The sequence below is a fragment of the uncultured Sphaerotilus sp. genome, from assembly GCF_963924895.1.
In the GTDB taxonomy this organism is placed as follows: Bacteria; Pseudomonadota; Gammaproteobacteria; order Burkholderiales; family Burkholderiaceae_C; genus Sphaerotilus.
On the sequence record NZ_CAWURG010000045.1, the window covers coordinates 53724 to 105220 of the forward strand.

The 51497-nt window shown below is 67.3% G+C and carries 68 protein-coding genes and 2 tRNA genes (2 of these 70 cut by a window edge); 39 read left to right on the forward strand and 31 right to left on the reverse strand.

The window, feature by feature from the left end:
• The 13 genes from rpsE to AABN02_RS16655 form a co-directional block, all read left to right on the forward strand.
• On the forward strand, nt 1-63 hold the 3' end of the coding sequence (gene rpsE / locus AABN02_RS16595) for a 30S ribosomal protein S5 (RefSeq protein WP_179633185.1). Its footprint begins 456 nt before the window's first position; only the last 63 of its 519 coding nucleotides appear in the window; its start codon lies off the left edge, out of view; the stop codon is at nt 61-63.
• Nucleotides 64-80: 17 nt separating this feature from the next.
• Nucleotides 81-272 (forward strand): 50S ribosomal protein L30, encoded by a 192-nt coding sequence (gene rpmD / locus AABN02_RS16600; protein ID WP_338416029.1) that lies wholly within the window; start codon nt 81-83, stop codon nt 270-272.
• A 2-nt stretch (nt 273-274) separates the two neighbouring features.
• A complete protein-coding gene (gene rplO / locus AABN02_RS16605) occupies nt 275-709 on the forward strand; it encodes a 50S ribosomal protein L15 (RefSeq protein WP_338416030.1) in 435 nt (144 codons plus the stop codon).
• A gap of 14 nt (nt 710-723) precedes the next feature.
• Complete coding sequence (secY, locus tag AABN02_RS16610; protein ID WP_338416031.1) at nt 724-2034, forward strand: preprotein translocase subunit SecY; 1311 nt, start codon at nt 724-726, stop codon at nt 2032-2034.
• A 55-nt stretch (nt 2035-2089) separates the two neighbouring features.
• Nucleotides 2090-2308 carry a translation initiation factor IF-1 gene (gene infA, locus AABN02_RS16615; RefSeq protein WP_004521905.1) on the forward strand — a complete coding sequence of 73 codons (219 nt, stop codon included), beginning with the start codon at nt 2090-2092 and terminating at the stop codon, nt 2306-2308.
• Between the two features lie 55 nt (nt 2309-2363).
• Nucleotides 2364-2477, forward strand: a complete 114-nt coding sequence (gene rpmJ, locus AABN02_RS16620; protein ID WP_012348927.1) for a 50S ribosomal protein L36 — start codon at nt 2364-2366, stop codon at nt 2475-2477.
• 34 nt (nt 2478-2511) lie between these two features.
• Entirely contained in the window at nt 2512-2877 is a 366-nt protein-coding gene (gene rpsM, locus AABN02_RS16625) for a 30S ribosomal protein S13 (RefSeq protein ID WP_310460632.1), read from the forward strand.
• A gap of 30 nt (nt 2878-2907) precedes the next feature.
• The gene (gene rpsK / locus AABN02_RS16630) at nt 2908-3312 is read left to right on the forward strand and encodes a 30S ribosomal protein S11 (protein WP_179633180.1); all 405 of its coding nucleotides are present in this window, start codon (nt 2908-2910) and stop codon (nt 3310-3312) included.
• Nucleotides 3313-3541: 229 nt separating this feature from the next.
• On the forward strand, nt 3542-4165 hold the full coding sequence (rpsD, locus tag AABN02_RS16635; protein ID WP_338416032.1) for a 30S ribosomal protein S4: 624 nt from the start codon (nt 3542-3544) through the stop codon (nt 4163-4165).
• Nucleotides 4166-4301: 136 nt separating this feature from the next.
• Nucleotides 4302-5288, forward strand: coding sequence for a DNA-directed RNA polymerase subunit alpha (gene rpoA, locus AABN02_RS16640; protein WP_293999505.1), 987 nt, complete (start codon nt 4302-4304; stop codon nt 5286-5288).
• 102 nt (nt 5289-5390) lie between these two features.
• A complete protein-coding gene (gene rplQ / locus AABN02_RS16645) occupies nt 5391-5789 on the forward strand; it encodes a 50S ribosomal protein L17 (RefSeq protein WP_338416033.1) in 399 nt (132 codons plus the stop codon).
• Nucleotides 5790-5871: 82 nt separating this feature from the next.
• A tRNA-Met gene (locus tag AABN02_RS16650) sits at nt 5872-5948 on the forward strand.
• A gap of 108 nt (nt 5949-6056) precedes the next feature.
• Nucleotides 6057-6133: transfer RNA gene (locus AABN02_RS16655), tRNA-Met, on the forward strand.
• Nucleotides 6134-6196: 63 nt separating this feature from the next.
• Here AABN02_RS16655 and AABN02_RS16660 read toward each other — a convergent pair.
• From AABN02_RS16660 to AABN02_RS16675, 4 genes are all read right to left on the reverse strand, one after another.
• Nucleotides 6197-6580 carry a hypothetical protein gene (locus tag AABN02_RS16660; protein ID WP_338416034.1) on the reverse strand — a complete coding sequence of 128 codons (384 nt, stop codon included), beginning with the start codon at nt 6578-6580 and terminating at the stop codon, nt 6197-6199.
• Entirely contained in the window at nt 6577-7644 is a 1068-nt protein-coding gene (rtcA, locus tag AABN02_RS16665; protein WP_338416035.1) for an RNA 3'-terminal phosphate cyclase, read from the reverse strand. Before rtcA ends, AABN02_RS16660 begins: the two co-directional genes overlap by 4 nt.
• Nucleotides 7645-7657: 13 nt before the next feature.
• Nucleotides 7658-8482, reverse strand: coding sequence for a nucleotidyltransferase domain-containing protein (locus AABN02_RS16670; RefSeq protein WP_338416036.1), 825 nt, complete (start codon nt 8480-8482; stop codon nt 7658-7660).
• Between the two features lie 113 nt (nt 8483-8595).
• Complete coding sequence (locus tag AABN02_RS16675; RefSeq protein WP_338416037.1) at nt 8596-9204, reverse strand: hypothetical protein; 609 nt, start codon at nt 9202-9204, stop codon at nt 8596-8598.
• Nucleotides 9205-9233: 29 nt separating this feature from the next.
• On the opposite strand from AABN02_RS16675, the gene AABN02_RS16680 reads away from it, so the two are divergent.
• The gene (locus tag AABN02_RS16680; RefSeq protein WP_338416038.1) at nt 9234-9479 is read left to right on the forward strand and encodes a type II toxin-antitoxin system prevent-host-death family antitoxin; all 246 of its coding nucleotides are present in this window, start codon (nt 9234-9236) and stop codon (nt 9477-9479) included.
• A gap of 16 nt (nt 9480-9495) precedes the next feature.
• Here AABN02_RS16680 and AABN02_RS16685 read toward each other — a convergent pair whose 3' ends face one another.
• Together AABN02_RS16685 and AABN02_RS16690 are read right to left on the reverse strand one after the other, a co-directional pair.
• Nucleotides 9496-9993, reverse strand: a complete 498-nt coding sequence (locus tag AABN02_RS16685; RefSeq protein ID WP_338416039.1) for a hypothetical protein — start codon at nt 9991-9993, stop codon at nt 9496-9498.
• 44 nt (nt 9994-10037) lie between these two features.
• A complete protein-coding gene (locus AABN02_RS16690) occupies nt 10038-11264 on the reverse strand; it encodes an RtcB family protein (RefSeq protein WP_338416040.1) in 1227 nt (408 codons plus the stop codon).
• A 195-nt stretch (nt 11265-11459) separates the two neighbouring features.
• Here AABN02_RS16690 and rtcR point away from each other — a divergent pair, with 195 nt between their 5' ends.
• The 3 genes from rtcR (at nt 11460) to AABN02_RS16705 (ending at nt 14494) form a co-directional block, all read left to right on the forward strand.
• A complete protein-coding gene (gene rtcR / locus AABN02_RS16695; protein WP_338416041.1) occupies nt 11460-13088 on the forward strand; it encodes an RNA repair transcriptional activator RtcR in 1629 nt (542 codons plus the stop codon).
• Nucleotides 13089-13149: 61 nt separating this feature from the next.
• The gene (locus tag AABN02_RS16700; RefSeq protein ID WP_338416042.1) at nt 13150-13845 is read left to right on the forward strand and encodes a hypothetical protein; all 696 of its coding nucleotides are present in this window, start codon (nt 13150-13152) and stop codon (nt 13843-13845) included.
• On the forward strand, nt 13838-14494 hold the full coding sequence (locus AABN02_RS16705) for an RES family NAD+ phosphorylase (protein WP_338416043.1): 657 nt from the start codon (nt 13838-13840) through the stop codon (nt 14492-14494). Before AABN02_RS16700 ends, AABN02_RS16705 begins: the two co-directional genes overlap by 8 nt.
• On the opposite strand, the gene mmuM is transcribed toward AABN02_RS16705, so the two are convergent.
• The 3 genes from mmuM to AABN02_RS16720 all read right to left on the reverse strand — a co-directional run bounded on the left by mmuM (nt 14491) and on the right by AABN02_RS16720 (nt 17601).
• Nucleotides 14491-15480 carry a homocysteine S-methyltransferase gene (mmuM, locus tag AABN02_RS16710; RefSeq protein WP_338416044.1) on the reverse strand — a complete coding sequence of 330 codons (990 nt, stop codon included), beginning with the start codon at nt 15478-15480 and terminating at the stop codon, nt 14491-14493. The two genes, AABN02_RS16705 and mmuM, sit on opposite strands and share 4 nt — an antisense overlap.
• Nucleotides 15477-16307: a basic amino acid ABC transporter substrate-binding protein gene (locus tag AABN02_RS16715; RefSeq protein ID WP_338416045.1), complete on the reverse strand. Its 831-nt coding sequence runs from the start codon at nt 16305-16307 to the stop codon at nt 15477-15479. Before AABN02_RS16715 ends, mmuM begins: the two co-directional genes overlap by 4 nt.
• A 67-nt stretch (nt 16308-16374) precedes the next feature.
• Nucleotides 16375-17601, reverse strand: coding sequence for an aminotransferase class I/II-fold pyridoxal phosphate-dependent enzyme (locus tag AABN02_RS16720; protein WP_338416046.1), 1227 nt, complete (start codon nt 17599-17601; stop codon nt 16375-16377).
• A gap of 107 nt (nt 17602-17708) precedes the next feature.
• Between AABN02_RS16720 and AABN02_RS16725 the strand changes: the two genes are divergently transcribed.
• From AABN02_RS16725 to AABN02_RS16735, 3 genes are all read left to right on the forward strand, one after another.
• On the forward strand, nt 17709-18215 hold the full coding sequence (locus tag AABN02_RS16725; RefSeq protein ID WP_338416047.1) for an Lrp/AsnC family transcriptional regulator: 507 nt from the start codon (nt 17709-17711) through the stop codon (nt 18213-18215).
• A gap of 65 nt (nt 18216-18280) precedes the next feature.
• Nucleotides 18281-18571, forward strand: coding sequence for a hypothetical protein (locus AABN02_RS16730; protein ID WP_338416048.1), 291 nt, complete (start codon nt 18281-18283; stop codon nt 18569-18571).
• On the forward strand, nt 18571-18972 hold the full coding sequence (locus AABN02_RS16735) for a type II toxin-antitoxin system VapC family toxin (RefSeq protein ID WP_338416049.1): 402 nt from the start codon (nt 18571-18573) through the stop codon (nt 18970-18972). The genes AABN02_RS16730 and AABN02_RS16735 overlap by 1 nt, the downstream gene beginning before the upstream one ends.
• A 10-nt stretch (nt 18973-18982) precedes the next feature.
• On the opposite strand, the gene garD is transcribed toward AABN02_RS16735, so the two are convergent.
• Complete coding sequence (gene garD / locus AABN02_RS16740; protein ID WP_338416115.1) at nt 18983-20530, reverse strand: galactarate dehydratase; 1548 nt, start codon at nt 20528-20530, stop codon at nt 18983-18985.
• Between the two features lie 245 nt (nt 20531-20775).
• Between garD and kdgD the strand changes: the two genes are divergently transcribed.
• The 5 genes from kdgD (at nt 20776) to AABN02_RS16765 (ending at nt 25328) form a co-directional block, all read left to right on the forward strand.
• Nucleotides 20776-21687, forward strand: coding sequence for a 5-dehydro-4-deoxyglucarate dehydratase (gene kdgD, locus AABN02_RS16745; RefSeq protein ID WP_338416050.1), 912 nt, complete (start codon nt 20776-20778; stop codon nt 21685-21687).
• 10 nt (nt 21688-21697) lie between these two features.
• The gene (gene gudD, locus AABN02_RS16750; protein ID WP_338416051.1) at nt 21698-23050 is read left to right on the forward strand and encodes a glucarate dehydratase; all 1353 of its coding nucleotides are present in this window, start codon (nt 21698-21700) and stop codon (nt 23048-23050) included.
• A gap of 51 nt (nt 23051-23101) precedes the next feature.
• On the forward strand, nt 23102-24601 hold the full coding sequence (locus tag AABN02_RS16755; RefSeq protein ID WP_338416052.1) for an aldehyde dehydrogenase family protein: 1500 nt from the start codon (nt 23102-23104) through the stop codon (nt 24599-24601).
• An 89-nt stretch (nt 24602-24690) separates the two neighbouring features.
• Complete coding sequence (locus AABN02_RS16760) at nt 24691-24927, forward strand: AbrB/MazE/SpoVT family DNA-binding domain-containing protein (RefSeq protein WP_338416053.1); 237 nt, start codon at nt 24691-24693, stop codon at nt 24925-24927.
• On the forward strand, nt 24924-25328 hold the full coding sequence (locus AABN02_RS16765; RefSeq protein WP_338416054.1) for a type II toxin-antitoxin system VapC family toxin: 405 nt from the start codon (nt 24924-24926) through the stop codon (nt 25326-25328). The genes AABN02_RS16760 and AABN02_RS16765 overlap by 4 nt, the downstream gene beginning before the upstream one ends.
• Nucleotides 25329-25335: 7 nt before the next feature.
• Here the strand turns inward: AABN02_RS16765 and AABN02_RS16770 are convergent, their stop codons facing one another.
• Complete coding sequence (locus AABN02_RS16770; protein WP_338416055.1) at nt 25336-26295, reverse strand: SMP-30/gluconolactonase/LRE family protein; 960 nt, start codon at nt 26293-26295, stop codon at nt 25336-25338.
• 5 nt (nt 26296-26300) lie between these two features.
• Complete coding sequence (locus tag AABN02_RS16775) at nt 26301-27134, reverse strand: NAD(P)-dependent oxidoreductase (protein WP_338416056.1); 834 nt, start codon at nt 27132-27134, stop codon at nt 26301-26303.
• A gap of 163 nt (nt 27135-27297) precedes the next feature.
• Here AABN02_RS16775 and AABN02_RS16780 point away from each other — a divergent pair, with 163 nt between their 5' ends.
• Nucleotides 27298-28032, forward strand: coding sequence for a FadR/GntR family transcriptional regulator (locus tag AABN02_RS16780; RefSeq protein WP_338416057.1), 735 nt, complete (start codon nt 27298-27300; stop codon nt 28030-28032).
• On the opposite strand, the gene AABN02_RS16785 is transcribed toward AABN02_RS16780, so the two are convergent.
• A complete protein-coding gene (locus AABN02_RS16785) occupies nt 28029-28421 on the reverse strand; it encodes a type II secretion system protein (RefSeq protein ID WP_338416058.1) in 393 nt (130 codons plus the stop codon). The genes AABN02_RS16780 and AABN02_RS16785 overlap by 4 nt on opposite strands.
• Nucleotides 28422-28575: 154 nt before the next feature.
• On the opposite strand from AABN02_RS16785, the gene AABN02_RS16790 reads away from it, so the two are divergent.
• From AABN02_RS16790 to AABN02_RS16850, 13 genes are all read left to right on the forward strand, one after another.
• Nucleotides 28576-28806, forward strand: a complete 231-nt coding sequence (locus AABN02_RS16790; protein ID WP_338416059.1) for an oxidoreductase-like domain-containing protein — start codon at nt 28576-28578, stop codon at nt 28804-28806.
• Between the two features lie 4 nt (nt 28807-28810).
• Entirely contained in the window at nt 28811-29047 is a 237-nt protein-coding gene (locus AABN02_RS16795) for an oxidoreductase-like domain-containing protein (protein WP_338416060.1), read from the forward strand.
• 219 nt (nt 29048-29266) lie between these two features.
• A complete protein-coding gene (gene rplC, locus AABN02_RS16800; protein ID WP_310462877.1) occupies nt 29267-29938 on the forward strand; it encodes a 50S ribosomal protein L3 in 672 nt (223 codons plus the stop codon).
• Nucleotides 29938-30558: a 50S ribosomal protein L4 gene (gene rplD / locus AABN02_RS16805; RefSeq protein ID WP_310462876.1), complete on the forward strand. Its 621-nt coding sequence runs from the start codon at nt 29938-29940 to the stop codon at nt 30556-30558. Before rplC ends, rplD begins: the two co-directional genes overlap by 1 nt.
• Nucleotides 30555-30881 (forward strand): 50S ribosomal protein L23, encoded by a 327-nt coding sequence (rplW, locus tag AABN02_RS16810; protein ID WP_338416061.1) that lies wholly within the window; start codon nt 30555-30557, stop codon nt 30879-30881. The genes rplD and rplW overlap by 4 nt, the downstream gene beginning before the upstream one ends.
• Nucleotides 30881-31705, forward strand: a complete 825-nt coding sequence (rplB, locus tag AABN02_RS16815) for a 50S ribosomal protein L2 (RefSeq protein ID WP_338416062.1) — start codon at nt 30881-30883, stop codon at nt 31703-31705. The genes rplW and rplB overlap by 1 nt, the downstream gene beginning before the upstream one ends.
• Before the next feature lie 13 nt (nt 31706-31718).
• Nucleotides 31719-31994, forward strand: a complete 276-nt coding sequence (gene rpsS, locus AABN02_RS16820; protein WP_179633150.1) for a 30S ribosomal protein S19 — start codon at nt 31719-31721, stop codon at nt 31992-31994.
• A 12-nt stretch (nt 31995-32006) separates the two neighbouring features.
• Nucleotides 32007-32336 (forward strand): 50S ribosomal protein L22, encoded by a 330-nt coding sequence (rplV, locus tag AABN02_RS16825; protein WP_322588956.1) that lies wholly within the window; start codon nt 32007-32009, stop codon nt 32334-32336.
• A gap of 15 nt (nt 32337-32351) precedes the next feature.
• Entirely contained in the window at nt 32352-33194 is an 843-nt protein-coding gene (gene rpsC / locus AABN02_RS16830; RefSeq protein WP_338416063.1) for a 30S ribosomal protein S3, read from the forward strand.
• Nucleotides 33195-33197: 3 nt separating this feature from the next.
• A complete protein-coding gene (rplP, locus tag AABN02_RS16835; protein WP_179633147.1) occupies nt 33198-33614 on the forward strand; it encodes a 50S ribosomal protein L16 in 417 nt (138 codons plus the stop codon).
• A 15-nt stretch (nt 33615-33629) separates the two neighbouring features.
• The gene (gene rpmC, locus AABN02_RS16840; RefSeq protein WP_338416064.1) at nt 33630-33830 is read left to right on the forward strand and encodes a 50S ribosomal protein L29; all 201 of its coding nucleotides are present in this window, start codon (nt 33630-33632) and stop codon (nt 33828-33830) included.
• Nucleotides 33827-34120, forward strand: coding sequence for a 30S ribosomal protein S17 (gene rpsQ / locus AABN02_RS16845; RefSeq protein ID WP_338416065.1), 294 nt, complete (start codon nt 33827-33829; stop codon nt 34118-34120). The genes rpmC and rpsQ overlap by 4 nt, the downstream gene beginning before the upstream one ends.
• Before the next feature lie 137 nt (nt 34121-34257).
• Nucleotides 34258-34764 (forward strand): peroxiredoxin, encoded by a 507-nt coding sequence (locus tag AABN02_RS16850; protein WP_338416066.1) that lies wholly within the window; start codon nt 34258-34260, stop codon nt 34762-34764.
• Here AABN02_RS16850 and AABN02_RS16855 read toward each other — a convergent pair.
• From AABN02_RS16855 to mpl, 18 genes are all read right to left on the reverse strand, one after another.
• On the reverse strand, nt 34755-36392 hold the full coding sequence (locus tag AABN02_RS16855) for a zinc-ribbon and DUF3426 domain-containing protein (protein WP_338416067.1): 1638 nt from the start codon (nt 36390-36392) through the stop codon (nt 34755-34757). The two genes, AABN02_RS16850 and AABN02_RS16855, sit on opposite strands and share 10 nt — an antisense overlap.
• 28 nt (nt 36393-36420) lie before the next feature.
• Nucleotides 36421-37350, reverse strand: a complete 930-nt coding sequence (gene prmA, locus AABN02_RS16860) for a 50S ribosomal protein L11 methyltransferase (protein ID WP_338416068.1) — start codon at nt 37348-37350, stop codon at nt 36421-36423.
• Nucleotides 37347-38702, reverse strand: coding sequence for an acetyl-CoA carboxylase biotin carboxylase subunit (gene accC / locus AABN02_RS16865; RefSeq protein ID WP_338416069.1), 1356 nt, complete (start codon nt 38700-38702; stop codon nt 37347-37349). Before accC ends, prmA begins: the two co-directional genes overlap by 4 nt.
• A gap of 13 nt (nt 38703-38715) precedes the next feature.
• Nucleotides 38716-39174: an acetyl-CoA carboxylase biotin carboxyl carrier protein gene (accB, locus tag AABN02_RS16870; RefSeq protein WP_338416070.1), complete on the reverse strand. Its 459-nt coding sequence runs from the start codon at nt 39172-39174 to the stop codon at nt 38716-38718.
• A gap of 254 nt (nt 39175-39428) precedes the next feature.
• Nucleotides 39429-40010 carry a TlpA disulfide reductase family protein gene (locus AABN02_RS16875; RefSeq protein ID WP_338416071.1) on the reverse strand — a complete coding sequence of 194 codons (582 nt, stop codon included), beginning with the start codon at nt 40008-40010 and terminating at the stop codon, nt 39429-39431.
• Nucleotides 40007-40615 carry a hypothetical protein gene (locus AABN02_RS16880; RefSeq protein ID WP_338416072.1) on the reverse strand — a complete coding sequence of 203 codons (609 nt, stop codon included), beginning with the start codon at nt 40613-40615 and terminating at the stop codon, nt 40007-40009. Before AABN02_RS16880 ends, AABN02_RS16875 begins: the two co-directional genes overlap by 4 nt.
• Complete coding sequence (locus AABN02_RS16885) at nt 40612-41415, reverse strand: transglycosylase domain-containing protein (RefSeq protein ID WP_338416073.1); 804 nt, start codon at nt 41413-41415, stop codon at nt 40612-40614. The genes AABN02_RS16880 and AABN02_RS16885 overlap by 4 nt, the downstream gene beginning before the upstream one ends.
• 7 nt (nt 41416-41422) lie before the next feature.
• Nucleotides 41423-42259 (reverse strand): shikimate dehydrogenase, encoded by an 837-nt coding sequence (gene aroE / locus AABN02_RS16890; RefSeq protein WP_338416074.1) that lies wholly within the window; start codon nt 42257-42259, stop codon nt 41423-41425.
• Nucleotides 42260-42305: 46 nt separating this feature from the next.
• On the reverse strand, nt 42306-43193 hold the full coding sequence (locus AABN02_RS16895; protein WP_338416075.1) for a TonB family protein: 888 nt from the start codon (nt 43191-43193) through the stop codon (nt 42306-42308).
• Between the two features lie 34 nt (nt 43194-43227).
• Nucleotides 43228-45297 carry a ribonuclease catalytic domain-containing protein gene (locus tag AABN02_RS16900; protein ID WP_338416076.1) on the reverse strand — a complete coding sequence of 690 codons (2070 nt, stop codon included), beginning with the start codon at nt 45295-45297 and terminating at the stop codon, nt 43228-43230.
• A gap of 36 nt (nt 45298-45333) precedes the next feature.
• Nucleotides 45334-45750: a type II toxin-antitoxin system VapC family toxin gene (locus AABN02_RS16905; RefSeq protein ID WP_338416116.1), complete on the reverse strand. Its 417-nt coding sequence runs from the start codon at nt 45748-45750 to the stop codon at nt 45334-45336.
• Nucleotides 45747-46034, reverse strand: coding sequence for an AbrB/MazE/SpoVT family DNA-binding domain-containing protein (locus tag AABN02_RS16910; protein WP_338416077.1), 288 nt, complete (start codon nt 46032-46034; stop codon nt 45747-45749). The genes AABN02_RS16905 and AABN02_RS16910 overlap by 4 nt, the downstream gene beginning before the upstream one ends.
• A 71-nt stretch (nt 46035-46105) precedes the next feature.
• Entirely contained in the window at nt 46106-46426 is a 321-nt protein-coding gene (locus AABN02_RS16915; protein ID WP_338416117.1) for a type II toxin-antitoxin system PemK/MazF family toxin, read from the reverse strand.
• Nucleotides 46420-46686 (reverse strand): AbrB/MazE/SpoVT family DNA-binding domain-containing protein, encoded by a 267-nt coding sequence (locus AABN02_RS16920; RefSeq protein ID WP_338416078.1) that lies wholly within the window; start codon nt 46684-46686, stop codon nt 46420-46422. Before AABN02_RS16920 ends, AABN02_RS16915 begins: the two co-directional genes overlap by 7 nt.
• A 200-nt stretch (nt 46687-46886) precedes the next feature.
• Nucleotides 46887-49556, reverse strand: a complete 2670-nt coding sequence (locus tag AABN02_RS16925; RefSeq protein ID WP_338416079.1) for a toll/interleukin-1 receptor domain-containing protein — start codon at nt 49554-49556, stop codon at nt 46887-46889.
• A 135-nt stretch (nt 49557-49691) separates the two neighbouring features.
• The gene (gene fabG / locus AABN02_RS16930; RefSeq protein ID WP_338416080.1) at nt 49692-50432 is read right to left on the reverse strand and encodes a 3-oxoacyl-ACP reductase FabG; all 741 of its coding nucleotides are present in this window, start codon (nt 50430-50432) and stop codon (nt 49692-49694) included.
• Between the two features lie 44 nt (nt 50433-50476).
• The gene (locus AABN02_RS16935; protein WP_338416081.1) at nt 50477-51076 is read right to left on the reverse strand and encodes a YqiA/YcfP family alpha/beta fold hydrolase; all 600 of its coding nucleotides are present in this window, start codon (nt 51074-51076) and stop codon (nt 50477-50479) included.
• A 4-nt stretch (nt 51077-51080) separates the two neighbouring features.
• Nucleotides 51081-51497, reverse strand: partial view of a UDP-N-acetylmuramate:L-alanyl-gamma-D-glutamyl-meso-diaminopimelate ligase gene (mpl, locus tag AABN02_RS16940; RefSeq protein WP_338416082.1) — the final stretch only. It continues 954 nt past the right edge of the window; only the last 417 of its 1371 coding nucleotides appear in the window; the start codon falls outside the window, past its right edge — the gene reads right to left on this strand; the stop codon is at nt 51081-51083.

The following is a 51497-nucleotide window of genomic DNA, read 5'->3' on the forward strand; positions in this document are numbered from 1 at the left end:
ATGACGACCCCGTCCGCGGTGGCCGCCAAGCGTGGCAAGACGCTTGAAGAAATCTTCAACTGAGCGGGCTGGAGGACAACATGTCTGATAACACCGACAAGAAGACCGTCAAGGTCAAGCTGGTCAAGAGCCCGATCGGCACCCGCGAATCGCACCGTGCCACGGTGCGTGGTCTGGGCCTGCGTGGCATGAACACCGAATCCGTGCTGGAAGACACCCCTGCGGTGCGCGGCATGATCAACAAGGTCTCGTACCTGGTGAAGGTGCTGTAATCATGGAACTCAATTCGATCAAACCGGCATCGGGTGCGAAGCACTCCAAGCGCCGCGTGGGTCGCGGCATCGGTTCCGGCCTGGGCAAGACCGCTGGTCGCGGTCACAAGGGTCAGAAATCGCGTGCTGGTGGCTACCACAAGGTCGGCTTCGAAGGCGGTCAGATGCCGCTGCAGCGTCGCCTGCCCAAGCGCGGCTTCAAGTCGCAGCTGCTGAAGTACAACGCTGAAGTCACCCTGTCGCAACTGCAGAACCTGGCTGTCGATGAAGTCGACGTCCTGGTGCTGAAGCAGGCAGGTCTGGTGGCTGACATGGTGAAGAACGTCAAGGTCATCAAGTCCGGCGAGCTGACCAAGAAGGTCGTGCTGAAGGGCGTGGCGGCAACCGCTGGTGCGCTGGTGGTCATCGAAGCCGCTGGCGGCTCGATCGCTGCCTGAGTCACAGGTTTTCCGTGGCAACGAACCCGACACAACTGGCGAAGAACGGCAAGTTCGGCGATCTGCGTCGCCGGCTGGTGTTCTTGCTGCTGGCCTTGGTGGTTTACCGCATCGGCGCGCACATCCCTGTTCCCGGCATCAACCCTGAGCAGCTGGCGCAGTTGTTCAAGGGCCAGCAGGGCGGCATCCTGAACCTGTTCAACATGTTCTCGGGTGGTGCGCTGTCCCGGTTCACCGTCTTCGCGCTGGGAATCATGCCGTACATCTCGGCATCGATCATCGTGCAGCTCATGGGCTACGTGATCCCGACGCTGGAGTCGCTGAAGAAGGAAGGCGAAGCCGGTCGTCGCAAGATCACGCAGTACACCCGCTACGGTGCGCTGGGTCTGGCGCTGTTCCAGTCGATGGGCATTGCGCTCGCGCTGGAAGGGTCGCCTGGTCTGGTGATCGATCCGGGTCCGATGTTCCGCATCACGGCCATCGTCAGCCTCACGGCTGGCACGATGTTCCTGATGTGGCTGGGTGAGCAGATCACCGAACGTGGTCTGGGCAACGGCATCTCGATCCTGATTTTCTCGGGGATCGCGGCTGGTTTGCCTGGTGCGATCGGCGGGCTGGTCAACCTGATCAACACCGGGGCGATGAGCGTGATCGTGGCGCTGCTGATCGTGCTGATCGTGATTGCGGTGACGTTTGTGGTCGTGTTCGTCGAACGGGCTCAACGCAAGATCCTGGTCAACTATGCCAAGCGGCAGGTTGGCAACAAGGTCTACGGTGGTCAATCGTCGCATCTGCCGCTGAAGGTCAACATGGCGGGTGTGATTCCGCCGATCTTCGCGTCGTCCATCATTCTGCTGCCGGCAACGGTGGTGGGCTGGTTCGCGACCGGTGAAAAGCTGCGCTGGTTGAAGGACATCTCGTCGGCGCTGTCGCCGGGGCAGCCGATCTATGTGCTGCTCTACGCGGCGATGATCGTGTTCTTCTGCTTCTTCTACACGGCCCTGGTGTTCAACAGCCGTGAGACCGCAGACAACCTGAAGAAGAGTGGTGCGTTCATTCCCGGGATTCGTCCTGGCGAGCAGACCGCGAAGTACATCGACAAGATCCTCGGGCGGTTGACGCTGGGTGGCGCGGTGTACATCACGCTGGTCTGTCTGCTGCCCGAGTTCCTGGTGCTGAAGTACAACGTGCCGTTCTACTTCGGTGGAACGTCGCTGCTGATCATTGTGGTCGTGACGATGGACTTCTGGGCGCAGGTCCAGTCGTACGTGATGTCGCAGCAGTACGAAACGCTGTTGAAGAAGTCCAGTTTCAAGGCGAACTGAACTTCCAGGCACGCTGAACAAGAAAGACCGAGTAAGCGTATCGAGCCGATTTCGTATGGCGAAAGACGACGTTATTCAGATGCAAGGGGAGGTCATCGAAAACCTCCCCAATGCCACCTTCCGGGTCAAACTGGAAAACGGCCATGTAGTGCTCGGGCATATTTCCGGCAAGATGAGGATGCACTACATCCGCATCCTGCCGGGAGACAAAGTGACCGTTGAATTGACCCCCTACGACCTGAGTCGTGCTCGCATCGTGTTCCGGGCGAAGTGAGCGAACCTCCCAACATTGTCCGGAAGAGAAGCGCAAGCCGATCAAGGAGAAGACCATGAAAGTCTCGGCATCCGTCAAGAAGATCTGCCGCAATTGCAAGATCATCCGTCGCAAGGGTGTGGTCCGTGTGATCTGCACCGATCCGCGCCACAAGCAGCGCCAGGGTTGATCGACCCGTCGCTGAAACCCTTTAGAGAGTCACCATGGCACGTATTGCTGGTATCAACATTCCGCCGCACAAGCACGCCGAAATCGGCCTGACCGCGATCTTTGGTGTCGGTCGTACGACCGCCCAGAAGATCTGCGACAGCTGCGGCATTCCGTTCAACAAGAAGGTCAAGGACCTGACTGACGGCGATCTGGAAAAGATCCGTGAGGCCGTGGGCACGATCACCATCGAAGGTGACCTGCGTCGCGAAATCTCGATCAACATCAAGCGCTTGATGGATCTGGGCTGCTACCGTGGCTTCCGCCATCGCCGCGGCCTGCCCATGCGTGGTCAGCGTACCCGCACCAATGCCCGTACCCGCAAGGGTCCGAAGAAGGGCGCTGCTGCGCTGAAGAAGTAAGCGCATCGTCGCCCAGGAAAGATTCGAGTCATGGCAAAAGCACCTGTCAACAACGCCGCGCGCCGCGTGAGCAAGAAGGTCCGCAAGAATGTTGCGGACGGTATCGCTCACGTGCACGCTTCGTTCAACAACACGATCATCACGATCACCGACCGTCAGGGCAACTCGTTGTCCTGGGCCTCGAGCGGTGGCCAGGGTTTCAAGGGTTCGCGCAAGTCGACGCCCTTCGCAGCCCAGGTGGCGGCGGAAGTCGCAGGTCGTGCCGCTCAGGAACAAGGCATCAAGAACCTGGACGTTCGCATCAAGGGCCCCGGCCCGGGTCGCGAGTCGTCGGTTCGTGCGCTGGCTTCCCTGGGCATCCGCATCGCGTCGATCTCCGACGTGACGCCGGTCCCGCACAACGGCTGCCGTCCGCAAAAGCGCCGTCGCATCTGATGCCGGATTCCTGTCTGCACGCGCAGACAGGATGAACGCGTCAAATTGCGCTACAATCGCAGGTTTTCCGGCGAAAGCTTCACGCGTTCGCCGGAAAAGTCGTCGTTGCGACTGTCAAGGTGAAGTGGCTCCAGGGCCGCCGAACTACTTTAAGACCACCGTTTCGCGGATTCCCGCGAGACTCGCGTACGAATTGCGTACGTCAGATTGAAACACAAGGACAACGTCCGTGGCACGTTACCTCGGCCCCAAGGCCAAACTTTCCCGCCGTGAAGGCACCGACCTGTTCCTGAAGAGCGCCCGCCGTTCGATCAGCGACAAGTCGAAATTCGAAACCAAGCCGGGCCAGCATGGCCGCACTTCGGGCTCGCGCACTTCGGACTACGGTCTGCAGCTGCGTGAAAAGCAGAAGGTCAAGCGCATGTACGGCGTGCTGGAAAAGCAGTTCCGCCGCTACTTCGCCGAAGCCGAGCGCCGCAAGGGCAACACCGGTGCCACGCTGCTGCAGCTGCTGGAATCGCGCCTGGACAACGTTGTCTACCGCATGGGCTTCGGCTCGACCCGTGCTGAAGCGCGTCAGATGGTTTCGCACAAGTCCATCACGGTTAATGGCCAAGTGGTCAACATCCCGTCGTTCTCGGTCAAGGCCGGCGACGTGGTGGCCGTGCGCGAAAAGGCCAAGAAGCAACTGCGCATCGTCGATGCGCTGAAGCTGGCCGATTCGATCGGTCTGCCGGCCTGGGTGGCGGTCGACCTGACCAAGATGGAAGGTACCTTCAAGAAGGCGCCTGACCGCGACGAACACGGTGCCGAGATCAACGAATCGCTGATCGTCGAACTGTACTCGCGCTGATTCGTGAGATGGCACGCACCGGAGCGTGTGTGCCTCAGACCCCATCGCATCCCGGGTGCGCTGGGGTCTTGCATCGCCCGGTGGGTCCATCAGCCTTATCGGTGTAACGAGCCGAGGGTATTGACAGGAACTTTGAATGCAAACCAATCTGCTGAAGCCCAAAGCCATCAACGTCGAACCGCTGGGCGGACACCGCGCCAAGGTGACGCTGGAACCGTTCGAGCGTGGCTATGGTCACACGCTGGGCAATGCACTGCGCCGCGTCCTGCTGTCGTCGATGGTGGGCTACGCGCCGACCGAAGTGACGATCGCCGGCGTGCTGCACGAATACTCGACGGTGGATGGCGTGCAGGAAGACGTCGTTCACATCATGCTGAACCTCAAGGGCGTGGTGTTCCGTCTGCACAACCGCGACGAAGTCACGCTGGTTCTGCGCAAGGAAGGCGAAGGCCCGGTCACCGCGCGTGACATCCAGACGCCGCACGATGTCGAGATCATCAACCCGGACCTGGTCATTGCGCACCTGGCCCAGGGTGGAAAGCTCGACATGCAGATCAAGGTCGAGAAGGGCCGTGGCTATGTGCCGGGCACGATGCGCCGCTACGCCGACGAGCCGACCAAGAGCATTGGCCGCATCGTGCTGGACGCGTCGTTCTCGCCGGTTCGCCGTGTGAGCTACACCGTCGAGAGCGCCCGCGTCGAGCAGCGCACCGATCTGGACAAGCTGGTCATGGAAATCGAGACCAACGGCGCGATTTCGCCGGAGGAAGCGATCCGTGCCTCGGCCAAGATCCTGGTCGAGCAGCTCGCTGTGTTCGCGCAGCTCGAAGGCAACGACCTGGCCGGCATCGTCGAACCTGCACCGCGTGCGCAGCACTTCGATCCGATCCTGCTGCGTCCGGTGGACGAGCTGGAGCTGACCGTGCGTTCGGCGAACTGCCTGAAGGCCGAGAACATCTACTACATCGGCGACCTGATCCAGCGTACCGAGACCGAGCTGCTGAAGACCCCGAATCTGGGTCGCAAGTCGCTCAACGAAATCAAGGAAGTCCTCGCTTCGCGTGGTCTGACCCTGGGTGCGCGTCTCGAGAACTGGCCGCCGCAAGGTCTCGACAAGCGTTGATCGCTGGTCGAGCGCTGACTGATTGAAACACCCAGCACGCTTTGAACGTGCACCCGGCGGTACCTGATCCGGCCGCCGGCATTTGAACCAGAAAGAAGCATCATGCGCCACCGTAACGGCCTCCGTAAACTGAACCGCACCTCGTCGCACCGTCTGGCGATGCTGCGCAACATGGCCAACTCGCTGATCCAGCACGAAGCCATCAAGACCACGGTCCCGAAGGCCAAGGAACTGCGCCGCGTCGTCGAGCCCCTGATCACGCTGGGCAAGACCCCGACGCTGGCCAACAAGCGCCTGGCATTCGACCGCCTGCGCGACCGCGACAACGTGGTCAAGCTGTTCGCCGTGCTCGGCCCGCGTTACGCCGCACGTCCGGGTGGCTACAGCCGCATCCTGAAGATGGGTTACCGCGTTGGCGACAATGCGCCGATGGCCTTCGTCGAACTGGTGGACCGTCCTGACGCGGACACCGCTGCCGCGCCGGTCGAAGCCGCCGAGTGATCGGTCTGCGGTTTCGGTTGAAAATATCCACCGAAACCGCTTGCTGACAACCCAGGTTTCAGCATAGAATATAAGTCTCAGTCGCGGGGTGGAGCAGTCTGGTAGCTCGTTGGGCTCATAACCCAAAGGTCGTAGGTTCAAATCCTGCCCCCGCAACCACAGATTTCGCAGGCAGCTTCGGCTGTGTGCACCGACAGCCGGCAATTCGCTGGCTGTTTTGTTTCAGGGTCGTGCTGCTTACCAGAGCAGTTCAGCCAAGGTTTCAGTCGCGGGGTGGAGCAGTCTGGTAGCTCGTTGGGCTCATAACCCAAAGGTCGTAGGTTCAAATCCTGCCCCCGCAACCAGACACTCAAAAGCCAGCTCATCGAGCTGGCTTTTTTGTTGTCTCTGCGCGTTGCCTGATCCGCTCAGCCGCGAATGAACACCGTGACCAGCGGGTCCGGGCCCACCTGCCGGCTCCAGTGGCCGTGCACTGTAGCGTCGAATACCGCACCCGAGGGCAGCACGTCGGCAGAGTAGAAGTGCTCCCCAGGCGAGAACACGCGCGACGAGCCGTCCTGCAGGCCGATCTCCATCTGTCCGCCAAGGATGAACACCCACTGCGGATTTTCCGTGCAATGGAATTCGCTGCGGAATCCCACCGGGCTGTGCCGCAGTTGATAACCACCGCTGGGCATCAGCGGCGACAGGCGCGCGGTGGGCTTGCCTTCGGTCAGCGCGATCGATTCCTCGCGGAAACGGGCCCGACCGTCGGTGTCGGTGAACAGGATGATTTGGGTGAAGGTGCTCATGCGGCATTGTCGTCCTTCGGACGCACCTCAATCTCCACCGCCATGGCCTGTCCCTCGGGAAGGGCTCGTACGTCGAACTGCACCGGCAGAAAGCGCCCGATGGTCTGGAAGTTGGTCGCCGCGTGCAGGCTCACCTCAGTGCAGGTATAGCGCGCGGCCCGACCACTGCGCCACACCGCCAGCGCCAGTGGCAAGGCCCACTGGTCTGCCAGATGCGGGCCGAGCGCGGCGGTGCTGCCGAGGTAGTGCTGCACTTGGCGCACAACGTCCTCCCCGACGGTTTCGGCACTGCGCGCTTTCTCGCCGATGCTGCAGAACACCTCGGTGACGTGCGCGTGGCGCAGCGTGGCCAGCAACGCATTGCCCGGCCCTTCGTTCTGGCGCGTGACCGGGATCGCGCTGTGGTCGTACGTCCAGCCGAGCTGGTCACGCAGCACGCCCAGCTCGCGCTCGGCGACGCTGCGCCGCACGCCGGGCACCAGGCACTCGGCGTGCCGGCCGATCAGCGGGCCGCGCTCGGTCAGGTCGAAGGGTTGCAGCCCCTCGGCGCCGGCCGGGTGCAACTCCGCGTGGACCTCGCCGCCTCCACCCGGGTAGAAGCCGCAGCGGCGCAGTTGCAGCGTCGCCGCCGCGCCGAGCCGCCGCACCAGTGGTGCGTAGGCCTGGTCGACAAAGTGGAAGCTCGGGGCCATCGGGTTGTGCGTCCCGCCTTGCAGCGTGAGCCGGGTGGGGGCATCGGCCAGCAGCAACGCGGGCCAGACCGTCTGCAGCACCAGCATCACGCTGCCGGCCGTGCCGACGCTGAAGTGGTGGTCGCCGCCGCGCACCGGGCCGGGGGTGAAGCGCAGCGTCTGCCCACCGGGCGTGGCGCCATCGACCTGCGCACCGCTGACCGCCTGCGCGGCGCTCACGCAAGTCAGGTGCTGGCGCATCAGGCCGGGTTTCGGCCGGCGTGCGCGGATCTTCTCCAGCAGGACCGGCTGGCCCGTCACCATGGACAGCGCGAGCGCGGTCCGCAGCACCTGGCCGCCGCCTTCGCCCTCGGAGGCGTCGATGTGGATCATGGAGTCCATTGGGTCAAGGGGAGGGTTGCAGGGTGTCGAACCGCAGCACGGTTTGCAGCAGGAACTCGTCGAGCCCGCTCACATCCGGCCGCCCGTCGTCGGTCGGTCCCTGGGCGTGGGCCACTTCCAGCTCGCTCACCAGGAAATCGTGGATCGCCGGCCAGCGCGGCGAGGTGGCGGCTTCGCCCGCGCGCATCTTCACCGCCAGCAGCCGGTTGATCTCGGCGATCAGCACGGGGTCGTCCAGCGTGGCGAGTGCCAGATCGGCGAAGCGCATCGGCGGCGCCCCGCGCCCGGCGCGGATCCAGCGCGCGGCCAGCAGCGGGCGTAGCACGTAGAGGTATTTCTTGTAGCGCACCACTTCGCCGAACAGGTGCTCGCGCAGGTTCTTCTTCGCCATCGACACGTAATGGTGGTAGCCGCGCACGGTGGAGAACCCGCGTTCGGCCAGCGCCCGGAACGGTGTCATCACCGCCACCTCCTCGCGGTAGACGATGGGCGAGCGCAGCCACTCCAGAAGCGTCGGGTTCGACGCCTTGAGCAACTGCAGCGCCTTGCGCAACTCCCAGCCGTTGATGTCCAGGTCGCCGCTGATCGGCACCTCGATCACGTCGCGCCGCGGCTCCACCGTCAGGTACCACGGCAAGCGCGGGACGTAGAGGAAGCGCACGTCGTAGTCGCTGTCCGGCGAGGCAAAGCCCCAGCCTCGGCTACCGGATTCGCAGGCGAACAGGATGGTGACGTGGTGGGTCGCCTCGATGCGGCGCAGCTCGCCAAGGATGGTGGCGCGCATGGCCGGCTCGACCGGGTGGGCGCTGAGGATAGCGGTGTCGGTCATGGTGGCCTCGTTCATTGGCTCAGTTCAGATAAAACACCTCGCCCACCGGCCGAAACGGCAGCCGCCGACCCTCGGGCAGCAGGTAGGCATGCGACCGCCGGATCGCCAGCGTGTCACAAGCGCCGTCGGTGATCACCAGGATCGGCCCGTCGGCGGGAAAGTCGCGCGCGTCCTGCAGCAGGTCGATGCCCGGCTGCAGCACCGTGCCGCCCCTCGGCCTGCGCCCACGCCAGCCACTCCGACGCCGACACGCGCAACTGCACATGCACCATGCGGTTGATCAGCGCCGAGGACATCGGCCGCACGATGGCCGAGTCCTGTGCCCGGTTGCCCGCGCCGATGACGCGATGGAGCCGGCCGGCAGGTGGTACTCGCCGATGCGCCGCTCGTGGATCAGGCTGTAGAACGCCTTCTGCACCTCCTGCGAGCAGGCGTTCAGCTCGTCGAGGAACAGACCAGTAGGGCTCGGGCCGCGCGATCATGGCCGGCGGACAGAAGCGGCTCACACCCCCTTCGATCTGCGGCACGCCGATCAGGTCTTCCGGCGCGAGCTGGCTGCCCAGCAGCGACACGCAGTCCAGCCCGACGCTCTCGGCGAACTGCTGCACCAGCGCCGACTTGCCGATGCCCGGCGCTCCCCAGATGAACACCGGGCGCACGGTGGCGACGTGGAGCAGGAACTCGCTGAGCTGGGAGGGGGTCAGGGGGTGGAGACTTTGCATTTCGTGTCGATCGATCTAGGATGGTTTCCATGGCGCACTACCGCATCGTTCAGGCTCAGGATCGGTTGTTGGAACTGGTTCAGCGCGCCCTCGCCGGTGAGGACGTGGTGATCACCCGCGATGACGACCAGCCGCTGCTGCGGCTCACGCCCGTCGCGTCCAGCGCACCTCGCGTGCGCCAGCCGGGGTCGGCCAAAGGGCAAATCACCTGGATGGCGCCGGATTTCGAGGCGCCGCTGGACGACTTCGCCGAATACAGCTTGCTTCGATCGTGATGTTGAAAATGATGGGCTAATTTTTGGCGGGCCTGTTGTTCTCGGCTGTTTTTAGGAGTCGAGGAAGCGCGCCGTAAAGAAAAGCGTGAGCGAGCGCGAATGGGTCGATGAATGCGAGTTCTCTTCGATCGGTTTCCGCTTGAATATATGGCATGAATACGGATTCTCCATCTATTACCGATAGATGATCGGGGGTCTTTTCAAGACCGATCAATAACCTCTGTGCATGAATTATCCGATTCGTCGCATCCCAAAGATCAGTGACGCGAGCTTCGGTCGTGGATGGCGTCCAAATCCATCGCGGGGTATCAAGGGGAAATTTTTCTTTTGGAGGTAATATCTCTAGTGCTCGTCGGCAGTTGAGTGCAAAAATGCTTGTGATGTCGAGTGTGTTTGCGACGAGAGAATTGATAAGGGGTTCATGGTGTTTTGGATATTCAGCGCTGGAGAGCGCCCAAAGACGTACGGCTTGGTCGGTAGCTACTGATATCGAATGCCGAGTGATTGCTTCCATGATTAGTGCTCTCTATTTATTCTGCGTCAGTTGAGGTAATATTTTCACCCCTTCACACACACAACCTGCTTCAGCACATAAACCACCTCCACCAGATCCCCCTGCGCCGTCATCACCGCATCAATGTCCTTGTACGCCATCGGGATCTCGTCGACCACGTCGGCGTCCTTGCGGCACTCGACGCCCGCGGTCGCGGCGATCTGGTCGGCCACGGTGTAGCGCTTCTTCGCCTGGGTGCGGCTCATGACGCGGCCGGCGCCGTGGCTGCAGCTCTCGAAGCTCTCGGGGTTTCCTTTCCCGCGCACGATGTACGAACGCGCGCCCATGCTCCCCGGGATGATCCCCAGCTCGCCCTTCTTCGCGCTCACCGCCCCCTTGCGTGTGACGAACACGTCCTCGCCAAAATGCGTCTCGCGCTGCACGTAGTTGTGGTGGCAGTTCACCGCCTCCAGGTGCGTCTCGAAGGGTTTGGCGATCACCTGGCGGACGGCACGGACCACGCGCTGCATCATCACCTCGCGGTTGGCGCGGGCGAATTTCTGGGCCCATCCGACCGCGCGCACGTAGTCGCCGAAATACTGCGAACCTTCCTCGAAGTACGCCAGGTCCTTGTCCGGCAGATGCACGTCGTTGCGCATCGCGTCTTCCTTGGCCAGCTCGATGAAGCGCGTCCCGATCGCGTTCCCCACCCCGCGTGACCCGGAGTGCAGCATGAACCACACCGCGTCCGCCTCGTCCAGGCAGACCTCGATGAAGTGGTTCCCCGTGCCGAGTGTCCCCAGGTGCTTGTGGTTGTTGGTCTTGGTCAGGCGCGGGTGGTCGGCGCAGATCGCGTCGAACTCGTCCACCAGCCCCGCCCAGGCCGCGTCCACCTCGTCGGGCGGCGTTTCCCAGGCGCCATGGTCGCGGCCGTGGCGCTGCGGGTTGCGGCCGTGTGGCACCGCCTGCTCGATCGCCGCGCGCAGCGGCCCGAGCTGGTCCGGCAGGTCGTCGGCGCGCAGCGTGGTCTTGCAGGCCATCATCCCGCAGCCAATGTCCACGCCGACCGCGGCGGGAATGATTGCCTTGAACGTCGGGATGACCGAGCCGACCGTGGCGCCGATCCCGAGGTGAACGTCCGGCATCGCCGCGACGTGGTGGAACACGATGGGCAGGCGGGCGGCGTTGGCGAGCTGCTGCATCGCCGCCGGCTCGACCGGGACGCCGCGGGTCCACAGCTTGATGGGCACACCGCCGTCGGCGGCAACTTCGTTGTAGTGGGGGGTGTTCATGTGCATGGTGCCGTGCTTTTTGCAATGGACATGCCATCCCGCGTTGCTGGCCTGTCCTGCGTGGTCATTCTGTTCCAAGTGCTTGATTCTGAATGGAAAGATCCATCACGCCGTGGGTGATGCGGCAGGACGCGGCGAACCGTGGCGCGGCATTGGCTAGACTATGCGCTACTACTTTATCCAGCCAGGAAACCGATGGAACACCGCCAGACCGTCGTCATCGGCTTTCTCGGCACCCAGCTCGACGGCGGGCAGGGCGCCGGCCGCTGGGAGCGCTGGCGCCCCACCGTCTCGCTGGTGCAGCACGAGGACCTGGTGGTCGACCGGCTGGAGCTGCTCCACGCCCGCCAGCACCTGCGGCTGGCCGAGCTGGTCAAGGCGGACATCGCGGCGGTGTCGCCCGAAACCACGGTCCGGCTCGTGCCGATGGACATCCGTGACCCGTGGGACTTCGGCGAGGTCTACGGCGCGCTCTACGACTGGACGCGCGACTACCCCTTCGACCCCGAGCGCGAGCGGTACTGGGCACACATCACCACCGGCACCCACGTCGCGCAGATCTGCCTGTTCCTGCTGGTGGAGGCGCGCTTCCTGCCCGGTGTGCTGCTACAGACCGCGCCCCCGAAGCGCCAGCGCCACGGCGCGCCGGGCGACTACACGCTGATCGACCTCGATCTGTCGCGCTACGACGTGCTGGCGCAGCGCTTCAGCCAGGCCCAGGACGATGCGGTGAGCTTCCTGAAAAGCGGCATCGCCACCCGCAATGCCCACTTCAACGCCCTGATCGACGAGATCGAGCGTGTGGCCGTGCGCTCGAAGGCGCCGATCCTGCTGACAGGGCCGACCGGCGCGGGCAAGTCGCACCTGGCGCGGCGCATGTACGAACTCAAGAAGTCGCGCCACCAGGTCAGCGGCGATTTCATCGAGGTCAACTGCGCGACGCTGCACGGCGACGGCGCGGCGTCGGCCCTGTTCGGCCACCAGAAGGGCGCCTTCACCGGGGCGGCCACGGCCCGCGCCGGCCTGCTGCGCATGGCGCACGAGGGCGTGCTGTTCCTCGACGAGATCGGTGAGCTGGGCGCGGACGAGCAGGCCATGCTGCTCAAGGCGGTGGAAGAAAAGCGCTTTTTCCCCATGGGCGCGGACCGCGAGGTCAGCAGCGATTTTCAGCTCATCGCGGGTACGCACCGCGACCTGCGCGCCGACGTGGTGGCCGGGCGTTTCCGCGAGGACCTGTTCGCGCGCATCAACCTGTGGAGCTACCACCTGCCCGGTCTGACCGAGCGGCCTGAGGACATCGAGCCCAACATTGACCATCTGCTGCAGCTCAACACCCGCGAGACGGGGCAGGTGGTGCGCTTCAATGTCGAGGCGCGGGCGCGTTACCTGCAGTTCGCGCAGTCGCCCGAGGCGGTGTGGAACGGCAATTTCCGCGACCTCGCCGGCAGCATCACCCGGCTGGCCACGCTGGCCGACAGCGGGCGCATCGGCACGGCCCTGGTCGACGCGGAACTCGGCCGGCTGCGCTGGCTGTGGGCGCACCACTGTGGCGTGGGCCGGGCGGGCGCGGCGCCGGGGGCGTCACCGGTCGATCTGGCCGGGTGCCTCGACGCGGCGACGCTGGCGGGGCTGGACCTGTTCGACCGGCTGCAGCTCGAAGCCGTGATCGCCGTGTGCCGCAGGAGCCGCACGCTGTCGGACGCAGGCCGCGTGCTGTTCGACGTGAGCCGCACCCAGCGCAGCGTGGTCAACGACGCCGACCGGCTGCGCAAGTACCTGGGGCGTTACGGGCTGGCTTGGGAGGCCGTGGGATGGATGGCTTGATGGGTTATCAGGGATATGCTGCAATAGCATCACTCAAATCGTCATCATCAGGATTGCAACCATGACCACCACCGGCAACATGCGTGTCACCGTGGCCCACCATCCAGGGGTGTCGATGATGACCGGCACCCCGAAGGAGGTGCAGCGCAGTTTGGGCGGATCGCCGGCTGACCGCGTGCTGGTGGTGGCGTTCGACCACATCCAGCCGCTGGTCTTTGACGCCCTGGCCGAGAACTTCACCAACGTGGCCTCCTCGCTGTTCGAGGTCTTGCGGGAGCGTCATGATCAAGCTTCACTGGAGCGTCTCGCCGAGGTGCTGGTGCCCCGGACGCCACCGTCTCCTCGCCTGCTCAGGGAGGCCGCCATGCTGGTCCAGGCGCGCAAGGCGGTGCTGGAGAGTGGCGATTGGCTGACCGCCGCCGACCTCGCGCAACTGGCCGGGTTGAGCGCGCGCAATCCCAGTGCCCAGCCCAACAAATGGAAAAAGCAGGGCTCGATCTTCGCCATCAGCCACCGTGGCGTCGACTACTTCCCGGGTTACGGTCTGGACCGACACGCTGATTTCCGGCCGCTGAAGGCCTTGGCCCGGATCATCGAGACCTTCGCGGGTCACAAGGACGGCTGGGGCATGGCCTACTGGTTTTCTTCGGACAACAGTTTCCTGGGGGGCAAGCGACCGCAGGATCTGCTGGCCTCCGCGCCCGAGCAGGTCATCGAGGCAGCCAGGGACGAGGTTCAGGACATCGCCCATGGCTAGACGAAGCGTCACGCCGGAACCGCCGGGCACGCTCCATGTCACGTTCACCTCGCTGGTGAGAGACGAGGTGCTGCACCGCGTGCATCTGAGTCTGTACGCCGCCGAGCAGTTCAACCCCGGTTTGCAAGGCAACGCCCGTTTCAGCCCGATCCAGGATGCGCAGGGGGGCGCGATCCCGACCCTGTACGGCGGGACGACGATGGCGTGTGCCCTGATGGAAACCGTCTTCCACGATGTCCCGCACACGGCGGGCTTCAAGAGTTTCGACAAGCGCAAGCTGGCCGGTCAGGTGCATTCCACCGTCCGGGTGGAACAGGTGCTGCAGTTGGTCGATCTGGCGAGCGTGCCGCTGCGCAAGCTGGGTGTGACACGCGGGCAGCTCATTGACACCGAGAAGGACCAGTACCCGGCCACGCGCCAGTGGGCTGCGGCGATCCACCGCCAATGCCCACAGGCCCAGGGGCTGTCGTGGGTGTCCCGGCAGGATGACTCGGCGCGGGCCGTCGTGCTGTTCGGTGACCGCATCCCCCGTGGTGCGCTGCGACCGGAAGCGGACTCGCGCCGCCTGCTGGAGGACGTGGACGCCTACGATGCGGTGCTTGATCTGGCCGAGCGCATCGGTGTCAACATCGTTACGGGCCAACGTTAATGGCGTGATGCGGCGGTCCAGCGCCTGAACAAGGCCGAGATGTCCGCCGGTGTCGTCCGGCAGCAGCCGCCGATCAGCCGCGCGCCGCCCTCGGCCCAGTCCATCGCCTGGTCGGCGTAGCTGCGGTGCGCGCCGCCGCAGGCGCTGCCGACGAGCCAGGTCTTGGTGACCGGGTCGTACCGCTCGCCTGCGTTCGGGTAGACGAGGATCGGCTTGGTGGTGTTCGCGCGGGCGACGGCGACCAGCGAGGTGATGTGCTGCGGCGCCGTGCAGTTGATGCCGATGGCGGCCACCCGCTCGAAGCCGTCGAGTGCGCGCACCGCGTCGGCCAGCGGCTCGCCCTGGCTGTCGTGCAGGCCGTCGCGGCACGAGAAGCTGATCCACGCCCGCGTCGTGCCGCTGTCGGGTAGTTCCTCCAGCAGCCGCGCCAGCGCCCGCGCCTCGGCCAGACAGGGCAGTGTCTCGCAGGCGAGCACGTCCGCCCCCGCGCTGGCGAGCACCTGCAGCCGCGGGCGGTGGAAGTCCATCAGCGCCGCCTCGTCCAGCCCGTAGTGGCCGCGGTATTCCGAGCCATCGGCCAGCATCGCGCCATACGGCCCGACCGACGCGGCGACCAGCGGAAAGCGCCGCCCGCCGTGGTCAGGTTCGGCCGCGGCTTCGTCCCAGAACTGCGCCCGTGCCTCGACCGCGAGATGCACCGCCAGCCGCATCAGCCGCGCCGCTTCGCCATGGCCGATGCCTCGGCGCGCGAAGCCCTCGAACGTCGCCTGGTAGCTGGCGGTGGTCGCCACGTCGGCGCCGGCGCGGAAGTAGTCCAGATGGACCGCACGGATCAGCTCCGGCCGCTCGACCAGCAGCCGCGCCGACCACAGCGCGTCGTTCAAATCCGCGCCGCGCCGCTCCAGCTCGGTGGCGAGCGCGCCGTCGAGGATCAGCCGCGGCCGGGTGGCCAGCCAGTCCGCGATCGCGTCGACCCCGGCCGTCACTTCGCCGGTGCGCCGAAGTAGCGCGTCTGGATCTTGTCGTAGGTGCCGTCGGCCTTGATCGCGGCCAGTCCCTTGTTGAGCGCGGCCAGCAGCTCGGCGTTGCCCTTCTTGACCACGAAGCCGTACTGCTCCGGCACGAACGCGTCGTCGCTGATGGACTTGAAGCCGGCCGCCGTGTTGTTGGCGACGTAGTGCGCGACCACGCCGTTGTCGGCCACGACCGCGTCGACACCGCCGCTTTCCAGCTCCTTCAGCGCCAGCGGCGTCGACTCGAAGCGCTTGAGCTTGGTGCTGGTCTTGCCGAGCAGCTTGGACACCGCTTCATCGCCGGTGGTGCCGGTCTGCACCGCCACGCGCAGCGGCTTCAGGTCGTCGAAGCGGGTGACCTTCGAGTTCTTGGGCACGGCGATGAGCTGGCGGGCGTCGAAGTAGGGGTCGGTGAAGTCCATCGACTGCTTGCGCTCGTCGGTGATGGTGACGGCCGAGACGAGGATGTCGCGGTCGCCCTGGCCGAGCGTGTTGAACATGCCTTCCCAGGGGGTGTTGACGAACTTCACCTGGATGCCGGCCTTGTCGGCGACGGCCTGCAGCATGTCGATGTCGAAGCCGACGATCTCGCCCTTGTCGTTCTGCGACTCGAAAGGGGCGTACACCGCGTCGGTGCCGACGACGTAGACCTTGGCGGCGGGCGCTGGCGCGGGCGGGGCGGAGGCGGTGGCCGCGGGAGCTTCGGTCTTGCTGCAGGCGGCGAGCAGGCCGGCCACGCAGACGGCACCGGCCGTCAGGACAAAGCGTCGGGTCAGGGAGGACAGGGCAGTGGAGCGCATGGGCGGTTCGCAGTCAGGGGTGGAAAGTCGGTTGGAAGAAAGAAGGCCGGTCATGGAACAGCAAAGCTCAGGCCACCAGTGCCTGGTCCAGATCGGCGATCAGGTCGGCGGCGGACTCCAGCCCGATGCTGAGCCGGAACACGCCGTCGCCGGCATAGCGGCGGTAGTCGGCCAGCGCCGCGCCGTGCAGGTTGTAGGTGCTGGCCATCATCTCGTCGGTGCGCAGCAGCACGACCAGGCTGCGCTGGTGGCCGAGCGAGAAGGCGTAGTGGATGCACTGCAGACGCTGCGCGAGCCGCGTGGCCATGGCGGGTGCGTCGTCCACCTGGAAGGTGAGCACGGCGCCGGGCACCGCCATCTGCCGCAGCGCCAGCGCGTGCTGCGGGTGGCTCGGCAGGCCGGGGTAGGTCACGGCGCGCACGGCGGGATGCTGGCTCAGGAACCGCGCCACGGCTGCGGCGCTCTGGCTCGCGGTGAGCAGGCGCACGCCGAGCGTGTCCAGGCCGCGCTGGATCAGCCAGGCGTTGTGGGCCGACAGTGCCGCGCCGAGGTAGACCCCGGCGCGGGCGCGCAGCCGGGCGATCAGCGTGCGCCGCCCGACCACGCAGCCGCCCAGCGCGTCGCCGTGGCCGTTCATGAACTTGGTCAGCGAGTGCACGACGAGGTCGGCGCCGAAGTCGAGCGGGCGGGTGACGATGGGCGTGGCGAGCGTCGAGTCGACCGACAGCAGCGCGCCGTGGGCGTGGGCGAGCACCGCGACCGCCGACAGGTCGGTCAGGCGCAGCAGCGGGTTGCAGGGCGTCTCGGCGTGGATGAGCCGCGTGTTCGGGCGCAGCGCGGCGGCCACGGCGGAGAGGTCGGACAGGTTCACTGCGCTGACCGCGATGCCGTAGTCGGGCAGCACCTTGCGCGCCAGCTCGCTCGCTCCGGCGTAGCAGACGTCGCTCACGATGAGGTGGTCACCGGCCTTGAGCAGCGTGAAGAACATCGCCGCGATCGCCGCCACGCCGGTGGCGGTGGCCAGCGCGTCCTCGGCGCCTTCGAGCGCGGCCAGCCGCAGCTCCAGCTGGCGCACGGTCGGGTTGCCCCAGCGCGCGTACAGGTAGGGCAGTTGCGCCAGATCGTCCACGCCGTCGGCGGAGAAGGGGGCCTCGCCGGGCACGAAGCGGTGGTTGACCGACATCGTCAGGCCGGGGGCGATGGCGCCGGTGGTGGGGTCGGTCTGCAGGCCGGCGTGCAGCGCTTGCGTGGACAGGGACCAGTGGGGTGGCTGGCGGGTTTCGGACGTGGGCATCCGGGGCATTCTGGTGAAGCGGCCTGCGGTTCGGCCGCAAGCTGGGGCCTTGGCCTGCGTGAAAACCGCATGAACCACCCCCGGGACGCGCCGCTAGACTCACGCGGATGTCCGCCATGCCTCTGCTCCCTGCTGCTGCGCCGCCCGATCCGCTAGACAGCTTCGATCGCCAGATCCTGACGCTGGTGCAGCGCGACTGCCAGCGCAAGGCCGAGTCGATCGCCAGCCAGATCGGTTTGTCGGCTTCCGCCGTGCAGCGCAGGCTGAAGCGGCTGCGGGCGCAGGGCGTCATCCGCGCGGAGATCGCCGTGCTCGACCGCGCGGCGGCGGGGCGCAGCCTGACGCTGATCGCCGGGCTGGAGATCGCCCGCGACAACTACCCCGCGCTCGCCGCCTTCCGCGCCTGGGCCGACCGCGAGGACGCGGTCCAGCAGGTGTACTACGTCACCGGCCAGGTCGACCTGATCGCTATCGTGATGGCGCGCGACATGGCCGCCTACGACGCGCTGTGTGCGCGGCTGATGGCGGAGATCCCGATGATCCGGCGCATCAACACGCATGTGGTCATCGATGCGATGAAGCTCGGGTTGCAGGTGCCGGTCGAGGCGCCCTGACCGGGAGGCCGGTTTACGATCGGACCGAAGGCCCGCGCCTCGTTCACCTCAGCCAAGGAGTAGCCATGCTTACCGTCCATGCCACATTGCAGCCGAACGGGTTGGTGCAATTGCCGCCCTCGCTGGCCAAGGGCCGGCCCGTCCATGTGCTGGTCACCATCCTGGAGCCGGAGCCTGACGTCGCGCAGTCACTGCCCGATGCCGAGGCGATGGAGCCAGTGGTTGCGGGCAAGGGCAGTGTGGCCGCTACGCTGGCGTTGTTGCGATCGCCCGAATTCCGCGCCATCTCGAAGGCCGACCCGCAGGAGGTGGAAGCTCGCATCCAGGCCCTGCGCAATGACTGGGACGACGCCTGATGCGCCGCCCTTATGTCGATGCCTGCCTGCTCATCTACTGGGTGGAACGCTCAGGCCCGGTGGCCGAAGCAGCGGTACGCTGGCTGGAGAAGCGACCCGAGGAGGCTCTGTGCGTGTCACCGCTCACGAGGCTGGAGGTGCTTGTTCACCCCATGAGGCACGGCAACCAAGCCTTGGTGCAGTCCTACGAAGCGCTGTTGGCCAAGCAGACCTGGCTGCCCATCGGCGATGAAATCTTTGCGCACGCGCTGACGCTGCGCGCCCAGTACGGACTCAAAACACCTGATGCCCTGCACCTGGCCACGGCCCTGCACCACGGTTGCACCGAGTTCTGGACCAACGACAACCGGCTGAAAGCGGCGGCCGGCGCGCTGGCGGTGAACGTGCTGGACGGTGCCTGAAAACACGCCCTCAAGTCACCGGCGCCGGATTGAACAACACCAGCGCGTTGTGCAGCTTCCAGTGCTCCGCCCACGTCTTCTTCCCGCTGGCGACGTCCAGCATCAGCCGGAACAGCGCCCAGCCCGCTTCCTCGATCGTCTGCTCGCCATCGGCGATGCGGCCGGCGTTCACGTCCATCAGGTCGTGCCAGCGCCGCGCCAGGTCCGAGCGGGTCGCGACCTTGATGACCGGGCACTCGGCCAGCCCGTAAGGCGTGCCGCGCCCGGTGGTGAAGACGTGCAGGTTCATGCCGGCCGCGAGCTGCAGCGTGCCGCAGATGAAGTCGCTGGCCGGGGTCGCCGCGTAGACCAGTCCGCGCTGGTCCGGTCGCAGCTTCTCGCCCGGCGAGAGCACGTGCGAGATCGCCGACGTGCCGCTCTTGATGATCGAGCCCATCGCCTTCTCGGTGATGTTGGACAGGCCGCCCGCCTTGTTGCCGGGCGTCGTGTTGGCCGAGCGATCGACGCGCCCACGGTCCAGATAGCGGTCGTACCAGCCGAGTTCGCGCACGATGGCCTTGGCGATCTCGGGCGTGGCGGCGCGTGACGTGAGCTGGTCGACGCCGTCGCGCACCTCGGTGTTCTCGCTGAACATCACCGTCGCCCCGGCGCGCACCAGCAGGTCGGCGCAGTAGCCCACCGCCGGGTTCGCCGTCACGCCCGAGAACGCATCCGAGCCGCCGCACTGCACGCCGACCACCAGCTCGCTCGCCGGGATCGTCTCGCGGCGCCGGGCGTTCAGGCGGGCGAGGTGGGGCTTCGCGCTGTTCACGATGTCGTCGAGCATCGACATGAAACCGACGTGGTGGTCGTCCTGCAGGCAGACCGTTTCCGGGCCGAGGCTGGCGTCGCGCTCGTCGGTGATCGGGAACGAACCCGGTGGCAGCAGGCGGTCCGGCTGCAGCTTCTCGCAGCCCAGGCTCACCACCATCACCTCGCCGCCGAAGTTCGGGTTCAGCGAGATGTTCTTCAGCGTGCGGATCGGGATCACCGCGTCCGGTGCATCGATCGCCACGCCGCAGCCGTAGCTGTGCTCCAGCCCGATCACGTCGTCGACGTTCGGGTAGTGCGGCAGCAGCTCGGCCTTGATGCGCGCCACCGCCTGCGCGACAACGCCGGCCACGCACTGCACCGTCGTCGTGATCGCCAGGATGTTGCGCGTGCCGACCGAGCCGTCGGCGTTGCGGTAGCCCTCGAAGGTGTAGCCGGTCAGCGGCTCGTGCGCGGGCGCCGACACGGTCGCCATCGGCAGCCCTTCCAGCGCGCGGGCGGCCGGCATCTGCAGCAGCCGCTCATGCACCCACGAACCCGCCGGAATGTCCTTCAGCGCATAGCCGATCGGCACGTTGTAGCGCCGCACGACACCACCCTGCGCGATGTCCACGAGCGCCACCTTGTGCCCCTGCGGCACCTTGTCGCGCAGCACCAGCCCGGCGCCCGGGTCGCCATCCGGCAGCACCGTGCCGGTCGGCAGGCCGCCGTCGTTGGCGACGATGGCCACGTGGTCATCGGGATGCATGCACACCGTCAGGGGAGAGCGGGTCGGCGGGGAGGGCGGTGTCAGGCTGCTCATGGCGGCATTCTCCCGTGTTGTACGATGACTTGCAACCCGCTCGACACGTGCCTTTACCAAGAGGGATTACCCGAGGACAGATTCTGAATCAGAGGGCTTCTCAGTTGGCGGTCTAAGTTATACGATGACTAACATCAGCGATTTCTGCATCGCCCTCCATCCCCAGACATTCCCCCGACCGGAGCCCCACCATGTCCCCGCAAGAACTCAAGACGGTCCTCGAAGCCGGCCTGCTGTCCTTCCCCCTGACCGACTTCGACGCCGAACTGAACTTCGAGCCCAAGGGCTACGCCGAGCGTCTGGAGTGGCTGCAGCCCTACGGCGCCTCGGCGCTGTTCGCCGCGGGCGGCACCGGCGAGTTCTTCTCGCTGGAGCCGGGCGAGTACAGCGACGTGATCCGCGTCGCGCTCGACACCTGCCGCAACCGCACGCCCATCCTGGCCGGCGCCGGTGGCGCGACCCGCGTGGCCATCCAGTACGCGCAAGAAGCCGAGCGTCTCGGCGCCCAGGGCGTCCTGCTGCTGCCGCACTACCTGACCGAAGGCAGCCAGGCCGGCCTGATCGCCCATGTCCAGGCCGTGTGCCGCAGCGTGCAGTTTGGCGTCGTGGTCTACAACCGCGGTGCCTGCCGCCTGACACCGCAGTCGCTGCTGGTGCTGGCCGACACCTGCCCGAACCTGATCGGTTTCAAGGACGGCTTCGGCGACATCGAGAAATTCGTCGCCATCCGCCAGACCCTGGGCGAGCGCTTTGCCTACCTCGGCGGCCTGCCGACGGCGGAAGTCTTCGCCGGAGCCTACAAGGCGATGGGCTGCCCGGTGTACTCGTCGGCGGTCTTCAACTTCATCCCGAAGACGGCGATGGACTTCTACAACGCGCACGCCACGGACGACACCGCCACCTGCGACCGCCTGATCCGCGACTTCTTCCTGCCCTACATCGCACTGCGCAACAAGGGCGAGGGCTATGCGGTGTCGATCGTGAAGGCTGGCGCCGCGCTGGCGGGTCACCCGGCTGGCCCGGTGCGTCCGCCGCTGAGCGACCTGAAGGCGCCGGAGGTCGAGGAACTGGCCCGCCTGCTGGCGCCGCTCGGTGCGCAGTGAGGGGGTGGACGTGACGGCTCCCCAGACCTTCGCAGGCGCTGACCTGCCGCGCATCGCCGCGATGCGTGTCATTCCGGTCGCCGGCCGCGACGGAATGCTGATGAACCTGAGCGGTGCGCACGCGCCGTTCTTCACCCGCAACCTGCTGTTGCTGACCGACACGGCGGGCCACACCGGCGTCGGCGAGGTGCCCGGCGGCGAGAAGATCCGCCAGACGCTGGAGGACGCCCGCCCGCTGGTGGTCGGCCAGCCGGTCGGCAACCACCTGCGCGTGTTGCAGCAGGTGCAGCAGGCGTTTGCCGACCGGGACTCCGGCGGGCGCGGCCTGCAGACCTTCGATCTGCGCACGACGATCCACGCGGTGACGGCGGTCGAGGCGGCCATGCTCGACCTGCTTGGCCAGCACCTCGGCCTGCCGGTGTGCGACCTGCTCGGGGAAGGGCGCCAGCGCGACGCGGTCGAGATGCTTGGCTACCTGTTCTTCGTCGGTGACCGCACGAAGACCGGCCTGCCGTACCACAGCGAGCCGGGCGCCGACAACGACTGGTTCCGCCTGCGCCACGAGGAGGCGATGACGCCGGACGCCATCGTGCGGCTGGCCGAGGCGACGCGCGAGCAGTACGGCTTCAACGACTTCAAGCTCAAGGGCGGCGTGCTCGCCGGCGATGCCGAAGTCGATGCGGTGACGGCGATCCACGAACGGTTCCCGCAAGCCCGCGTGACGCTGGACCCGAACGGCGGCTGGCTGCTGAAGGACGCGATCCGCCTGGGCCACCGCATGCGTGGCGTCGTCGCCTATGCCGAAGACCCGTGCGGCGCCGAGGGGGGCTTCTCCGGCCGCGAGGTGATGGCCGAGTTCCGCCGCGCCACCGGCCTGCCCACTGCCACCAACATGGTCGCCACCGACTGGCGCCAGCTCAGCCACGCGCTGTCGCTGCAGAGCGTGGACATCCCGCTCGCCGATCCGCACTTCTGGACCATGGCCGGCTCGGTGCGCGTGGCGCAGACCTGCCGCGACTGGGGCCTGACCTGGGGCTCGCACTCGAACAACCACTTCGATGTGTCGCTGGCGATGTTCACCCACGTCGGCGCCGCAGCCCCTGGCAAGGTCACCGCCATCGACACGCACTGGATCTGGCAGGACGGCCAGCGCCTGACGCAGGAGCCGCTGCAAATTGTTGGCGGCCATGTGCAGGTGCCGGACAAGCCGGGGCTGGGCGTCGAGCTGGACATGGTCGAGGTGGAGAAGGCCCACCAGCTGTACCTGCTGCACGGCCTCGGCGCGCGCGACGATGCGATGGCGATGCAGTTCATGATCCCGGGCTGGACCTTCGATCCGAAGCGGCCCTGCATGGTGCGCTGAGCACCGGCCCACCTTGCCAGACGACCTCTGCAAACCTTCCGAAAGCCTGCCATGACGACGACGCTCTCTTCCTTCGATGCCCGCACGGGCGCTGTGCTGGCCGAATTGCCGGGGACCGCCCCCGCTGCGGTGGACGCCGCCTGTGACGCCGCCGCCGCCGTCTTCCCGCTGTGGCAGGGTGCGACCGGCGCGCAACGCGGCGCGCTGCTGCGTGCGCTGGCCGCGGCGCTCGAAGGCGACCGCGCCGACCTCGTCGCGCTGGCGGACCGCGAGACCGCGCTCGGCCCGGTGCGCCTGAACGGCGAACTCGACCGCACTGCCTTCCAGCTGCGCCGCTTCGCCGACATCGCCGAGCGCGGTGAGCCCTTCGCGTTCAGCGATGACCCGGCCGTGGCCGGCGCACCGCCCGCCGGGCACCCGGCGATGCAGCGCTGGTCGGTGCCGCTCGGCCCGGTGGCGATGTTCTCGGCGAGCAACTTCCCCTTCGCGTTCTCGGTGCTGGGAGGGGACACGGCCTCGGCGCTCGCCGCGGGCTGCCCGGTGGTCGTCAAGGCGCACACGGGCCACCTGCAGCTCTCGAACCGCGTGTTCGGTCTGGTGCAGGGCGTGCTGGCGGCGCAGGGCTTGCCGGCGGGCCTGATCGATCTGGTGCAGGGTGGCGGGCGTGACATCGGCGTGCGGCTGATCCGCCATCCGGCGATCGCGGCCGGCGCCTTCACTGGCTCGACCCAGGGCGGCGCGGCGCTTGCGGCTGAAGCGGCGGCGCGTCCGCGGCCGGTGCCCTTCTTCGGCGAACTCGGCTCGACCAACCCGGTCATCGCGCTGGCTGCGAAGCTCGCCACCGACGGCGCCGCGCTGGCCACCACGCTCGCCGGCTCCATCACGCTGGGCTGCGGCCAGTTCTGCACCAACCCGGGCGTGGTCGTGCTGATCGACGAGGCGCAGCCCGGGCTGGACGCGCAGGCGGTCAACGACGGCTTCGTCGCGCAACTCGCCGAGGCGCTGCGCCCGCAGCAGCCGCACGCGATGCTGACCACCGCGATGCGCGGCGCCTTCGAAGCCGGTGTCGCACACTGGGCGCAGGCCGGCGCGGACATGCTGGTGCAGGAAACCGCGGCCGCAGGCCAGCCGCCGCGCCCGGTGCTGGCGCAGGTGTCGGCGCCGGACTTCATCGCCCGCGCTGCGCTGCGCGAAGAGGTGTTCGGCCCCAGCAGCCTGGTCGTGCGGGCAGCGACGCTGGCGCAGGCGCTGCAGGTGCTGCAGGCCGTCGGCGGCAGCCTGACCGTGACGCTGTGGGGCCTGGACGCCGACACCGACCAGACCCGCGCGCTGGTGCGCGGCGCGATGGCGATCGCCGGGCGTGTGCTGTTCGCTGGCGTGCCGACGGGCGTCGCCGTCACGGCCGCGCAGCAGCACGGCGGCCCGTGGCCCAGCAGCTCCCGGCCGGAAAGCACCTCCGTCGGCGACGCGGCGATGGCGCGTTTCCTGCGGCCGGTGTGCCTGCAGGACGCGCCGGCCTGGCTGGCCGCGCGCGCTGGCCGGCCGGTCTGAGACCGGCCACCCGCGCTGACGCCCGCGGCAGTGCCGTTGACCTGCCACTACCCAAGTATTACGATTGATAAATTCGTAATACTTCTGGGGTGAGCAAGACCATGGCCGACGCCACAACCCTGACCAGCAAGGGGCAAGTCACGGTGCCTCGCGAAGTCCGTGATCGCCTGGGGCTGAAGGCAGGCGACAAGCTGACCTTCACGCTGCTGAGCGATGGCACCGTCATCATGCGGGCCAAGACCAAGCGGCTGGCCGACCTCGCGGGCATGCTCACCCGGCCTGACCAGCCGACGGTTTCGGTCGAGGACATGAACCCGTTCAAATGAGCATCGCCATCGACACGAATGTCCTGGTTCGACTGCTGGTCCAGGATGACGAAACGCAGTTCGCAGCCGCCCGCCGTCTGGTGGAGGACGCTGCGCAAGCCGAAGAGCCCGTCCTCATCATGCTCTGTGCGCTGCTGGAGACCGAGTGGGTGCTTCGCAGCCGCTACAAGCTGGACAAGGCCTCCATCTCGGGCGCCTTCGCGCGTCTGCTCGAAAGCGGTGACGTCGAATTCGAACACGAGCCGACGGTCGAGGAAGCGCTGCACCTCTGGAACCAGCAGTCGAGAGCGGACTTCGCCGACTGCCTTCTCAGCGCGCGCGCGGCGCACCTGGGGCGGTCAAGGTTCATGACCTTCGATGTCGGTGCTTCCAAGCTGCCGCGGGCTGAATTGCTGGCCTGACCGCCATCTACCGAACTGCCCCGGTCGTGTTCATATACAGCGCGTACACCGAGTGGCTCGCCGCCATGAACAGCCGATTCCCCTTCGCCCCGCCGAAGCACACATTCGCGCAGCGTTCGGGCAAATGGATGTGGCCGATCGGCTGGCCTGAGGGGCTGTAGACGCGCACACCATCGAGCGCCGCAGCGTCAGTCCCCGGCGCGCCGTTGGTGCCGAAGCCGCACCAGAGATTCCCCGCCACGTCGCAGGCCATGCCGTCGAGCGCCCCCGGCCCGTCGGCATCGACGTGCAGCCGCTTGTTCGACAGCGTGCCGTCGGCGGCGTGGTCGTAGGCCCAGATCAGGCGGTGCGGCTCGGCGCGGCTCTCGATCACGTAGAGCACCGACTCGTCCGGTGAAAACGCCAGCCCGTTCGGCCCATCAAGATCGTCGATTGGACAGTCGAGCCGGCCAGTCGCCGCGTCGATCCGGTAGACACCGTGTGGGCGTTCGGCCTCGGCGGGCTCGCCCTCCCAGTGGCCGCCGATGCCGAAGCTCGGGTCGGTGAACCACACCGCGCCGTCGCGGCGGCACAGCGTGATGTCGTTGGGCGAGTTCAACCGGGCGCCCTCGAACCGATCCGCCAGCACGGTGACGCGCCCGTCGTGCTCGGTGCGCGTCACGCGGCGCGTCAGGTGCTCGCAGGTGACGAGTCGCCCCTGCGCGTCGCGGGCGTGGCCGTTGGCGTTGTTCGAGGGCTGGCGGAACACGCTCACCGCGCCGGCGCAATCGTCCCAGCGCAGGATGCGGTCGTTCGGGATGTCCGACACCAGCAGGTAGCGCCCGTCGCCGAACCACACCGGCCCCTCCGCCCAGCGCAGCCCGGTGGCCAGCCGCTCGACACTGGCGCTGTAGAGCCGCAGTTTCAGGAAGTCCGGGTGCAGGACTTCGATGGCGGGATCGGGGTAGCGCAGCGACAGCGGTTCCATGTGCATCACTCCTTGTCGAAGAACGGCCCGGTGCGCACGAAGGCGCCGCCCTGGTAGACCGCCGCAGGGTCGTCGCGGTCCAGCGTCTGCTGGCGCGCCTCGACCTCGCTGCGGAACACGTCCGACGAGTCCTGCGGCCGGTAGCCGATGTGGCGCGCGGAGCTGTTGTCCCACCAGGTCGTGGCGTTGTCGCTCATGCCGTAGAGGATGCTGTGGCCGACCACCGGGGCGGTGAGCGCGGCGACGATCAGCCGCTCGGTGTCGTCGAAGCTCATCCAGGTGGCGAGCATGCGGCGGTCCTTGGGCGCGGCGAACGACGAGCCGATGCGCAGGCTCACCGTCTCGATACCGAAGCGGTCCCAGTAGAGCTGCGCGAGGTTCTCGCCGAAGCACTTCGACAGGCCGTAAAAGCCGTCCGGGCGCACCGAGTCGCGCGGGCTGACGACCTCGTCCTGGCGGTAGAAGCCGGTGACGTGGTTGGAGCTGGCGAAGACGATGCGCCTGGTGCCGGCGTGGCGGGCGGCTTCGTACAGGTTGACCATGCCTACGATATTGCCGTCGAGGATGGATTCCCAGGCCTGTTCGGTCGAGACGCCGCCGAGGTGGACGACCGCGTCCACGCCGTCGAGCATCGCCATCACGGCCGCTTTGTCGGCGAGGTCGGCTACCGCGAGTTCCTCGCCGGGGCCGGCGGGGTCGATGGCGTCGCTGCGGTGGCTGACGCGCAGGGTGTCGCAGTAGGCTTTCAGGCGCGGGCGCATCTCGCGGCCGAGGTTGCCGGCGGCGCCGGTCAGCAGCAGGCGCGGGAAGCGGAGGGCGGAAGCGGGGCGGTCGAGCATGGGACAGTGGTCCTGCAAGGAGCGTGCGTGGGATCGATGGCGGAGGCCAGCGGCTCAGCATACGGGGCAGCGCCGGGACGCGTGTGTGGATGCGTCCATCCGGTCAGCTGCGCTAGGGCGCGGTGTTGGTACAGTGGGGTGTACCCGGGACCACAACACCACCATGAACCAGCCGCTGCCGACCACTGCCCGTCGCCGTCCCCGCACCTTGGCCCTCGAACTGGTCGAATCCCTTGGGGACCGCATCCGCAACGGCCAGCTCGTCCCGGGCGACAAGCTGCCCACCGAGTCGGCGATCATGGTCGAGTTCGCCGTCAGCCGCACCGTCGTGCGCGAGGCGATCTCGCGGCTGCAGGCGGCCGGCCTGGTCGAGACGCGCCACGGCATCGGCACCTTCGTGCTGGGGCTGGGCGACGCGCCGGGCTTCCGCATCGCGCCGGAGCAGATGGCCACGCTGCGCGACGTGATCGCGGTGCTGGAGCTGCGCATCGGCGTGGAGACCGAGGCCGCCGCGCTGGCCGCGCAGCGCCGCACCGACGAGGACCTGCAGGCCATGCGCACGGCGCTCGACACGGTCGTGCAGGCGGTTGAAGATGGACGGGACGCGATCGGCGCGGATTTCCAGTTCCATCTGGAGATTGCGCGCGCCACGCGCAACCACCACTTCGCCGACCTGATGACGGCGCTGGGCAGCATGATCATTCCACGGGCGCGGCTGGAGCAGTCCGAGGCGCTCGACCCGGAGCGCCTGCGCTACCTGCGCCGCGTCAACGCCGAGCACGAGAGCATCTTCGACGCCATCGCCAGCCAGGACCCGGATGGCGCGCGGGCCGCGATGCGCACGCACCTGGCGAACAGCCGCGAGCGGCGCCGCCGTGCGCAGGTCGAGGCGGGTTAGTTCCCGGTCCCCACGCCGGTGAAGCTGGCCGAATGTCCGCTGGCCGGATGCAGGAGCTGGCACTGGCCCTCGGCTCCGCGCGGCAGGGACAACGCCTGCACGGCGTAGCCGTCTGGCAGGCCACCGTGCAGCAGCGTGGTGAGGTCGGCGCAGTCGTGCACTGGGCGGCAGCGACCCGGTTCGGGCTGGTGGCCGGTCACCAGACAGCCGCCCTGGTTCAGCAGCATGGCCGTGTTCGCCGCGCCTGTCAGGTGCTGCAGCGTCGCGCTTGCCGCTTCGGTCTGCAACGCGGCCAGTTGCGGCAGCGCGATCGCCGAGGCAGTGCCGATGGTGAGGATGGCGGCGATCTGCTCGATCAATGCGAAGCCGTGTTGCGGTCGTCGTGCCATGTCTTCTCTGCCTGGTTCGCACCGCGCCGGTCCGGCGCGTCTTGAGGCCAGTGTCCGGGGCGTGCCGGGCCCACGCCATCCCCCTGCCGGATGGCGCTGTGCCGCATCCAGGGTGGGTGCAGATGGTCGTGCGGGGATATTGGAGAATGGCGGGATGATTTCAGACGACGCCCTCCAGCAGTGGACCCCGACCGAGCGCAGCGAAGCCCAGGCGCTGGTGCGGGTGGTACTTGACCGCGCACGGACGCTGGGGGTGGCGCTGTCCGATCCTCCGCCCGAGCCGACCAACTGCTGCGACAGCGACTGCATCGGTTGCGTCTGGGAGGTCTACTGCGGGGATGTTGCCTACTGGCGGGACGAGTCGATCCTGCGCTGGACGGACTGAGGCCATGGTGGATGGGACCGATGCGGCCTTGCTGGCCGTCCGCCCGGCGCTGAAGACCGAGGCCGAAGCGCTGATCGCCGCGGTGCTGGTGCGCGCGGCCGAGCGTGGCGTGGAGTTGCCTGTGGCGCCTGAAGCACCCGTGAGTTGCTGCGGGCGTGGCTGCACGGATTGTGTCTGGGCCTTCTTCTACAGCGAAGTGCGCTACTGGCGGGATGAGGCGGTGCTGCGCTGGTCAGCGTGAGCTGCCAGGGCGCGCGCTGGCGGCTTACTTGTCGGTAGTTCTTGCGCCAAGCTGCGCAACTGTGTGATAATCGCGAGCTTTTCGGGCTGCAATTAAAATTGCGCCCATTTTCGTCGTTCCGGTTCGTTCGACTGTCCGCCCTTCAAGGCGGGTGTGCGGGTGAAGCGGCAACAACTTAGTCAGCCCGGCCAATCGTTGTCGGGTTATTGGAGAAGAACCATGAGTCTTAGCAATCGTCTCGGATTGCTGGGCCGCAAGGTGGGCATGATGCGCATCTTCACGGACGACGGTGATACCGTGCCCGTGACCGTGCTGGACGTGTCCAACAACCGCGTTGCCCAAGTCAAAACCGTGGAAACGGACGGCTATACCGCACTGCAGATCACGTTCGGCGCCCGCAAGGCCTCCCGCGTGAACAAGCCGTCGGCCGGACACCTGGCCAAGGCCGGTGTCGAAGCCGGTGAGCTGCTGCAAGAGTTCCGCGTCACCGCTGAGGTGGCTGCTGAATTCAAGGCTGGCGCCACCCTGCCGGTCACGATGTTTGCTGCTGGCCAGACCGTCGACGTGCAAGGCACCTCGATCGGCAAGGGCTTCGCTGGCACCATCAAGCGCCACAACTTCAGCTCGCAGCGCGCGTCGCACGGCAACAGCCGTTCGCACAACGTGCCGGGCTCGATCTCCATGGCGCAGGACCCGGGTCGCGTGTTCCCGGGCAAGAAGATGACCGGTCACATGGGCGACGAAACCGTCACGACCCAGAACCTGGACATCGTGCGCGTTGACGAAGCCCGCCAGCTGCTGCTGGTGAAGGGTGCCGTCCCGGGTTCGAAGGGTGGCTTTGTCACCGTGCGTCCCGCCGTGAAGGTCAAGCTCAAGAAAGGGGCCAACTGATGCAGCTCGAGCTCCTGAATGAACAAGGCCAAGCGTCCGCCAAGGTCGATGCTTCGGACGCCGTGTTCGCCCGTGACTACAACGAATCCCTGATCCATCAGGTCGTCGTTGCCTACCAGGCCAACGGCCGCCAAGGCACCCGCGCCCAGAAGGACCGGGAGCAGGTTCACCATTCGACCAAGAAGCCTTTCCGCCAGAAGGGCACCGGCCGCGCACGCGCCGGCATGACCTCGTCGCCGCTGTGGCGCGGGGGCGGTCGGATTTTCCCGAACCTGCCGGAAGAGAACTTCTCGCACAAGATCAACAAGAAGATGTACCGCGCCGGCATGGCCGCCATCTTCTCGCAGCTGGCCCGCGAAGGCCGTCTGGTGGTGGTCGACTCGCTGTCGGTCGAAGCCCCCAAGACCAAGCTGCTGGCCGCCAAGCTCAAGGCCATGAACCTGGATCACGTCATGGTCATCGCTGACCAGATCGACGAGAACCTGTTCCTGGCTTCGCGCAACCTGCCGAACGTGCTGGTTGTCGAGCCGCGTTTCGCCGATCCCCTGTCGCTGGTCTTCTACAAGAAGATCGTCGTCACCAAGGGTGCGATCGACAAGCTCCAGGAGATGTTCGCATGAGCCGCGCTCCCATCAACCGCAATTTCTCGGAAGGCCGTCTGGCCCAGGTGCTCGTAGCACCCATCATCTCCGAGAAGGCCACCAGCATCGCCGAAAAGCACAACCAAGTGCTGTTCAAGGTGCTGCAGGACGCCACCAAGCCCGAGATCAAGGCCGCCGTCGAACTGATGTTCAAGGTCGAAGTGGACTCGGTGCAGGTCGTCAACCAGAAGGGCAAGTCCAAGCGCTTCGGTGGACGCATCGGTCGCCGTGACCACGTGCGCAAGGCGTATGTGTCGCTGAAGGCCGGGCAGGAACTCAACTTCTCCGGGGAGGCCGCGTAATGGCTGTCGTCAAGGTCAAACCGACTTCGCCTGGCCGCCGTGGCGTCGTCAAGGTTGTTCACAAGCACCTGCACAAGGGCGCTCCGGAAGCTTCGCTGCTGGAACCCCAGAAGCAGAACTCCGGCCGTAACAACAACGGTCACATCACGGTTCGCCACAAGGGCGGTGGTCACAAGCACCACTACCGTGTGGTCGATTTCGTGCGCAACAAGGACGGCATCCCCGCCAAGGTCGAGCGCATCGAGTACGACCCGAACCGCACGGCGCACATCGCTCTGGTGTGCTACGCCGACGGTGCACGTTCGTACATCATCGCGCCGCGTGGTCTGGAAGTGGGTCAGACGGTCCTGAGCGGCGCCGAGTCGCCGATCAAGGCCGGCAACACGCTGCCGATCCGCAACATCCCCGTGGGCTCCACGATCCACTGCGTCGAGATGATGCCCGGCAAGGGCGCCCAGATCGCCCGTTCGGCTGGCACCTCGGTGACGCTGATGGCGCGTGAAGGCGTCTACGCCCAGGTGCGTCTGCGCTCGGGTGAAGTGCGCAAGATCCACATCGACTGCCGCGCGACGATCGGCGCAGTCTCCAACGAAGAGCACAACCTGCGCCAGTATGGCAAGGCCGGTGCGATGCGTTGGAAGGGCATCCGTCCGACGGTTCGCGGCACCGCCATGAACCCGGTGGACCACCCGCACGGTGGTGGCGAAGGCCGCACCGGCGAGGGCCAGGCGCCTGTTTCGCCGTGGAACACCCTGACGAAGGGCTACCGCACCCGCAACAACAAGCGCACGCAGAACATGATCGTGTCGCGTCGCAAGAAATAAGGGGTAGTAGCTCATGTCTCGTTCACTGAAAAAAGGTCCGTTTGTTGACCACCACCTGCTGAACAAGGTCGAGAAGGCTGTCGCTATCAAGGACAAGAAGCCCATCAAGACCTGGTCGCGCCGTTCGACGATCCTGCCCGAGTTCATCGGTGTCACGATCGCCGTGCACAACGGCAAGCAGCATGTGCCCGTGTACGTGACCGACCAGATGGTCGGCCACAAGCTGGGCGAGTTCGCGCTGACCCGTACGTTCAAGGGTCACCCGGCGGACAAGAAAGCCAAGCGCTAAGGAGCGGCGACGATGGAAACTCAAGCAATCGTCCGCGGCGTCCGCCTGTCCTGCGACAAGGGTCGTCTGGTGGCTGACCTGATCCGCGGCAAGAAGGTCGGTCAGGCCCTCGACATCCTGAACTTCACGCAGAAGAAGGCCGCCGGCATCATCAAGAAGGCGCTCGAGAGCGCGATCGCCAACGCCGAGCACAATGACGGCGCTGACATCGACGAACTCCGCGTCACCTCGATCTACGTGGAGCAAGGTGCCACGCTGAAGCGTTTTTCCGCACGGGCCAAGGGCCGCGGCAACCGCATCAGCAAGCCCACCGCGCACATCTACGTGACCGTTGGCAACTAAGGCAGGAAGAAATCCATGGGACAGAAAATCCATCCGATCGGGTTCCGCCTGCCGGTCACGCGTAACTGGTCGTCGCGCTGGTACGCCGGCAACCGTCAGTTCGCGGCCATGCTGGCTGAAGACATCGAAGTTCGCGAGTATCTGAAGAAGAAGCTCAAGAGCGCCGCCGTCTCGCGCGTCCTGATCGAGCGCCCCGCCAAGAACGCCCGCATCACCATTTTCTCGGCACGTCCGGGCGTGGTGATCGGCAAGAAGGGCGAGGACATCGAGAACCTCAAGCTGCAACTCGCCAAGATGCTCAAGGTGCCTGTCGCCGTGAACATCGAGGAAGTGCGCAAGCCGGAAGTCGATGCGCAGCTGATCTCCGAATCGATCACCCAGCAGCTCGAAAAGCGCATCATGTTCCGCCGCGCGATGAAGCGTGCGATGCAGAACGCGATGCGTCTGGGCGCCCTGGGCATCAAGATCATGTCGGCCGGTCGTCTGAACGGCATCGAAATCGCGCGCACCGAGTGGTACCGCGAAGGTCGCGTGCCGCTGCACACCCTGCGTGCGGACATCGACTACGGCTTCTCGGAAGCCAAGACCACCTACGGCATCATCGGTGTCAAGGTGTGGGTCTACAAGGGCGACCGCCTGGCCAATGGCGAGGCACCGGCTGCCGCACGCGAAGAGCGTCCGGAAGACGACCGCCGCCGCCGTAGTCCGCGCAATGACCGTCCGGGCGAACCGCGCCGTGGCGCGCCGCGTGGCAACAACGACCGTCGTCCGGGTGCCGCTGCTGGCGCCCCGGCGGGCGAAGCGGGCGTCAAGCGCGTGGTGCGTACTGTTGCACCGGCCGCCCCCAAAGGAGAATAAGGAATGTTGCAACCGTCGCGTCGCAAGTTCCGTAAGGAACAAAAGGGCCGCAACACCGGCGTCGCCACCCGTGGCGCTCTGGTGTCGTTCGGTGAGTTCGGTCTGAAGGCCACGGAGCGTGGCCGCATCACCGCTCGCCAGATCGAAGCCGCCCGTCGTGCCATCTCGCGCCACATCAAGCGCGGTGGCCGTGTCTTCATCCGCATCTTCCCGGACAAGCCGATCTCGCAGAAGCCGGCCGAAGTGCGGATGGGTAACGGCAAGGGCAATCCGGAGTACTACGTGGCTGAAATCCAGCCCGGCAAGGTGCTCTATGAACTCAATGGTGTGCCTGAAGCGCTGGCCCGTGAAGCCTTCACGCTGGCTGCCGCCAAGCTGCCGCTGCGCACGACCTTCGTGTTGCGCCAGTTCGGTACCTGAGCAAGGAGAACGTGAATGAAAGCTTCTGAACTCCGCGCCAAGGACGTCGCTGCGCTCGAAAAGGAAATCAGCGATCTGCTGAAGGCCCATTTCGGTCTGCGCATGCAAAAGGCGACGCAGCAACTGACCAACCACACGATGCTGCGCAAGACGCGTCGTGAAATCGCTCGCGCCAGGACCATCCTGACCGAGAAGAAGAAGGGAGCCGCCCAATGAGCGAAGCCCAAGTCCAGACCGCTGCAGCCCCGGCGCAGAAGAACACCCGCACCCTGGTCGGTCGCGTGGTCAGCGACAAGCGCGCCAAGACGGTCACCGTCCTGGTCGAGCGTCGCGCCAAGCACGAGCTGTACGGCAAGATCGTGGCCCGTTCGCGCAAGTACCACGCGCATGACGAGACCAACGAGTACAAGATGGGCGACCTGGTCGAGATCTCGGAAAGCCGTCCGCTGTCCAAGACCAAGAACTGGGTTGTGACGCGCCTGATCGAAAAGGCCCGTCTGGTCTGAAAACGACCTGATACGCGACAGTTTCCGGGGTCTTGCTGACCTCGGATGACGCGAAAACCGGCACGCTGGGATACTGGCGGCCGGTTTTTTTCATTCCGCGCTTCTAATTTGCGCTCACCTTGAAGGAGAACTTCCCCATGCTGAAGATTGGCGACCAACTGCCCGCGGGCACCCTGTTCGAATACGTCGAAGTCGAGGGCAACGGCTGCTCGATCGGCCCGAATGCCTTCGATGTGGCCAAGGAAACCGCAGGCAAGAAGATTGCCATCTTCGCGCTGCCGGGCGCCTACACCCCGACCTGCTCCGCGCAGCACCTGCCGGGCTACATCGCCCAGGCCGAGGCCTTCAAGGCGGCAGGCGTGGACGAGGTCTGGTGCGTGTCGGTCAACGATGCCTTCGTGATGGGCGCCTGGGGCCGCGACAACGCAGCGGCCGGCAAGGTGCGCATGATGGGCGACGGCGGCGCGCTGTTCACGCAGGCCACCGGCCTGGTGCTGGACCTGACCGCCAAGGGCTTCGGCGTGCGCTCGCAGCGCTACTCGATGCTGGTGGACAACGGCGTCGTGAAGACGCTGAATGTCGAAGGCCCGGGCAAGTTCGAAGTCAGCGACGCAGCGACGCTGCTCGCCCAGGCTCAGGGATAAAACGCGGCGAGCGTGTAGCCGGCGATGCGCTGGTTGGTGCTGGTGAATTCCAGATTCCAGCTCGCATCGCTGGACGCCGCCAGCAGGCCGGACTGCCGGAACTCTGCTGGCGTCAGCACCCGGCGCAACACCACGGCGCCGGACATGTCGGTCAGGCTCAGCTCGATGTGCGGGGCCGCGACCGCATGGGCGGCCCGGTTGTGCAGCGTCACACCCAGCAGATAGCTGTCGCCGTTGGGCGGGCGGCTGAGGGCAGTGCTGTCCACGACCAGCGCGTCCAGCTGCTGTGGGGGCTGCAACGCGCAGTCCCATTGCACGCAGCCGCGCGCCAGCAGCGGCTGCGTGGCCGGCCAGCGGGCGGCGATCAGGTCGTGCCAGTGCTCGCCGATCTGCGCCACCAGCACGCCGCCCAGCAGCAGCGCGACCGTGCCCAGGGCGGCACGGACGATCGGGCGGTGCCAGCGGGCCTGCTTGTCGGCGCGGCGCACGAAGTCGGGTAGCACCGACGGTTCGCCGCCGTCGGGGATGGTCTTCTTGCTGCGCTTGCCGGTGGTGGACTCCGCGGCCGCCGGCGGCATGGGCGATTCCGCCAAGGGGGTGACCAATGCCGTCTCGGGCGCTTCCACTTCCTGCGCCTCCACCGGCGCGTGGAGGCTGGACAGCGGCTCCGCGCTCAGGTCCAGGGTCTTTTCCAGGTCGTCGATCTGCGCCAGGGCTGGGCCTTGCCACGGCACTGCGGCGGGTGATTCCGGATCGCCGGTGTGCGCGGCAGCAGGGGCCGGCACGGGCTCGACAGGGACTTCCGGCGTCTCCACCACCACGGCGGCCGCTTCTACTTCCTCGGGTTTCTGCTGCAGCGGCGGCTGTTCTGGCTGCGGCTCGGACACTCGCGCGGCTGGTGCTGTTGGCGCGGGTTGCAGCTCCTCGGTGCGTGACAGCGGCGCCGGCGCCGAGGGCCAGTCCAGTGCCAGGTCGACGTCCGGCCGCCCCTCGCGCTGCAGACGCGCCGCAGCGAAGGCACTGAAGGCCTCGGAGCGGAATTCGAGCGTCGTGGAGGGATAGGCGGTCTCGTCGCCCGAGGGGAACAGATCGAGATCCGGCTCCTCGTCCTGCGGCATGACCGGCAGGGTCGTGTCGGCGCTCGTCGTGCGCCATGCACCCGGATCGGGCTGGGTGGGCGCCATGCCGCGCTCCGGCTCCTGGACCGATGGATCCCAGGTGGCCACGCGGCGAGTGCTGATCTCGACCCGAGTCGCGGGCAGACTACGCGCCGGAGACGGTGCTGCCGGAGACGGTGCTGCCGGCGGCGGTGGGGGTGGTGTTGCGGGAGGCGCCGTGCGGTTTTGCAGGGCCTCCTGCCGTTCACGCAGCACCTTGCCGTCCGAGAACATCGCTGGCCGGGTTTCCAGCCAGGCCGGATCGGTCGGGTTGGTCGTCGCCGGAATGGCAATGTCCGGTGAACCGCTGTGGGTGTTGGTGTCGCGCCGGTTGAGGTCGAACAGGCCCTCCAGCGCGTTGAAGACCTCCTGGCAATGGCCGCAGCGGACCCAGCCCTCGGAGATCTTCAGTTGGTCCTGCACCACCCGGAAGACGGTGCCGCAGGCGGGACAGGAAGTGGCCAGACTCATGGGGGAATCATGCCATTTCCGGCCATGCTCAAGGGCGGCGCGCCGTCAGCAACACCCAGCCATCTTCACGATCTGCCACTTCCAGCGCGAGCCACGGGGCATAGGCTGCCTGCAGATCCTCGATCTGGCGTTCCAGCAGGCCGGCCATCACCAGCGAACCGCCCGGCGCGACATGCCCGCTCAGCAGCGGTGCCAGCAGCTTCAGCGGTGCGGCCAGGATGTTGGCCAGCACGACCGGGTACTGCCCGTCCGCCAGATCCGGCAGACCGACCCGGCGCAACTGCACACCGTTGGCCGCGGCATTGGCCCGGCTCGACTCGACCGCAGCGAAGTCGATGTCCACCGCGTCGATGTCGCGGGCGCCGTGCAGCCCGGCACCGATGGCCAGGATGCCCGAGCCACAGCCGTAGTCGAGCACACGCGGCCACGGATTCGCCAGATCGGCGTGTCGGGCAATCCAGCGCAGGCACATGCGGGTGGTCGGGTGCGTGCCCGTGCCGAAGGCCAGGCCCGGATCAAGCCGCATCACGCGCGTGGCGCCTGCGGGCGGCTTGTGCCAGGACGGCACGATCCAGAACTCGGACGTGATCAGCACCGGCTCGAACTGCGACTGCGTGAGGCGCACCCAGTCCTGGTCCGCCACAGGGTACAGGCCCTGGACGTGCAGGTCGGTGAACGCACTGTCGCCGTCTTCGCCGTCCTGGGCCAGCAGCAGGGTGCAGGCGTCGGTGGCGGCGTCCTCGTCGTTGAACAGGGCCTTGACGATCGAACGCTGCCAGCCGCCGATGCTGGCCGACAGCGTCGCGGGCATGCCCGGCTCGCCGAAGATGGGCGCCTCGTCGGGCGTGTCGGCGTCGGCGTCCTCGACGGTGACCGCCAGCGCGTCCAGTTCCTCCATCAGCGCGTCGGACACGGCATCGACCTGGTCGGCCGGGCAGAGCAAGGTCAGCTCGATCATCCCAGCGTCTTCCGTGCGGCCAGCCAGCCTTCCAGGTAATGGATGCTGGTGCCGCCATCCATGAACGCGGCGTCCGCCATCAGTTGCCGGTGCAGCGGAATGTTGGTCTGGATGCCCTCGACCAGCATCTCGCTCAGCGCGCTGCGCATGCGGGCCAGTGCCTGGTCGCGCGTGTCGGCGTGGACGATGATCTTGCCGATCATCGAGTCGTAGTTCGACGGCACGACGTAGTTGCTGTACGCATGCGAATCGACGCGCACACCAGGACCGCCGGGTGGGTGCCAGACCGTGATGCGGCCGGGCGACGGCGTGAACTTGTACGGGTCTTCCGCGTTGATGCGGCACTCGATGGCGTGGCCACGCTGGGTGATCTGCTTCTGCGTGAAGGGCAGTTCCTCGCCGGCGGCGATGCGGATCTGCTGCTGCACGATGTCGATGCCGGTCACCAGCTCGGTCACCGGGTGCTCCACCTGCACGCGGGTGTTCATCTCGATGAAGAAGAACTCGCCGTTCTCGTACAGGAACTCGAAGGTGCCCGCGCCGCGGTAGTTGATCTTGCGGCAGGCCGCTGCGCAGCGTTCGCCGATCTTCTCGATCACCTTGCGCGGAATGCCCGGCGCCGGTGCTTCCTCGATGATCTTCTGGTGGCGGCGCTGCATGGAGCAGTCGCGCTCGCCCAGCCAGACCGCGTGACCATGCTGGTCGGCCAGGATCTGGATCTCGATGTGGCGCGGGTTCTGGAGAAACTTCTCCATGTAGACGGCCGGGTTGTTGAAGGCTGCGCCGGCTTCCGCCTTGGTCGTCTCCACCGAGTGCAGCAGCGTCGCCTCGGAATGCACCACGCGCATGCCCCGACCACCACCACCACCCGCCGCCTTGATGATCACCGGATAGCCGGTTTCGCGGCCCATGCGGATGATTTCCTTCGGGTCGTCGGGCAGTGCGCCCACCGAGCCGGGCACGGTCGGCACGCCGGCCTTGACCATCGCTTCCTTGGCCGAGACCTTGTCGCCCATCAGACGGATCGACTCCGGACGCGGGCCGATGAAGGCGAAGCCGCTCTTCTCGACACGTTCGGCGAAGTCGGCGTTCTCGGACAGGAATCCGTAGCCCGGGTGGATCGCCTCGGCGTCCGTCACCTCGGCGGCCGAGATGATCGCGGGCATGTGCAGATAGCTCTTCTGCGACGGGGCGGGGCCGATGCAGACGGCTTCGTCGGCGAGCTTGACGTACTTGGCGTCGCGGTCGGCCTCGGAATACACCACCACCGCCTGGATGCCCATCTCGCGGCACGCCCGCTGGATGCGCAGCGCGATCTCGCCGCGGTTGGCGATCAGGATCTTCTTGAACATGATGGCGCGGGCCTTATTCGATGATGAACAGCGGCTGTCCGTACTCGACGGCCTGACCGTTCTCGACGTACACCTTGGTGACCGTGCCGTCCACGTCCGACTCGATCTCGTTCATGATCTTCATGGCCTCGATGATGCACACCGACTGGCCCTTCTTGATGACCGTGCCCACGTCGGCCAGCGCCTTGGCGCCAGGGTTCGAGGCGCGGTAGAAGGTGCCGACCATCGGCGACTTGACGACGTGGCCGGTGATGACTTCGGCCACCGGGGCGGCCGGGGCGGCAGCGGCGACCGGGGCAGCGTGTGCCATCGGGTGCATGGGCTGACCGGGGTAGTGCGCGGCCATCACCATGGCGGGGGCGGCACTCTGCTTGACGATGCGCACCTTGCCGTCGGCTTCGGTGATCTCCAGCTCGGAGACGTTGGATTCCGACACCAGATCGATCAGGGTCTTCAGCTTGCGAAGGTCCATGGGGGCTCCGTGATACTCGGGTTGCAGTGAGCGGGGCAGTCGGATGCGTGCCCGCTTGTCGGCGGCGGTCCTGTCGCGTCGGTTCGTGTACAGGACTCGCGTCAGATGGGCCGTGTTGCCGCGGGTTTGTCAGCCAAAACCCAGACTTTACGCGCTTTTCAGTTCCATTCGATGACGGTCATCACAAATTGAGACCCGTCCGGCGAGGTCCGCGATGATGCCACGGGCCGAGGTTCATGCAAGAACCAAACCGTTCATCCTGTGGTGCCGGTGCCGGCAGTTCCAGCCCACTCTTGCAGTTCTCTCAGATTGGTCTCACCCAGCTTGCGGTGGAGCACCTGACCGTTGGCGCCGAGCACCACGGTGTAGGGCAGCCCCCCGGTGGCGTTGCCCATCTGGCGCGCCAGTTCGGTGCCGCCGAAGCCGGCCAGCCCGATCGGAAACCCCACCGGCGTCTTCACCAGGAACTCGCGCACGGGGGTGGGGCCGTCCACGGCCAGCCCGATGACCTGCCAGCCGGCAGCCCCGCGCGCCGCCTGGGCGCGGGCGAAGGTGTCGAGCAGCGGCATTTCCTTGACGCAGGGCGGACACCAGGTCGCCCAGAAATTGATCAGCAGCGGCCGCCCGCGCAGGCTCGCCAGCGCCAGCGTGCCACCTTCGGGCCGGTCGAAGCGCAGGGACCACGGGTCGTCCGCGCCGCTGCCCGAGGCGGCCGGCGGTGCGGCGGTCGTCTGCGGGTGCTCGGACGTGGCCGTTCCCTGCCGTGCCCACCAGCCGGCGCCGCCGGCCACCACCGCCACCCCGGCGCTCCATCCGATCCAGCTTCTGCGGTTCATGGTGTGTCCTCGTCGTTCATCAGGCGGCGCAGGCCGGCCAGGTCGCCGCGCTGCGTGCGGCCCCGGGCGTCGGGCTTGAGGGCGCCGCGCAGGTCGTCATGGTCCAGGATGGTGAGAAACACCGTCACCAGCTCGCCCAGCGCGTCGCAGCGCTGGGCCAGGCTCAGCACATCGACCGGCTGGTGGCGCGGCCCGTTCACGCTGCCGACGTCGTAGTCCACGCCCTGGTTGATCAGCGCCAGTTCGGCCGACTTGCAGTCGTCGCAGTAGAGCTGCAGGTGGACGGCGGACAGTCGGGTGGCGGTGCCGCGCCAGACGGCGCCGGTCAGGTGCGGGCGGAACTCGGCGAGCCGCTCCATCCACAGCGCGGCCACGCTGCGCAGCGCGGCCAGCTCGGCCGGCTGCGTGTCGGTGCAGAACACCGACAGGTACTCGCGCACGGCGTCCTCCACCGCGTCGTTGTCCGGCATGTTCACGCTGCGCGAGGCCCCCCGGCCCAGGTCGCGGGCGGCGCGGCGCTTGGCGGGGCCGTATTCCATGCCTTCCTCCACCACCAGCCGGGCGGCGATGGCGGCAATCTCTTCGGTCAGGGTGTGTGCGGTCATGGCAGGGGCACCGCGCCCATGCGGGCGGTGATCGTCGCAGCGCGGCTGACGAGGTAAGGCGAGCCGGGCCGCTGCTCGAAACGCTTGGGCGCCGGCAGCATCACCGCCAGCCGCGCTGCCTGCGCCGGGGCGAGGCGGGCCGCGTCGACGTGGAAGTAGTGCTCGGCAGCGGCCTGCGCGCCGAAGACCCCTTCGCCCCACTCGACGTTGTTGAGGTAGATCTCCAGGATGCGGCCCTTGCCCAGCAGGCCTTCGAGCATGAAGGTGAGCAGGAACTCCTGGCCCTTGCGCGCGGCGGTGCGTTCGCCGGACAGGAAGAGGTTCTTGGCGAGCTGCTGGCTGATGGTCGAGCCACCCACCACCTTGGGCTCGAACCGGCGCAGCGGCGTGGCCAGCGGCTTGCCGCGGCTGGCGGCTTTCTGCTCGCGCTGCTCGATCAGCTCGTTGCGCTTCACCGCCGTGGCTTCGGCGCGCTGGTTGCGCTCCCAGGCCTTTTCCAGCGCGTCCCATTCGACACCGCTGTGCTCGTTGAAGCCGGCGTCCTCGCTGGCGATCACGGCGCGCTGCAGGTGCGGGCCGAGCTGGTCGCGGTCGCGCCACGCCTGGCTCCACAGCACCTGGCCCTGTTCCGTGGCCAGACGCCAGATCTCGCTGCGCTGGAAGGGTGTCGACTGCGGATCGACCACCACCATCAGCGCGATGCGCAGCACGAAGTAGAGCTGCAGCGCCACCGCGCTCAGCAGCAGCAGCGCCAGCAACCGCCAGAGGTGGCTGCGCCAGAGCGGGGCCGTGGTCGCCATCGCGGTTTCAGCGGACGCCGTCCACCTGCGCCCGCAGCGCAGCCAGCACCGGCGCCGTGTCTGGACGCACGCCGCGCCAGGCGAAGAAGGCTTCCGCGGCCTGCTCGACCAGCATCCCCAGCCCGTCGCGGCCGGTGGCGCCGTGTTGCGCCGCCCAGTCGAGAAAGGCTTGGGCACCGGCGCCGTACATCATGTCTACCGCCAGTCCGCCCGCCCGCAGCACGCTGGCTGGCACCGGCACACCTGCACCCGCGAGGCTGCTGGCCGTGCCGTTGATGACGATGTCGAAGGCCGTGCCTGGTGCGTCCAGCGGCGCGGCGCTCAGCGCGACGCCGTGGTCGCGCGCCAGATCGGCGTGGCGGTCGACCAGCGCCTGCGCCTTGTCCGCGGTGCGGTTGGCGACGACCAGCGCGCTGGGGCCGGCCTCGATCAGCGGCCCGAGCACGCCCGCTGCCGCGCCGCCCGCGCCGATCAGCAGCACACGCCGGCCCGCCAGCGCGATACCGGCGTTGACTGTGATGTCGCGCACCAGCCCGATGCCGTCGGTGTTGTCGCACCACCAGCCGTCGGCGTCGAAGCGCAGCGTGTTGGCCGCTTCGGCGCGCTGGGCGCGTGGCGTGCGGCGCGGGGCGAGCTGCCAGGCCTCGAACTTGAAGGGCACGGTGACGTTGCAGCCGTGCGCACCGTCCGCGGCGAACTGGCGCACCGTCGCGGTGAAACCGTCGAGCGGGCTGGGCAGCCGGGTGTAGTCGATCGACTGGCCGGTCTGCGCAGCGAAGCGGGCCTGGATGTCGGGGGAGCGGCTGTGCTCCACGGGGTGGCCGATCACGGCGTAGCGGTCCATGGCGGGCGTGGGAAAAGTGAAACGGTGGGTGGGGTGTCCGGGGCGCTCACTGCGCGGGGGCATTCTTGGGCGTGGCGTCCTCGACCGAGGCCTGCACACCCTGGTCCCGCGTGAAGCGGAAGCGCGACACGAACACCAGCCGGTCGAACTGGCCGCGCATCGCCGGTGTGAAATGGCCGTACGGCGCCGCGCCGCGCACGATCGACTGCGCCTTGCGGTCGAGCGCGCGGTTGCCCGAGGTCTTGATCACCTCGGCCTCGACGACGCGGCCCAGGCTGTCGACTTCCATCAGCATGCTGAGTTCGCCGTAGAGCTTGGCGCCTTCGGCCTCGGGGAAATTGCGGGTGCCGATGTCCTCGATGCGGCGGCGCAGCGAGTCGTAGTAGATCGCGTGCACACCCTCGCGGGCGGATGGGCTGACGTAGCGCCGGCGCGGGCGGGCGTTTTCGTCGTTGATGCGCTTCTCGATCTGCGCGAGCTGGTCGATGAGCTGGCGGCGCCGCTCTTCCTCGGCCTGGGCCGCAGACGGCGTCTTGTTGGCCGCCTGCACCGGATCGGGCGTGTTGAGCTTGGCCAGCTCGCGCTTGATCTGCGTGAGCAGCTGCGTCTGCTGGGCCTGCATCTGCTCGATCTGGCGCGTGGCGTCGTCGATGGCGTTGCCGGCCTGGTCGGCGGGCGAGGGCGGCAGCGGCGAGGTGGCGACGCCTTTTTCTGCGTCACCGCCACCGGCCAGATTGCGCTGGGCGATGACCTGCGCCTTGGTCGGCTTTTCGGCCGTGCTGCCGTTGACGAGCACCACCTCCAGCGGCGTGTCCTGCAGGATCCGGTCGAAGGCCTGCGGATCCACGACCCGCACCATCAGCACCGCCGCGTGCAGGCCGACCGACAGGAGCAGGGCGGTCTGGAGGGTCGAGAGTTGCTTGAGACGCTGCATCGTGGGATCGGCGGGTCGGCGTGTCGGACGGAGATCAGGAGGCCGATGGTACCGGCGCTGCTGTGTCAGCGGGGGCATCGGCGTCGTGCACGTCGATCGCCAGCGCCAAGCCGGTCGCGGCGGCCTCGGCGCCTTCCTCGGCATCGTCTTCGAGCACGGCGTCGTCGTCGCTGCGGGTCGGGTCATCCAGCCGGGTGAGCACGCTGCCACCGACGTCCAGCGTCAGCAGGTCCGGCTCGCCCAGCCGCACGCGGACCCGGGCACCGCGCGGCATCGCGTCCGCACCAGCGGCGCGCAGCACCAGCGGCAGCGTGTCGGCGCGCACCAGCCCATCCTTCATCACGGCGCAGTCGAGTTCGGTGATGCCGTTCTGGGTCAGCCAGCGCAGCGTCCAGAAGCGCTCGATGGCGTTCTGGAAGCCGTTGTAGGCCGCGTACGCGGTGTCGAAGCCGGAGATGATCGCCATCAGCATCATGTCCTTGGGCTTGAACGGCGCGACCAGCGCGGCGGTGCGGCCGTGGCGGGCGCAGGCAATGATCTGCCACTGGTTCACCAGGTCCACATAGCGCCGCAGCGGCGAGGTGGCCCAGGTGTAGTGCGCCACACCCATGCCGGCGTGCGGCTGTGCGCGGGTCGACATGCGGACCTTGACGCCCGGCGCCATGCTCGCCTGGCTGCGGTAGATGCCCGGCACGCCCAGCTCGGCCAGCCAGCCGCCCCAGGTGTTGTTGGCCAGGATCATCGCCTCGGCGACGATGGTGTCCAGCGGCGCACCACGGCGGCGTTCGCTGATCTGGACCGTCTCGTGGCCGCTCGGCGGCTCCACCGGCGACTGGCCGGCCGCGTCGACGAGGCGGAAGTTGTAGTCCGGCCGGTTGAAGTTTTCCGGCTTGCCGCGCACGACCTCGCGCTGCGCCTTGAGGTGCTTGGCCAGCCGGAAGCCGAAGGACAGCTCGGCCGCGAACGGGAAGTCCGCCGGCGCCGCGCCCGTCAGCGCTGCCTCGGTCACCACCGCGTCGAGCTTGTCGTGGCGCAGGTTGGCGGCGATCGGCACGCGCTCCAGCTTGGTCTCGCTGGACTTCACTTCCAGCGTGGCCTCGTCCATCGTCACGTACAGCGACACGGCCGGGCAGTCGCGCCCTTCCTGCAGCGTGTAGGCCTGCACCACGTCGTCCGGCAGCATGGTCAGCTTCCAGCCCGGCATGTAGACGGTGGAAAGCCGGTCGCGCGCCACCTTGTCGATGGGCGAATCCGGCGCGATGGCCAGCGCGGGCGCGGCGATGTGCACGCCGAAGATGACGGTGCCCGTGCCCAGGCCCTGCACCGACAGCGCGTCGTCGATTTCGGTCGTGGCTGAATCGTCCACCGAGAAGGCGCGCACGGGGGCCAGTGGCAGCTCGTCCTTGATGGCGGGGGCCGTGAGTGCGGCGGGGAAGTTCGTGCCCTTGGGGAAGGTCTCGAACAGGAAGCGCCGCCAGTGGAACTGGTAGGGGCTGTCGATGGCCTTGCAGTCGAGCAGCAGGTCGAGCGGTGCGCGCTGCGACCGCTTGGCCGCTTCGACCACGGCCTTGTATTCCGGCCCGTTCTTGTCCGGCTTGAACAGGATCTTGTACAGCTCGCTGCGCACCGGCTCCGGGCACTGGCCGGCGATCAGCTCGGTGGTCCAGACCTCGATCTGCGCGGCAACCTGCGCCTTCTTCTCGATGGCGAGCAGGGCGGCCTTGACGATGTCCTCGGGCGCCTTGCGGAACATGCCCTTGCCCATGCGGCGGAAGTAGTGCGGCGCGTGGAACAGCTTGAACAGGGCGGCCGCCTGCTGGGTCGGGCCGGCCTTGGCGTCGAAGTAGTCGCGTGCCAGATCGGCGAAGGCGAACTCGTCCTCGGGCGCGAATTCCCACGCCAGCTCCAGCTCGATCTCCTCGGCCAGACGCTGGCCCTCGGCGATCAGCTCGGCGGGCGAGGGCTTGTCGAACTTGAGCAGCACATTGGCGGCCTTGACCTTGACACGCTTGCCGGAGTCCAGCTCGATCTGCATCGAGCTTTCGGCTTCCGACATCACGCGTCCGGCGAGGAATTTTCCGGCGTCTTCGAAGAGGGCATTCATAGGGGCGGGATTGTCGCCGATGGCTGTGGCGGCGGGTCAGTGGTCGCTGGGGGTGACCCAGTTCTCCAGTCGAAGACCAGGGTAGTGCTGGAAGTCGGCGAGGTTGTTGGTGACCAATACGCAGTCGGCGGCCACGGCATGTGCAGCAATCAGGCGGTCCAGCGCGTCGCGTCGGCGGTCGCGTACGGCCAGCCAGAGCGTGGCGTAGGTGTTGGCGGCGTCCTCGTCGAAGTCGAGCGGTGGCACGAGCCGGGTCAGCCGATCGACGACGCCCGACACGCGGGAGCGATCCGCCTCGGGCCGGGCGCTGACGCCGCAGCGCAGCTCCGCCAGGGTCACGACCGACATCACCACATCGCCGACCGTGCAGCGCGCGAACCGCTCGGCCACCTGCGGTGGCTGGTGGCGCATCAGGTAGATGCAGATGTTGGTGTCGAGCATGTAGCGCATCAGCGCGGCTCCTGCGCTTCGCTCGTTGCGGCCTCGTCCAGCGCGGACCAGTCACGTTCCTGCTGTTCGTGGAACTCGCGCCCCTCGGCCATGAAATCCGCCGGGAACTCGGCGAACACGTCCATCAGCCCCGCCAGCGACTGCCGCCGCACCGGCCGGATGATCCAGGCGCCGTGTCGCCACTCGATCTCCGCCTCGTCCGGCACGTCGTCGGGCAGCAGGTCACGCGGGATGCGCACGGCCAGCGAGTTGCCGCTGCGGAAGATGCGGGTGGTCAGGGCGGCCATGGTTTCACCGGGGGTGCGTTGAGATGTGATTACAGTATATACATCAAGCAGAGGGGTAGAGAACTGGTTCGCTACTCGGTGAACACCTCTTGCAGGGTGTTCAGCACCGCCGTCAGCGTCTTGACCGGCGCAGCCCCCATGCGCTTGACCAACCGAGCCTTGTCCACCGCTCGAAGCTGATCCAGCAGCACCAGTCCGGTTGTGCCGGCGTGGAGGATGGGGATGCGGAACGGTGCGGCGAATCCCTTGGAGGTCATGGGCGCGACGAGCACGGTGCGCAAGGCGTCGTTCATCTCGGGGGGCGAGACGATCATGCAGGGGCGGGACTTCTTGATTTCGCTGCCGACAGTCGGGTCGAGGTTGACCAGCCAGATCTCGCCGCGCTTCACCAGACGATCTCCGTGTCGTCGCCCTCGTTGCCGAACTCGCCCATGACCAGCGCGTCCTCGCCACGTTCCGCGATGGCGCGGGCGGCTTCCGCCCAGCCTTCGCGGACGGCGCGGCGCGGCTTGCGCAGCACGAGCGTGCCGTTCTCGACCGAGATTTCCACGGCGGACTCGTCGATCAGGCCGACCTGGGCGAGCAGCGGCTTGGGGATGACGATGCCCTGGGAGTTGCCGATCTGGCGGAGGGTGACGTGGGTGGGTTTCATGGTGGCAACATTGTTATTCCGTGATGAAGACGCGTCAAGGTAAAGGGATGTGCGGGCGGGGAGGCCCCCACCCAAACCTCCCCCGCTGGGGGAGGGCTTCAGGCCGCTGACGATGACGCGCCCGGCGTCGCCGCCGCGTTGAATGGCTCCTCCCCCAGCGGGGGAGGTTGGGTGGGGGCGCGTGGGCGGGCGCTGACGTTTCAGTTCTGATCCGCCCCGTCGCCGATCATCTTCCTGACCCACCCCGCAATCTGTCGCTGCGCTGCGCCCAACTGCTCAGAGTCTTCTGCCAGCAGCCACAGCAGGTCGTTGACGAGCGATTGAGCGGAGGGTCCAGGCTCTTCCATCACCCGCAATATCTGGAACAGATTCCACGCTGCGATCGAGGTGTCCGGATGCCGCTCGCCGAGGACGCGCCGCCTCGTGTCGAGCACCTGCTGAGCGTAGAGCCGAGCGCCGACGAGATCGCCCTGGGCCTGGAGGATCTGGCCGAGGTTGTTCAGGGCGGTGAGGGTGTCGGGATGGTCCTCGCCGAGGACGCGCCGCATCGTGTCGAGCACCTGCTGAGCGTAGAGCCGAGCGCCGACGAGATCGCCCTGGGCGTGGCTGATGGCGGCGAGGTTGTTCAGGGCGGTGAGGGTGTCGGGATGGTCCTCGCCGAGGACGCGCCGCCTCGTGTCGAGCACCTGCTGAGCGTAGAGCCGAGCGCCGACGAGATCGCCCTGGGCCAGGAGGATCTGGCCGAGGTTGTTCAGGGCGGTGAGGGTGTCGGGATGGTCCTCGCCGAGGACGCGCCGCCTCGTGTCGAGCACCTGCTGAGCGTAGAGCCGAGCGCCGACGAGATCGCCCTGGGCCTTGAGGATCAGGCCGAGGTTGTTCAGTGCGGTGAGGGTGTCGGGATCGTCCTCGCCGAGGACGCGCCGGCTCGTGTCGAGCACCTGCTGAGCGTAGAGCCGAGCGCCGACGAGATCGCCCTGGGCCTTGAGGATCTGGCCGAGGTTGTTCAGGGCGGTGAGGGTGGCGGGATGGTCCTCGCCGAGGACGCGCCGCATCGTGTCGAGTTCGCGGTTGAAAGCGTGACGAGCCAGTCCGTAGGCGCCTTGCTGGTAGTCGTGTCGGCCGACCCACCCCAGCAGATCGGCTGTCCGGGCATCCTGCGCCTCCTCGCTGACCTGCCGCGCATGGGCCACCCAGTCCTTCAGCTCCTCATGCGTTCGGATGTCCGCCACCTGCGGCATCTTGGTCAGCAACACCTCGACCGCCGCCCCCCGCAGCGCCTCAACCCGCTCCGGCCGCCCGTCATGAAACCGCACCGTCCGCACCACCAGCGTGTGAACCGTGAACGCCCCATCCCCCGCCGGGCCGGCTTCATCCGCCAGACTCGTGTCAACCAGTTGCGCCGCCGCCGGATCGGCCACGTCCTGCGCGTCATCCTCGCCCAGTCCATCGGCCAGCCCGATCGTGCGCCACTGCAAGTCCCTCGGAATCGGCGCCGCCGCCAGCACCGACGCCAGCCGCAGCAGATCCCGCGCCGGCTCATCCAACTCGCGCAGGCTCGCCAGCAGCGTGGCGGCGATGCTGCGCTCGTGGCCGTTGGGCAGCGCTTCGCGGAACTGCGTCGCGGCGAACTCCAGCGCATCGCGGGCTGGCTGGCGCAGGTTCTCCAGCACCTTGGCGTAGCCACGCCGCCGGATCAGCGCCGCTGTCACGTCGATCGCCAGCGCGTGGCAGCCGAGTTCGGCGCAGATCGCCCGCGCCGTCACCGCGTCCTCACTTGAGAGCGTCTGCCCACGTGTCAGCAGCCGCAGCGCCTCGTCCGGTTCGAGCTGTTGCAGGTCGATCGGTTTGACCGACTCGATCAGCCGCGCCCGCGTCGTGATCAGCGTCCGCCCGAGTGCATGCGGCGCGAGCCACGGCGCCAGCGCGTCGGTGCGCTCGATGGGCGGCAGGTCATCGACGATCCACAGGAACGGCTGCCCGATCCCCTGGAAATGCTGACGCAGTAGCCCGCGCACCTGCGGCGTCTCCAGCCCGTGCGGGTTCAGCCCGAGTTCCATCGCGATCGTACGAACCTGGCTGTCGCGCTGCGCCTCGCGCAGGGCGGGGTCGATCTCGCGCTCGCTGTCCGAGTAGCCATACGCCCGCAGCCAGAACACCCCGCCCGGATACGCCGCCCCGAAGCGCAGCGCGTATTCCTCCGCCAGCAGGCTCTTGCCCATGCCGCCCGAGCCGCGCACCTGCAGCACGCCCGGCCGCCCCGCGCCACCGACGCCGGTCAGCATCGCCGCCTGCTCGGCCTGCAACGTCGCGTGCAGCGCCCACATCTCGCGCAGCCGCCCGACGAAGCGCATCGAGCCCAGCGGCTCCTTGCCAGACCACGCCGGTCGGGCGACGTTGCGCAGGGTGCCCAGCGGCTCGACCGGCACGCCCGCCGCGTGATCGGCCAGCCGCGCCGCGATCCGCTCGGCCAGTTCATCCACCGACAGCGCCACCGCATTCAGGTGCAACTGGTCGAACAACTCGGGCAACACGATGTGCCCCGGCGACACCTCCGGATTGACCACCAGCACCCGCCGACGCGGATCACCGCCGCTGGCCTGCGCCGCGCAGTACGCCGTCGTCAGCTCCCACTGGCAGGCCCGCGAGGCGTTGTAGTCCTTCGAGTACCAGACCAGAAGCGCCCGCGCATGGGCGAGGCCGTGGTCGATGGCGTGCTGGATGCTGGCAAGGTCGTCGATCTCGTTCGCGTCCTGCCAGACGGTGACGCCGCGTGCGTTCAGTGCAGTCACCAGCGGCGCGACCCGCTCGGCGTCAAGGCGGCGGTAGCTCAGGAACAGGTCGCGGCGTTCCGGCGGTGTCTGCGTGTCCATCGTGGTTGTCCCCCGTTTTCAGTTTGGGGTACGTTGCCACAGCGCGACAGGGGGCGTCAAGGAACCGCGGTCATGCCTGCGTGGGTCCTCGCTTTCGCGAGGAGGACGGGGGCGTGTTCCGCGGGCGCCGGGGCCTCAGACCGTCAGCCCACCCGCCACTTCCAGCACCGCCCCGTTCACATAACTCGCCTCGTCGCTCGCCAGGAAGGCGTAGACATTGGCGATCTCCTCCGGCGTGCCGAGGCGGCGCAGCGGCACCTCGGCGCGCATCCCGTCGAGCACCTTGTCGGGGATGGTCGAGAGGATCGGCGTCTCGATGAAGCCCGGTGCCACTGCGTTGACGCGGATGCCCTTCGGCCCGAGTTCGCGGCTCCAGGTCTTGGTGAAGCCGATGACGCCGAACTTGCTGGCGGCGTAGTTGGTCTGGCCGAAGTTGCCGTAGATGCCGACGACCGAGCTGGCGTTCAGGATCACGCCCGAGCCTTGTTCGACCATCGTGTCCGTCACCGCCTGCGCGCAGTGGAAGACGGCGCGCAGGTTGACGTCGATCACCGCGTCGAACTGCTCGATGGTCATCTTCTGCAGCCGTGCGTCGCGGGTGATGCCGGCGTTGTTCACCAGCACGTCGATGCGGCCGAACTGCGCCTTCACGGCGGCGACCATTGCATCGACTGCGGCACGGTCGGTGACGTTGACGGCGAAGCCCGCCGCCTGCGCACCCGCCGCGCGGCACTGCGCGACCGCGGCCTCCACCGCTTCGGGCTTCATGTCGCAGACGATGACGATGGCGCCTTCGCGGGCGAACTTCAGCGCGGTGGCCAGGCCGATGCCCTGGGCGGCGCCGGTGATGATCGAAACCTTGTCTTGGAGTCGCATGGTGGAGTGGCTTTCTCTCGTTTTCGGGGTGTCGGAATCAGGGATCAATCCAGGTGCAGGAAGCCGCGCATGGCCGGCAGGTGCGTGTCGAAGTCGCTGAGCGCGTGGTCGCCGCCGTCGAGCAGGTGCAGCTCGGTCGCGGCGTAGCGGGCCGACATCTCGCGCCAGTCCAGCACCTCGTCGCCCTTGGCCACCCAGGTCTGGTAGCGCGCCGGGTCACGCAGCGCGCCCGGCGCCATCGCCCGCAGTTCGTCGATGAACTCGGCGCGGAAGAAGAAACGGTCGGCCGGGTCGTGCCACGCGGGCAGTTCGCCGATGTACTTCGCCAGATCGCGGGCGGGATCGACGGCCGGGTTGACGAGCACGGCGCGGCAGCCCTGCGCTTCGGCGAACACGGTGGCGTAGAAACCGCCCAGCGAGCTGCCCATCACGGCGCGGGTGTCGGCGGGCCAGTCGCGCGTGCCGGCCGCGACCAGCGCCATGGCCTCGGCGGGCGAGGGCGGCAGTTGCGGGCACCACCAGGTCAGATCCGGCCGGTGCGCCGCGACCCAGGCCGCCATCTTCTGCGCCTTCATCGACTGCGGCGAGGAGCGGAAGCCGTGTAGGTACAGCAGGTGGGTGGTGCGGGGCGTGGCGGGGCGCATGCCGTCACACCTTCTTCGCCAGCGCCTCCAGCAGCTTGCCATGCACGCCGCCGAACCCGCCGTTGCTCATGCACAGCACCTGGTCCCCCGGCCGCGACAGCCGCACGACGGCGTCCACCAGCTCGGGAATCGTGTCGCAGACCCGCGCCTGTTTGCCCATCGGCGACAGCGCCTCGCGGGCGTCCCAGGTGAGTCCCGCGCTGTGGCAGAACGACAGGTCGGCTTCTTCCAGCGCCCACGGCAGTTGCGACTTCATCGCGCCGAGCTTCATCGTGTTGGAACGCGGCTCGAACACCGCCAGGATGCGCGCGGTGTCGCCGATGCGCCGGCGCAGGCCGTCGACGGTGGTGCGGATCGCCGTCGGGTGGTGGGCGAAGTCGTCGTAGACCTTCACGCCGCCGGCCTCGCCGCGCAGCTCCAT

What these genes read in the sequence shown, in the direction of transcription:
- rpmD (WP_338416029.1), top strand. Translation starts at nt 81, where the DNA reads ATGTCTGATAACACCGACAAGAAGACCGTCAAGGTCAAGCTGGTCAAG.
- rplO (WP_338416030.1), top strand. Translation starts at nt 275, where the DNA reads ATGGAACTCAATTCGATCAAACCGGCATCGGGTGCGAAGCACTCCAAG.
- infA (WP_004521905.1), top strand. Translation starts at nt 2,090, where the DNA reads ATGGCGAAAGACGACGTTATTCAGATGCAAGGGGAGGTCATCGAAAAC.
- rpmJ (WP_012348927.1), top strand. Translation starts at nt 2,364, where the DNA reads ATGAAAGTCTCGGCATCCGTCAAGAAGATCTGCCGCAATTGCAAGATC.
- rpsM (WP_310460632.1), top strand. Translation starts at nt 2,512, where the DNA reads ATGGCACGTATTGCTGGTATCAACATTCCGCCGCACAAGCACGCCGAA.
- rpsK (WP_179633180.1), top strand. Translation starts at nt 2,908, where the DNA reads ATGGCAAAAGCACCTGTCAACAACGCCGCGCGCCGCGTGAGCAAGAAG.
- rpoA (WP_293999505.1), top strand. Translation starts at nt 4,302, where the DNA reads ATGCAAACCAATCTGCTGAAGCCCAAAGCCATCAACGTCGAACCGCTG.
- rplQ (WP_338416033.1), top strand. Translation starts at nt 5,391, where the DNA reads ATGCGCCACCGTAACGGCCTCCGTAAACTGAACCGCACCTCGTCGCAC.
- AABN02_RS16660 (WP_338416034.1), bottom strand. Translation starts at nt 6,580, where the DNA reads ATGAGCACCTTCACCCAAATCATCCTGTTCACCGACACCGACGGTCGG.
- rtcA (WP_338416035.1), bottom strand. Translation starts at nt 7,644, where the DNA reads ATGATCCACATCGACGCCTCCGAGGGCGAAGGCGGCGGCCAGGTGCTG.
- AABN02_RS16670 (WP_338416036.1), bottom strand. Translation starts at nt 8,482, where the DNA reads ATGACCGACACCGCTATCCTCAGCGCCCACCCGGTCGAGCCGGCCATG.
- AABN02_RS16675 (WP_338416037.1), bottom strand. Translation starts at nt 9,204, where the DNA reads ATGCAAAGTCTCCACCCCCTGACCCCCTCCCAGCTCAGCGAGTTCCTG.
- AABN02_RS16680 (WP_338416038.1), top strand. Translation starts at nt 9,234, where the DNA reads ATGGCGCACTACCGCATCGTTCAGGCTCAGGATCGGTTGTTGGAACTG.
- AABN02_RS16685 (WP_338416039.1), bottom strand. Translation starts at nt 9,993, where the DNA reads ATGGAAGCAATCACTCGGCATTCGATATCAGTAGCTACCGACCAAGCC.
- AABN02_RS16690 (WP_338416040.1), bottom strand. Translation starts at nt 11,264, where the DNA reads ATGAACACCCCCCACTACAACGAAGTTGCCGCCGACGGCGGTGTGCCC.
- rtcR (WP_338416041.1), top strand. Translation starts at nt 11,460, where the DNA reads ATGGAACACCGCCAGACCGTCGTCATCGGCTTTCTCGGCACCCAGCTC.
- AABN02_RS16700 (WP_338416042.1), top strand. Translation starts at nt 13,150, where the DNA reads ATGACCACCACCGGCAACATGCGTGTCACCGTGGCCCACCATCCAGGG.
- AABN02_RS16705 (WP_338416043.1), top strand. Translation starts at nt 13,838, where the DNA reads ATGGCTAGACGAAGCGTCACGCCGGAACCGCCGGGCACGCTCCATGTC.
- AABN02_RS16715 (WP_338416045.1), bottom strand. Translation starts at nt 16,307, where the DNA reads ATGCGCTCCACTGCCCTGTCCTCCCTGACCCGACGCTTTGTCCTGACG.
- AABN02_RS16720 (WP_338416046.1), bottom strand. Translation starts at nt 17,601, where the DNA reads ATGCCCACGTCCGAAACCCGCCAGCCACCCCACTGGTCCCTGTCCACG.
- AABN02_RS16725 (WP_338416047.1), top strand. Translation starts at nt 17,709, where the DNA reads ATGTCCGCCATGCCTCTGCTCCCTGCTGCTGCGCCGCCCGATCCGCTA.
- AABN02_RS16730 (WP_338416048.1), top strand. Translation starts at nt 18,281, where the DNA reads ATGCTTACCGTCCATGCCACATTGCAGCCGAACGGGTTGGTGCAATTG.
- AABN02_RS16735 (WP_338416049.1), top strand. Translation starts at nt 18,571, where the DNA reads ATGCGCCGCCCTTATGTCGATGCCTGCCTGCTCATCTACTGGGTGGAA.
- garD (WP_338416115.1), bottom strand. Translation starts at nt 20,530, where the DNA reads ATGCATCCCGATGACCACGTGGCCATCGTCGCCAACGACGGCGGCCTG.
- kdgD (WP_338416050.1), top strand. Translation starts at nt 20,776, where the DNA reads ATGTCCCCGCAAGAACTCAAGACGGTCCTCGAAGCCGGCCTGCTGTCC.
- AABN02_RS16755 (WP_338416052.1), top strand. Translation starts at nt 23,102, where the DNA reads ATGACGACGACGCTCTCTTCCTTCGATGCCCGCACGGGCGCTGTGCTG.
- AABN02_RS16765 (WP_338416054.1), top strand. Translation starts at nt 24,924, where the DNA reads ATGAGCATCGCCATCGACACGAATGTCCTGGTTCGACTGCTGGTCCAG.
- AABN02_RS16770 (WP_338416055.1), bottom strand. Translation starts at nt 26,295, where the DNA reads ATGGAACCGCTGTCGCTGCGCTACCCCGATCCCGCCATCGAAGTCCTG.
- AABN02_RS16775 (WP_338416056.1), bottom strand. Translation starts at nt 27,134, where the DNA reads ATGCTCGACCGCCCCGCTTCCGCCCTCCGCTTCCCGCGCCTGCTGCTG.
- AABN02_RS16780 (WP_338416057.1), top strand. Translation starts at nt 27,298, where the DNA reads ATGAACCAGCCGCTGCCGACCACTGCCCGTCGCCGTCCCCGCACCTTG.
- AABN02_RS16785 (WP_338416058.1), bottom strand. Translation starts at nt 28,421, where the DNA reads ATGGCACGACGACCGCAACACGGCTTCGCATTGATCGAGCAGATCGCC.
- AABN02_RS16790 (WP_338416059.1), top strand. Translation starts at nt 28,576, where the DNA reads ATGATTTCAGACGACGCCCTCCAGCAGTGGACCCCGACCGAGCGCAGC.
- AABN02_RS16795 (WP_338416060.1), top strand. Translation starts at nt 28,811, where the DNA reads ATGGTGGATGGGACCGATGCGGCCTTGCTGGCCGTCCGCCCGGCGCTG.
- rplC (WP_310462877.1), top strand. Translation starts at nt 29,267, where the DNA reads ATGAGTCTTAGCAATCGTCTCGGATTGCTGGGCCGCAAGGTGGGCATG.
- rplD (WP_310462876.1), top strand. Translation starts at nt 29,938, where the DNA reads ATGCAGCTCGAGCTCCTGAATGAACAAGGCCAAGCGTCCGCCAAGGTC.
- rplW (WP_338416061.1), top strand. Translation starts at nt 30,555, where the DNA reads ATGAGCCGCGCTCCCATCAACCGCAATTTCTCGGAAGGCCGTCTGGCC.
- rplB (WP_338416062.1), top strand. Translation starts at nt 30,881, where the DNA reads ATGGCTGTCGTCAAGGTCAAACCGACTTCGCCTGGCCGCCGTGGCGTC.
- rpsS (WP_179633150.1), top strand. Translation starts at nt 31,719, where the DNA reads ATGTCTCGTTCACTGAAAAAAGGTCCGTTTGTTGACCACCACCTGCTG.
- rplV (WP_322588956.1), top strand. Translation starts at nt 32,007, where the DNA reads ATGGAAACTCAAGCAATCGTCCGCGGCGTCCGCCTGTCCTGCGACAAG.
- rpsC (WP_338416063.1), top strand. Translation starts at nt 32,352, where the DNA reads ATGGGACAGAAAATCCATCCGATCGGGTTCCGCCTGCCGGTCACGCGT.
- rplP (WP_179633147.1), top strand. Translation starts at nt 33,198, where the DNA reads ATGTTGCAACCGTCGCGTCGCAAGTTCCGTAAGGAACAAAAGGGCCGC.
- rpmC (WP_338416064.1), top strand. Translation starts at nt 33,630, where the DNA reads ATGAAAGCTTCTGAACTCCGCGCCAAGGACGTCGCTGCGCTCGAAAAG.
- rpsQ (WP_338416065.1), top strand. Translation starts at nt 33,827, where the DNA reads ATGAGCGAAGCCCAAGTCCAGACCGCTGCAGCCCCGGCGCAGAAGAAC.
- AABN02_RS16850 (WP_338416066.1), top strand. Translation starts at nt 34,258, where the DNA reads ATGCTGAAGATTGGCGACCAACTGCCCGCGGGCACCCTGTTCGAATAC.
- AABN02_RS16855 (WP_338416067.1), bottom strand. Translation starts at nt 36,392, where the DNA reads ATGAGTCTGGCCACTTCCTGTCCCGCCTGCGGCACCGTCTTCCGGGTG.
- prmA (WP_338416068.1), bottom strand. Translation starts at nt 37,350, where the DNA reads ATGATCGAGCTGACCTTGCTCTGCCCGGCCGACCAGGTCGATGCCGTG.
- accC (WP_338416069.1), bottom strand. Translation starts at nt 38,702, where the DNA reads ATGTTCAAGAAGATCCTGATCGCCAACCGCGGCGAGATCGCGCTGCGC.
- accB (WP_338416070.1), bottom strand. Translation starts at nt 39,174, where the DNA reads ATGGACCTTCGCAAGCTGAAGACCCTGATCGATCTGGTGTCGGAATCC.
- AABN02_RS16875 (WP_338416071.1), bottom strand. Translation starts at nt 40,010, where the DNA reads ATGAACCGCAGAAGCTGGATCGGATGGAGCGCCGGGGTGGCGGTGGTG.
- AABN02_RS16880 (WP_338416072.1), bottom strand. Translation starts at nt 40,615, where the DNA reads ATGACCGCACACACCCTGACCGAAGAGATTGCCGCCATCGCCGCCCGG.
- AABN02_RS16885 (WP_338416073.1), bottom strand. Translation starts at nt 41,415, where the DNA reads ATGGCGACCACGGCCCCGCTCTGGCGCAGCCACCTCTGGCGGTTGCTG.
- aroE (WP_338416074.1), bottom strand. Translation starts at nt 42,259, where the DNA reads ATGGACCGCTACGCCGTGATCGGCCACCCCGTGGAGCACAGCCGCTCC.
- AABN02_RS16895 (WP_338416075.1), bottom strand. Translation starts at nt 43,193, where the DNA reads ATGCAGCGTCTCAAGCAACTCTCGACCCTCCAGACCGCCCTGCTCCTG.
- AABN02_RS16900 (WP_338416076.1), bottom strand. Translation starts at nt 45,297, where the DNA reads ATGAATGCCCTCTTCGAAGACGCCGGAAAATTCCTCGCCGGACGCGTG.
- AABN02_RS16910 (WP_338416077.1), bottom strand. Translation starts at nt 46,034, where the DNA reads ATGGCCGCCCTGACCACCCGCATCTTCCGCAGCGGCAACTCGCTGGCC.
- AABN02_RS16920 (WP_338416078.1), bottom strand. Translation starts at nt 46,686, where the DNA reads ATGAAACCCACCCACGTCACCCTCCGCCAGATCGGCAACTCCCAGGGC.
- AABN02_RS16925 (WP_338416079.1), bottom strand. Translation starts at nt 49,556, where the DNA reads ATGGACACGCAGACACCGCCGGAACGCCGCGACCTGTTCCTGAGCTAC.
- fabG (WP_338416080.1), bottom strand. Translation starts at nt 50,432, where the DNA reads ATGCGACTCCAAGACAAGGTTTCGATCATCACCGGCGCCGCCCAGGGC.
- AABN02_RS16935 (WP_338416081.1), bottom strand. Translation starts at nt 51,076, where the DNA reads ATGCGCCCCGCCACGCCCCGCACCACCCACCTGCTGTACCTACACGGC.